Annotated in this window: 56 protein-coding genes and 1 tRNA gene (1 of these 57 running past the window's edge); 23 read left to right on the top strand and 34 right to left on the bottom strand. The window is 67.7% G+C overall.

Annotation, left to right across the window (positions count from 1 at the left end; translation table 11 throughout):
• Positions 1 to 260 carry the start of an ArsR family transcriptional regulator gene (locus tag D3654_RS18760; RefSeq protein ID WP_120522970.1) on the bottom strand. 394 nt of this gene lie to the left of the window's left edge, so 260 of the gene's 654 nt are visible here — the first part of the coding sequence; its start codon is at positions 258 to 260; its stop codon lies off the left edge, out of view.
• 197 nt (positions 261 to 457) lie between these two features.
• On the opposite strand from D3654_RS18760, the gene D3654_RS18755 reads away from it, so the two are divergent.
• Complete coding sequence (locus D3654_RS18755; protein WP_120522969.1) at positions 458 to 763, top strand: hypothetical protein; 306 nt, start codon at positions 458 to 460, stop codon at positions 761 to 763.
• Here D3654_RS18755 and D3654_RS18750 read toward each other — a convergent pair.
• Entirely contained in the window at positions 741 to 1,985 is a 1,245-nt protein-coding gene (locus tag D3654_RS18750; protein WP_120523014.1) for an MFS transporter, read from the bottom strand. The two genes, D3654_RS18755 and D3654_RS18750, sit on opposite strands and share 23 nt — an antisense overlap.
• Before the next feature lie 173 nt (positions 1,986 to 2,158).
• On the opposite strand from D3654_RS18750, the gene D3654_RS18745 reads away from it, so the two are divergent.
• From D3654_RS18745 to zapE, 4 genes are read left to right on the top strand one after another with little or no spacing between them, the layout of a single operon-like run.
• On the top strand, positions 2,159 to 2,683 hold the full coding sequence (locus D3654_RS18745) for an Lrp/AsnC family transcriptional regulator (RefSeq protein ID WP_120522968.1): 525 nt from the start codon (positions 2,159 to 2,161) through the stop codon (positions 2,681 to 2,683).
• Between the two features lie 9 nt (positions 2,684 to 2,692).
• Positions 2,693 to 3,118, top strand: a complete 426-nt coding sequence (locus D3654_RS18740; RefSeq protein ID WP_120522967.1) for a DUF1761 domain-containing protein — start codon at positions 2,693 to 2,695, stop codon at positions 3,116 to 3,118.
• Between the two features lie 16 nt (positions 3,119 to 3,134).
• Complete coding sequence (gene corA, locus D3654_RS18735; protein WP_120522966.1) at positions 3,135 to 4,130, top strand: magnesium/cobalt transporter CorA; 996 nt, start codon at positions 3,135 to 3,137, stop codon at positions 4,128 to 4,130.
• Positions 4,127 to 5,299: a cell division protein ZapE gene (gene zapE / locus D3654_RS18730; protein WP_245413329.1), complete on the top strand. Its 1,173-nt coding sequence runs from the start codon at positions 4,127 to 4,129 to the stop codon at positions 5,297 to 5,299. The genes corA and zapE overlap by 4 nt, the downstream gene beginning before the upstream one ends.
• A gap of 39 nt (positions 5,300 to 5,338) precedes the next feature.
• Here the strand turns inward: zapE and D3654_RS18725 are convergent, their stop codons facing one another.
• The 4 genes from D3654_RS18725 to D3654_RS18710 all read right to left on the bottom strand — a co-directional run bounded on the left by D3654_RS18725 (position 5,339) and on the right by D3654_RS18710 (position 7,262).
• A complete protein-coding gene (locus D3654_RS18725) occupies positions 5,339 to 5,866 on the bottom strand; it encodes a ferritin (protein ID WP_120522965.1) in 528 nt (175 codons plus the stop codon).
• A 93-nt stretch (positions 5,867 to 5,959) separates the two neighbouring features.
• Positions 5,960 to 6,328 carry a fluoride efflux transporter CrcB gene (crcB, locus tag D3654_RS18720; protein ID WP_120522964.1) on the bottom strand — a complete coding sequence of 123 codons (369 nt, stop codon included), beginning with the start codon at positions 6,326 to 6,328 and terminating at the stop codon, positions 5,960 to 5,962.
• Positions 6,325 to 6,762, bottom strand: coding sequence for a fluoride efflux transporter FluC (locus D3654_RS18715; RefSeq protein ID WP_245413328.1), 438 nt, complete (start codon positions 6,760 to 6,762; stop codon positions 6,325 to 6,327). Before D3654_RS18715 ends, crcB begins: the two co-directional genes overlap by 4 nt.
• Positions 6,759 to 7,262, bottom strand: a complete 504-nt coding sequence (locus D3654_RS18710) for a universal stress protein (RefSeq protein WP_120522963.1) — start codon at positions 7,260 to 7,262, stop codon at positions 6,759 to 6,761. Before D3654_RS18710 ends, D3654_RS18715 begins: the two co-directional genes overlap by 4 nt.
• Before the next feature lie 143 nt (positions 7,263 to 7,405).
• On the opposite strand from D3654_RS18710, the gene D3654_RS18705 reads away from it, so the two are divergent.
• Positions 7,406 to 8,101 carry a type 1 glutamine amidotransferase domain-containing protein gene (locus D3654_RS18705; protein WP_120522962.1) on the top strand — a complete coding sequence of 232 codons (696 nt, stop codon included), beginning with the start codon at positions 7,406 to 7,408 and terminating at the stop codon, positions 8,099 to 8,101.
• A gap of 23 nt (positions 8,102 to 8,124) precedes the next feature.
• On the opposite strand, the gene D3654_RS18700 is transcribed toward D3654_RS18705, so the two are convergent.
• The 5 genes from D3654_RS18700 to galU all read right to left on the bottom strand — a co-directional run bounded on the left by D3654_RS18700 (position 8,125) and on the right by galU (position 11,625).
• Positions 8,125 to 8,197: transfer RNA gene (locus D3654_RS18700), tRNA-Ala, on the bottom strand.
• A gap of 44 nt (positions 8,198 to 8,241) precedes the next feature.
• The gene (locus D3654_RS18695; protein ID WP_120522961.1) at positions 8,242 to 9,057 is read right to left on the bottom strand and encodes an SDR family oxidoreductase; all 816 of its coding nucleotides are present in this window, start codon (positions 9,055 to 9,057) and stop codon (positions 8,242 to 8,244) included.
• A 14-nt stretch (positions 9,058 to 9,071) separates the two neighbouring features.
• Positions 9,072 to 9,800, bottom strand: coding sequence for a hypothetical protein (locus D3654_RS18690; protein WP_342635095.1), 729 nt, complete (start codon positions 9,798 to 9,800; stop codon positions 9,072 to 9,074).
• A 292-nt stretch (positions 9,801 to 10,092) separates the two neighbouring features.
• Positions 10,093 to 10,713 carry a GNAT family N-acetyltransferase gene (locus D3654_RS18685; protein ID WP_120522959.1) on the bottom strand — a complete coding sequence of 207 codons (621 nt, stop codon included), beginning with the start codon at positions 10,711 to 10,713 and terminating at the stop codon, positions 10,093 to 10,095.
• A 6-nt stretch (positions 10,714 to 10,719) separates the two neighbouring features.
• Complete coding sequence (galU, locus tag D3654_RS18680; protein WP_120522958.1) at positions 10,720 to 11,625, bottom strand: UTP--glucose-1-phosphate uridylyltransferase GalU; 906 nt, start codon at positions 11,623 to 11,625, stop codon at positions 10,720 to 10,722.
• A 121-nt stretch (positions 11,626 to 11,746) separates the two neighbouring features.
• On the opposite strand from galU, the gene D3654_RS18675 reads away from it, so the two are divergent.
• From D3654_RS18675 to D3654_RS18665, 3 genes are all read left to right on the top strand, one after another.
• A complete protein-coding gene (locus D3654_RS18675; protein WP_120522957.1) occupies positions 11,747 to 12,349 on the top strand; it encodes a 5-formyltetrahydrofolate cyclo-ligase in 603 nt (200 codons plus the stop codon).
• A gap of 176 nt (positions 12,350 to 12,525) precedes the next feature.
• Positions 12,526 to 12,792 (top strand): FmdB family zinc ribbon protein, encoded by a 267-nt coding sequence (locus tag D3654_RS18670; protein WP_120522956.1) that lies wholly within the window; start codon positions 12,526 to 12,528, stop codon positions 12,790 to 12,792.
• 110 nt (positions 12,793 to 12,902) lie between these two features.
• Positions 12,903 to 13,688: an RcpC/CpaB family pilus assembly protein gene (locus D3654_RS18665; RefSeq protein WP_120522955.1), complete on the top strand. Its 786-nt coding sequence runs from the start codon at positions 12,903 to 12,905 to the stop codon at positions 13,686 to 13,688.
• A 35-nt stretch (positions 13,689 to 13,723) separates the two neighbouring features.
• Here D3654_RS18665 and D3654_RS21045 read toward each other — a convergent pair whose 3' ends face one another.
• From D3654_RS21045 to D3654_RS18630, 8 genes are all read right to left on the bottom strand, one after another.
• Positions 13,724 to 13,948, bottom strand: coding sequence for a hypothetical protein (locus tag D3654_RS21045; protein ID WP_425359433.1), 225 nt, complete (start codon positions 13,946 to 13,948; stop codon positions 13,724 to 13,726).
• A 6-nt stretch (positions 13,949 to 13,954) separates the two neighbouring features.
• A complete protein-coding gene (locus tag D3654_RS18660) occupies positions 13,955 to 17,905 on the bottom strand; it encodes a DUF4011 domain-containing protein (protein ID WP_425359432.1) in 3,951 nt (1,316 codons plus the stop codon).
• Positions 17,906 to 18,034: 129 nt separating this feature from the next.
• Positions 18,035 to 19,624, bottom strand: a complete 1,590-nt coding sequence (guaA, locus tag D3654_RS18655) for a glutamine-hydrolyzing GMP synthase (RefSeq protein ID WP_120522954.1) — start codon at positions 19,622 to 19,624, stop codon at positions 18,035 to 18,037.
• Between the two features lie 142 nt (positions 19,625 to 19,766).
• Positions 19,767 to 20,297 carry a DUF3817 domain-containing protein gene (locus D3654_RS18650; protein ID WP_120522953.1) on the bottom strand — a complete coding sequence of 177 codons (531 nt, stop codon included), beginning with the start codon at positions 20,295 to 20,297 and terminating at the stop codon, positions 19,767 to 19,769.
• On the bottom strand, positions 20,294 to 21,130 hold the full coding sequence (locus tag D3654_RS18645; RefSeq protein ID WP_120522952.1) for an SURF1 family protein: 837 nt from the start codon (positions 21,128 to 21,130) through the stop codon (positions 20,294 to 20,296). Before D3654_RS18645 ends, D3654_RS18650 begins: the two co-directional genes overlap by 4 nt.
• 59 nt (positions 21,131 to 21,189) lie before the next feature.
• Entirely contained in the window at positions 21,190 to 21,678 is a 489-nt protein-coding gene (locus D3654_RS18640; protein ID WP_120522951.1) for a PTS sugar transporter subunit IIA, read from the bottom strand.
• Positions 21,679 to 21,732: 54 nt separating this feature from the next.
• Positions 21,733 to 23,493 carry a glycerol-3-phosphate dehydrogenase/oxidase gene (locus tag D3654_RS18635; RefSeq protein WP_120522950.1) on the bottom strand — a complete coding sequence of 587 codons (1,761 nt, stop codon included), beginning with the start codon at positions 23,491 to 23,493 and terminating at the stop codon, positions 21,733 to 21,735.
• A gap of 83 nt (positions 23,494 to 23,576) precedes the next feature.
• Entirely contained in the window at positions 23,577 to 24,710 is a 1,134-nt protein-coding gene (locus D3654_RS18630; RefSeq protein ID WP_074588380.1) for a GuaB3 family IMP dehydrogenase-related protein, read from the bottom strand.
• A gap of 189 nt (positions 24,711 to 24,899) precedes the next feature.
• On the opposite strand from D3654_RS18630, the gene D3654_RS18625 reads away from it, so the two are divergent.
• A complete protein-coding gene (locus D3654_RS18625) occupies positions 24,900 to 26,807 on the top strand; it encodes a S8 family serine peptidase (RefSeq protein WP_205571859.1) in 1,908 nt (635 codons plus the stop codon).
• A gap of 92 nt (positions 26,808 to 26,899) precedes the next feature.
• Here D3654_RS18625 and D3654_RS18620 read toward each other — a convergent pair whose 3' ends face one another.
• The 3 genes from D3654_RS18620 to D3654_RS18610 all read right to left on the bottom strand — a co-directional run bounded on the left by D3654_RS18620 (position 26,900) and on the right by D3654_RS18610 (position 32,657).
• Positions 26,900 to 28,777 (bottom strand): ABC transporter ATP-binding protein, encoded by a 1,878-nt coding sequence (locus tag D3654_RS18620; RefSeq protein ID WP_120522949.1) that lies wholly within the window; start codon positions 28,775 to 28,777, stop codon positions 26,900 to 26,902.
• A gap of 79 nt (positions 28,778 to 28,856) precedes the next feature.
• The gene (gene guaB / locus D3654_RS18615; RefSeq protein ID WP_120522948.1) at positions 28,857 to 30,368 is read right to left on the bottom strand and encodes an IMP dehydrogenase; all 1,512 of its coding nucleotides are present in this window, start codon (positions 30,366 to 30,368) and stop codon (positions 28,857 to 28,859) included.
• Between the two features lie 204 nt (positions 30,369 to 30,572).
• A complete protein-coding gene (locus D3654_RS18610) occupies positions 30,573 to 32,657 on the bottom strand; it encodes an acyltransferase family protein (RefSeq protein ID WP_245413331.1) in 2,085 nt (694 codons plus the stop codon).
• Positions 32,658 to 32,830: 173 nt separating this feature from the next.
• On the opposite strand from D3654_RS18610, the gene D3654_RS18605 reads away from it, so the two are divergent.
• The 3 genes from D3654_RS18605 (at position 32,831) to D3654_RS18595 (ending at position 35,316) form a co-directional block, all read left to right on the top strand.
• Entirely contained in the window at positions 32,831 to 33,820 is a 990-nt protein-coding gene (locus tag D3654_RS18605) for a DUF389 domain-containing protein (protein WP_120522946.1), read from the top strand.
• Between the two features lie 111 nt (positions 33,821 to 33,931).
• Positions 33,932 to 34,312, top strand: a complete 381-nt coding sequence (locus tag D3654_RS18600) for a PadR family transcriptional regulator (protein ID WP_120522945.1) — start codon at positions 33,932 to 33,934, stop codon at positions 34,310 to 34,312.
• The gene (locus D3654_RS18595; protein ID WP_120522944.1) at positions 34,309 to 35,316 is read left to right on the top strand and encodes a hypothetical protein; all 1,008 of its coding nucleotides are present in this window, start codon (positions 34,309 to 34,311) and stop codon (positions 35,314 to 35,316) included. The genes D3654_RS18600 and D3654_RS18595 overlap by 4 nt, the downstream gene beginning before the upstream one ends.
• 57 nt (positions 35,317 to 35,373) lie before the next feature.
• Here the strand turns inward: D3654_RS18595 and groL are convergent, their stop codons facing one another.
• From groL to D3654_RS18580, 3 genes are all read right to left on the bottom strand, one after another.
• A complete protein-coding gene (groL, locus tag D3654_RS18590) occupies positions 35,374 to 36,987 on the bottom strand; it encodes a chaperonin GroEL (RefSeq protein WP_120522943.1) in 1,614 nt (537 codons plus the stop codon).
• Between the two features lie 81 nt (positions 36,988 to 37,068).
• Positions 37,069 to 37,365: a co-chaperone GroES gene (groES, locus tag D3654_RS18585; protein WP_070347908.1), complete on the bottom strand. Its 297-nt coding sequence runs from the start codon at positions 37,363 to 37,365 to the stop codon at positions 37,069 to 37,071.
• 183 nt (positions 37,366 to 37,548) lie between these two features.
• Positions 37,549 to 37,950 carry a hypothetical protein gene (locus D3654_RS18580; RefSeq protein WP_245413327.1) on the bottom strand — a complete coding sequence of 134 codons (402 nt, stop codon included), beginning with the start codon at positions 37,948 to 37,950 and terminating at the stop codon, positions 37,549 to 37,551.
• A 69-nt stretch (positions 37,951 to 38,019) separates the two neighbouring features.
• Between D3654_RS18580 and D3654_RS18575 the strand changes: the two genes are divergently transcribed.
• Positions 38,020 to 39,291, top strand: a complete 1,272-nt coding sequence (locus tag D3654_RS18575) for a THUMP-like domain-containing protein (protein WP_120522942.1) — start codon at positions 38,020 to 38,022, stop codon at positions 39,289 to 39,291.
• A gap of 9 nt (positions 39,292 to 39,300) precedes the next feature.
• Here the strand turns inward: D3654_RS18575 and D3654_RS18570 are convergent, their stop codons facing one another.
• The 3 genes from D3654_RS18570 to D3654_RS18560 form a co-directional block, all read right to left on the bottom strand.
• Complete coding sequence (locus tag D3654_RS18570) at positions 39,301 to 40,119, bottom strand: shikimate 5-dehydrogenase (protein WP_205571858.1); 819 nt, start codon at positions 40,117 to 40,119, stop codon at positions 39,301 to 39,303.
• A gap of 102 nt (positions 40,120 to 40,221) precedes the next feature.
• Positions 40,222 to 40,344 (bottom strand): type B 50S ribosomal protein L36, encoded by a 123-nt coding sequence (gene ykgO / locus D3654_RS18565; protein WP_074588393.1) that lies wholly within the window; start codon positions 40,342 to 40,344, stop codon positions 40,222 to 40,224.
• 38 nt (positions 40,345 to 40,382) lie between these two features.
• Positions 40,383 to 41,525, bottom strand: coding sequence for a GTP-binding protein (locus D3654_RS18560; protein WP_120522941.1), 1,143 nt, complete (start codon positions 41,523 to 41,525; stop codon positions 40,383 to 40,385).
• Positions 41,526 to 41,691: 166 nt separating this feature from the next.
• Here D3654_RS18560 and D3654_RS18555 point away from each other — a divergent pair, with 166 nt between their 5' ends.
• The 7 genes from D3654_RS18555 (at position 41,692) to D3654_RS18525 (ending at position 46,655) form a co-directional block, all read left to right on the top strand.
• Positions 41,692 to 42,834 carry a glutamate--cysteine ligase gene (locus tag D3654_RS18555; protein WP_120522940.1) on the top strand — a complete coding sequence of 381 codons (1,143 nt, stop codon included), beginning with the start codon at positions 41,692 to 41,694 and terminating at the stop codon, positions 42,832 to 42,834.
• Positions 42,835 to 43,132: 298 nt separating this feature from the next.
• Positions 43,133 to 43,729, top strand: coding sequence for a VanW family protein (locus tag D3654_RS18550; RefSeq protein WP_245413326.1), 597 nt, complete (start codon positions 43,133 to 43,135; stop codon positions 43,727 to 43,729).
• Between the two features lie 193 nt (positions 43,730 to 43,922).
• Positions 43,923 to 44,267 (top strand): PadR family transcriptional regulator, encoded by a 345-nt coding sequence (locus D3654_RS18545; protein ID WP_120522939.1) that lies wholly within the window; start codon positions 43,923 to 43,925, stop codon positions 44,265 to 44,267.
• 2 nt (positions 44,268 to 44,269) lie between these two features.
• Positions 44,270 to 44,644 carry a DUF1048 domain-containing protein gene (locus D3654_RS18540; protein WP_120522938.1) on the top strand — a complete coding sequence of 125 codons (375 nt, stop codon included), beginning with the start codon at positions 44,270 to 44,272 and terminating at the stop codon, positions 44,642 to 44,644.
• Complete coding sequence (locus tag D3654_RS18535; RefSeq protein ID WP_120522937.1) at positions 44,637 to 45,422, top strand: ABC transporter ATP-binding protein; 786 nt, start codon at positions 44,637 to 44,639, stop codon at positions 45,420 to 45,422. The genes D3654_RS18540 and D3654_RS18535 overlap by 8 nt, the downstream gene beginning before the upstream one ends.
• Positions 45,419 to 46,183 (top strand): ABC transporter permease, encoded by a 765-nt coding sequence (locus D3654_RS18530; protein WP_120522936.1) that lies wholly within the window; start codon positions 45,419 to 45,421, stop codon positions 46,181 to 46,183. The genes D3654_RS18535 and D3654_RS18530 overlap by 4 nt, the downstream gene beginning before the upstream one ends.
• A gap of 37 nt (positions 46,184 to 46,220) precedes the next feature.
• Entirely contained in the window at positions 46,221 to 46,655 is a 435-nt protein-coding gene (locus D3654_RS18525; protein WP_120522935.1) for a protein-tyrosine phosphatase family protein, read from the top strand.
• A gap of 10 nt (positions 46,656 to 46,665) precedes the next feature.
• Here the strand turns inward: D3654_RS18525 and tsaD are convergent, their stop codons facing one another.
• From tsaD to D3654_RS18495, 6 genes are read right to left on the bottom strand one after another with little or no spacing between them, the layout of a single operon-like run.
• Positions 46,666 to 47,763, bottom strand: a complete 1,098-nt coding sequence (gene tsaD, locus D3654_RS18520; protein ID WP_120522934.1) for a tRNA (adenosine(37)-N6)-threonylcarbamoyltransferase complex transferase subunit TsaD — start codon at positions 47,761 to 47,763, stop codon at positions 46,666 to 46,668.
• Positions 47,760 to 48,272 carry a ribosomal protein S18-alanine N-acetyltransferase gene (rimI, locus tag D3654_RS18515; RefSeq protein WP_120523008.1) on the bottom strand — a complete coding sequence of 171 codons (513 nt, stop codon included), beginning with the start codon at positions 48,270 to 48,272 and terminating at the stop codon, positions 47,760 to 47,762. The genes tsaD and rimI overlap by 4 nt, the downstream gene beginning before the upstream one ends.
• A gap of 32 nt (positions 48,273 to 48,304) precedes the next feature.
• Positions 48,305 to 48,976, bottom strand: coding sequence for a tRNA (adenosine(37)-N6)-threonylcarbamoyltransferase complex dimerization subunit type 1 TsaB (gene tsaB, locus D3654_RS18510; RefSeq protein WP_120522933.1), 672 nt, complete (start codon positions 48,974 to 48,976; stop codon positions 48,305 to 48,307).
• The gene (tsaE, locus tag D3654_RS18505) at positions 48,976 to 49,650 is read right to left on the bottom strand and encodes a tRNA (adenosine(37)-N6)-threonylcarbamoyltransferase complex ATPase subunit type 1 TsaE (RefSeq protein ID WP_120523007.1); all 675 of its coding nucleotides are present in this window, start codon (positions 49,648 to 49,650) and stop codon (positions 48,976 to 48,978) included. The genes tsaB and tsaE overlap by 1 nt, the downstream gene beginning before the upstream one ends.
• A 2-nt stretch (positions 49,651 to 49,652) precedes the next feature.
• Positions 49,653 to 50,855 (bottom strand): alanine racemase, encoded by a 1,203-nt coding sequence (gene alr / locus D3654_RS18500; RefSeq protein ID WP_120522932.1) that lies wholly within the window; start codon positions 50,853 to 50,855, stop codon positions 49,653 to 49,655.
• 9 nt (positions 50,856 to 50,864) lie between these two features.
• Positions 50,865 to 52,013, bottom strand: coding sequence for a PfkB family carbohydrate kinase (locus D3654_RS18495; protein ID WP_120522931.1), 1,149 nt, complete (start codon positions 52,011 to 52,013; stop codon positions 50,865 to 50,867).
• Positions 52,014 to 52,129: 116 nt separating this feature from the next.
• Here D3654_RS18495 and mshA point away from each other — a divergent pair, with 116 nt between their 5' ends.
• Together mshA and D3654_RS18485 are read left to right on the top strand one after the other, a co-directional pair.
• On the top strand, positions 52,130 to 53,374 hold the full coding sequence (gene mshA, locus D3654_RS18490; RefSeq protein ID WP_120522930.1) for a D-inositol-3-phosphate glycosyltransferase: 1,245 nt from the start codon (positions 52,130 to 52,132) through the stop codon (positions 53,372 to 53,374).
• 94 nt (positions 53,375 to 53,468) lie between these two features.
• Positions 53,469 to 55,166 carry a formate--tetrahydrofolate ligase gene (locus tag D3654_RS18485; protein ID WP_120522929.1) on the top strand — a complete coding sequence of 566 codons (1,698 nt, stop codon included), beginning with the start codon at positions 53,469 to 53,471 and terminating at the stop codon, positions 55,164 to 55,166.
• The last annotated feature ends 45 nt before the right edge of the window (positions 55,167 to 55,211 follow it).

Genomic DNA, 55,211 nt, shown 5'->3' with positions numbered 1-55,211 from the left:
CGCGGACGCTCCCACCACCGCTCGCGTGCGGTCCCTTTGCCTTCGACCTCCCGCACGAAGTCGAACTTTGCCAACTGGCGCAGGTGGTAGCTCGTGGCACCGCTCGATTCGCCCAGCAGGTCCGCGAGGCCGCAGGCGGTCTGCGCACCGTACCGGGAGAGCATCTCGAGGATCTGGACTCGCAGAGGGTGCGCCAGCGCCTTGAGGGACGCCGTATCGACTTTGCGGAGCGGGTATTCCGGCTCGCGGACTGTGACCATGCCTCAAGGATAGGCTTGCAAAGAACTCTTTGCAATGGTTTCTTTGCAACTACTTCTTTGCAAATGACTCTTTGCATTCCTGCGGAGTGGGCGCGAGCGAACGCCCGGTCGCCTTGTAGGCTCGGGCCCATGACTGACAGCCGGACGGACCTCGCGGGCCTGGCATCGTATTTCCTTGGCCAGGGCAGGAAGTCGACGTGCTACGGCTCAGGTACCCGTACTTCGCCAGCGGCCGGCCCCAGTCCTGGGACAACGAGACCAGTTACGTGGGTGAAGGCAAGCTGGCACATACGCGCAGCTACGAGTGGCCGCATCCGCTATCCGAAATCATCAACGCCTTGATCGGGGCAGGGTTGCAGATCCTGCGCCTCGATGAGGACCGCCTGCTGCCCTGGCGGTTCAGCCCGCGGATGTTGGAGGTTCCCGGTGGTTTCGCCTGGCCCGAGGGTGAGCGGGACTGCGTGCCGTGTACCTACACGATCATCGCGCGGAAACCGGCCTGATGCCCCGCAGCGCAACCACGGCCAGGGCCAGTGCCGCCGCACCGCAGATCAGGGCGAAACCGGTCACCGCGGGTCCCAGGCCAACAAGCGATGACGCCAGTCCCAGGCCGATGACGGGCACGGCGCTCCCCAGGTAGGTGATGACATACACGGTGCTGATGACCTGGGCGTGGCGGGCGGGATCTGCCTTAGTGGCGAGGTCGTTGAACACAAGGCGGAACGCACTCCCCTGCCCGACGCCGGCGGCAAGGCCGGCGACGACCAGCAGCACCGGGTTGTGCCAGGCAGCGGCGGCAGCCATGAGCATGACGGCGGCGCCCAGCACGGACAAGCCGGCCGGCAGGAGCATCCTGCCGCGCAGCGGGAAGAGCTGGCTCAGGGCCGAAGCGCCCAGCGTAAGGCCAGCCAGCAGCCCCATGACGGGGCGGGCGTCGGTGCCCAGGACGGAGGCAAAGTAGCCCGGGCCAAGGGAAAGACAGAAACCGAAGACGGCGAAGCTAAGGAAGCCCACCGCGGCCGCGAGCGCGAACGCACCCTTCGCCTCCCGCGACACCGAGGGGCGCCTCGGTGCGAGCACTGCGTAGGGCCGCGGGCCGACGGCGGGCCGGATCGCGGGGCGGGCGTCAAGCAACCAGAGCGGAACCAGCAGAAGCAGCAGGAGCGCACCGTGCACCAGGAACGGCGTGCTGAGCGGGCCGGGCAGGAGGGAGAGCAGCCCGCCGATGAAGGGTCCGGCGGCAACCCCGCCCGAGGAGGCAAGGAGCGTGAACCGGGACGCCCATTCGGGCCGCGACGGCAGGAGTTCACGCAGCGCCGCGGAACTTGCACCGGTGGCAAGGCCCACGGCGATGCCCTGCAGCGCCCGTCCGGCGCACAGCATCCACAGGCTTCCCGCCCCGGCGAAGACCAGGCTTCCGGCCAGTCCCAGGACGACGGCAAGCACCAGGGCGGCCCGCCGGCCGATGTGGTCCGACCAGTGTCCGGCCAGCATCAGCACCGCCACCAGGGCCAGGACGTAGCTGGCGAATGCCACCGTGACCCCCAGCGGGCCGAGCCCCAGCCGCGCCTGCAGCAGGGGGTACAGCGGGGTGGCCAGGTTCGCGCCCAGCAGCAGGGTGAACATGACGACGCCGGCCAGCACCAGCCGGGTGGAAGTGGAGGCGTTCCAGCCGCGGCGGACAGCCGTGGCCGGGCGCATGCGCAGTTCGCTGAAGACAGTCATCGTGGTGCCCTTGCCTTGGCGGGCGCGCAACGGCTGCCTTGTGGGCCCTGCCGCCACCGCCCGGATGTGGATGGCAACAGAATGCCTCAGGACTGCGACGCAGCTCAGTCATTGATGGAATAATTGAGCAAAACAGTCAATAGTTTCCCTGCTCGCTGCGCCGGAGTGATGATTTGAACAATCTGGACCCCACCGACCTGAAGATCCTGCTTGAGCTGCTCCGCGATCCGCGGATCCAGATCGGCGAACTCAGCGATGCCCTCGGCATCGCCCGCAACACCGCGCAAAGCCGGCTGCGGCGCCTGCTGCGCTCCGGCGTCCTGAACGACGGCGGCCGCGAGGTGGACCTCGAAAAGCTGGGTTACGACGTCGTCGGCTTCGTGACGCTCGAGGTGACCCACCGGGAACTGGACGGAGTGGTCGGGGCGCTGCGCCTCATCCCGCAGATCCTGGAGGTCCACGAGATCTCGGGCCGGGGCGACCTGCTGTGCCGGGTGGTGGCCACGGACACGCACAGCCTGCAGTCGGCGTTGCGCGCCATCCTGAAAGTCAAAGGGGTGATCCGCAGCGAGACCGTCCTGGCCCTGCACACCCACCTCGCATACCGCAGCACACCCCTCATCGAAAGGCTCGCGGGGACCCCTGCAGCGACGCCGTCCCGGCAGCGCGCCCGGCAGGCTGCCAGCCACGGGGACTAGGATGCGGCCATGGACTGGCTGTCACACATCCTGAACATCAACTGGCTCGCCGTGCTCCTGGCGTTCGCTTCGAGCATGCTGATCGGCTTCCTCTGGTACATGCCCGCTGTGTTCGGGCGGAAGTGGATGGAGGCGATCGCGCGGACCGAAAAGGAGCTCAAAGCGCTCGACGGCGGCGCCGCGATCTGGGTGCCGATGATGCTGGCCGCGGCGATGAGCAGCATCCTGCTGGCGGTGCTCGCCGGCGCCCTCGGCCTTGACACGCCGCTGACGGCCGGGCTCTTCGGCTTCGTGGCGGCCGTCGTTTTCCGTGCCGGCGGGCATGTCATCCACAATGGGTTTGCCGGCAGGGCGGCCACGGTGACGCTGATCGATTCAGGCCATGACATCGTTGCCCTGACGGTTGCCGGAGCCATCATCGGAGCCCTCCCCTAGGGCGGAAGGAACGCCCATGACCATCATCGACAACGCCATCTACGTGAAGGGCGTCCGCAGCGCCACCCCGCCCAGCCTGGAGCAGTCCTTCGAAACCCTCTCGCAGCACGGCGGCATGGCGTGGATCGGCCTGTACCGCCCGTCCGAGGGAGAAATGGCGGCGGTGGCGGACGAGTTCCAGCTCCACCAGCTCGCCGTCGAGGACGCCATCCAGGCCCACCAGCGGCCCAAGCTGGAACGGTACGACGACATCCTTTTCACCGTGCTCCGGCCGGCCCGCTACCTGGACCAGACGGAAACGGTCGAGTTCGGCGAGCTGCACGTCTTCACGGGCAAGAACTTCGTGGTCACCATCCGGCAGGCCGAAACCGCCGGGGTGGCCCAGGTGCGCCGCCGTCTGGAAGGCCAGCCCGAGCTCATGGCCTGCGGACCCGAAGCCGTGCTCTACGGCCTGCTGGACCAGGTGGTGGACGACTACGCCCCGGTGGTCGCGGGGCTTGAGAACGACATCGACGAAATCGAGGACCAGTTGTTCAGCGGCGACACTGCGGTCTCGCGGAGGATCTACGAACTCGCCCGGGAGGTCATCCAGTTCCAGCGCGCCATCAATCCGCTGCCGGACATGATCTCCCTGTTGCGCGGTGGCTTCGCCAAGTACGGCGTGGACATCGAACTCCAACGCAACCTGCGCGACGTCGAGGACCACGTGGAGCACCTCATCTCCAAGGTACAGGGCTTCCGGGAATTGCTCCAGAACGCGCTCACCCTGGACGGCACCCTCACCGCCAACCGGCAGAACGAGGCCAGCGCCGCGCAGAACGAACAGGTCAAGAAGATTTCCTCGTGGGCGGCCATCCTCTTCGCCCCATCGTTCGTGGCCGGCGTGTACGGCATGAACTTCGATTTCATGCCTGAGCTGCATTGGCTGGCCGGCTACCCGATGGCGATCCTCATGATGTTCGGGGCGGCGCTGCTCATGTATGGGATCTTCAAACGGAAGGGCTGGCTGTGACGCCTGCCCCGGACGAGGTCCTGCTGATGGCGGGAATCGAAGCCGAGGCGGCCGCCGCGGGCTTCGCCCTGGAAACCAGCCAGGCAGCCGCCGCGCGCCGCCTCTGCGAACTGGGGGCCGCCGTCGGGCAGTCCAAGGCAGTGCCGCTCCGCCGCTTCCCGCCGCGGCTGCTGCGCCGCCGGACGCCCCGGAGCGTCTACCTCCACGGCCCGGTGGGCCGGGGCAAGAGCTGGGTGATGGACAGCTTCTACCGCCAGCTTCCCGGCCGCAAGCGGCGGGTGCACTTCCACGACTTCTTCCGCAAACTGCACACGGGCGTGCGCACCGCCTCCGTGTCCGGGGCCGACAGGACGGCCGTCCAGCAGGCCGTGGACGCGCTGCTCGCCGACATCGACGTGCTGTGCTTCGACGAGTTCCACGTCCACGACGTGGGCGACGGCATGTTCATCGCCCGCCTGCTGCGCACCGCGGCGGAACGGCGGGTCCCTTTGGTGGTCACGTCGAACTATCCTCCGGAACAGCTGTTGCCGAACCCCTTGTGGCACGACCATTTTGTGCCCACCATTGCGGTGATCAAGGAGATGATGGACATCGTGGAGATCAACGGGAACACCGATTTCCGGCGCCAGCCTGCCGCGCCCGGGAACGACGGCGAAACGCGGGATGGATTCCGCCGGGGCCGCGTGATCAGCCCGGGAACGCCGCGGCAGCTCGGCGCTTTCGGCCTCTTCCCGCCGCCGCCCTCGGAGCACCGCACGCTGACCCCCACCGCCCAGCCGCTGGCCGTCAAGGCCGCCGGCGATGTGCTGTGGGTGGCTTTCGCGGAGCTGTGCGGCGGGCTGATGTCGACGGCGGACTACCTGGCGCTGGCGGCGGAGTACCGTGTGTGGGTCATCGACGGCGTCCCCTCCCCCGGGCATGGATCCGCGGACGGTTCCGCGGCCGCGTGGCAGCGCTTCAGCAACGCCGTGGACGTCCTCTACGACGAGGACGTCACGTTGTTCCTGGTAGGCCGCGGTCCCCTCGACTGGGATGCCGGGCACGGCACCGCACTGCCCGTGGACATGGCGAGGATCGCCAGCAGGCTTTCCCTCCTGGAGCGCGTCGTGGCAGGCGACGGCACTCCCGACGGCGGAACCGCGGGTTCCGAAGAAACCCGCGGCTCCTGAGTCCTACCGGTCCTCCGGTTTACCCGGCAGGCGCTCCGGCTAGATCGCCCCGCCGGCGGCGGACGGCGCGCCGGAGTCCCGGCCGCCGTCGCCCACATGTTCGCGGGCCACGTAGTTTTCGATGTCGAAGAGGTTGTCCGCGCGTTCGGCGATGTTCAGCAGCGTGGTCATGGAGGCGACTTCCTCCACCTGTTCCTTCAGGAACCACAGCATGAACTGCTCACCGAGGGGATCGTTCTGTCCGCGGGCGGCGCGGAAGAGCTCCTCGATGTTGCTTGTCACCTGCTTCTCCTGGGCAAGGGCCAGCGCGATGGGCTCCCGGACGTCGGCGAAGTCGTTGCGGACCTCGGGGATGCCGGGGACGGACACGGGCAGGTTCCGGTCCAGCATGTACTGGACCATCATCATGGCGTGGTTGCGTTCCTCCAGGGATTGCCGGTAGAAATGCGCCGCGAGCTGCGGCAGGTCTTCGCCAGCGAAATAGACTGCCACGGCGATGTATTGCTGGGATGCGGCAAACTCGTTGCCGATCTGTTCGGACAGGAGCTCATGGAATGTCTTGGCCATGGACCGATCCTAGCCGCCGGTCCCGGCGCCCACTAGCCGTGGGAAGGTGCCGTGGGAGGCGCCGGCCGGGCGGGGCGCCGGCCGGGCGGGGTCCTAACCGAGCGACCCCAGCGCGACGCCGGCAGCGGCGGCTCCCACCGCTGCCACCATGGTGCCCAGGGCGTTGAGCAGTGCCAGCCCGGTCCGGCCTGATTGGATGAGCCTCACGGTCTCGACGCTGGCCGTGCTGAAGGTGGTGTAGCCGCCCAGGAATCCCGTGCCCAGGACGGCCTGGAGCGAGGACAGGGAATGGTTGCGCATCACCGCGCCGGCCAGAAGGCCCAGCAGCAGCGAACCCGACACGTTGATCAGGATGGTCCCCCAGGGCAGTGCGGTCCGGAAACGTGCCCGCACCAGCCCGTCCACCAGGAACCGAGCCACGGCCCCTGCTCCGCCGGCGAGTCCGAGCAGCAGCACCGTCATCGCGCACCCCCGGCAAACCCGGTCCGCCCCTTGTGCAGGCGCTGCCCCAAGGCGATGCCCGCGAACGTCGCAAGCACGCCGCCGAGCAGGGACGCCGCGAGGTAGCCGAACGCATCGGCGGCGCGGCCGGCGTCGAACAGTTGCACGGTTTCCACGCTGAAGGTGCTGTACGTGGTGAAGGCCCCCAGGAAGCCGGTGCCGGCGGTGAGGCGGATCAGGCGGCGGCGGCCCTCGTCCGGGCCCTTGCGCGCGAGGGATTCAAGCAGCCAGCCAAGCACGAAGGCCCCCGAGAGGTTGATCAGCAGCGTGGACAAGGGCCATTGGCCCGGCGACGGGATCGCCTCTCCAAGCCCGTAACGGGCCAGGGCGCCCAGGACGCCGCCTCCCGCCACGAGCGCGAGGTATTGCGGATGCAGGTGCAGGGGACGCTTCACCGGGCATCGTCCTCCGGCTGCCGGCCGAGCGGGACGATGAGCACCGGCGGGCCGGCGTGCCGGGCGAGCCGTTCTCCCAGCGACCCTCCGGCCAGTGCCTCCAGGTACCGCCCCAGGCCGTGTTCCTTGCTTCCCACCACGATGGTGGAGGCTCCGGTGTCGGCGGCGTAGCGAAGGAGTTCGTGTGCCGGGTCTCCGGCGAGGACCGTGAAGGACCAGTCGACGCCGGAACCCTCCAGTTGCGCGGCGATCCAGGCCCTGAGCTCGGAGGCAATGTCCGCGGCGTCGTCGTCGACGGCGTCCGGATCGATGGGCTGCCGCTCGCCGTCGAGGGCCGGGTCGACATAGGCCAGCAACAGTTCGGCGCCGGTCCGGAGCGCCAGGTCCGCTGCTTGCTGGAGCACAGCCGCCCGGTGGTGCGGGACAATACCGGTCAGGATCGGGCCGGCCAAGGTCGGGCCGGACCCGGCACCGTGCGCCAGATGCAGTTTGTCCGCCATGCCTGCTCCCTCTGGATGCCGTTGGCCTGGATTTTCGTTGGCCTCATGACGATCCTAGGGAACAACGCGCCCCGGAACGGAATGGGCCGCCATCAAGTACAGTTCATCCACCGAACGCCCAGCCCACGGAAAGCAGTCAGACCATGGCCAAGCGCATCCTGAACGTCGTCACGAACGTCGGCCACTACGACGATCCCTCGCATCCCACGGGGCTTTGGCTGTCCGAACTCACCCATGCCTGGCAGGTCTTCGAGGACCGGGGCTTCGAGCAGTCCATCGTCAGCCCGCAGGGCGGTCCCGCGCCCCTGGAGCCGCGGTCGTTGAAATTTCCCAGCTACGACAGGACCTCGAAGGCGTGGCGTGACGATCCTGGCCGGATGGTGCTGCTTGAAAACACGCTCCGTCCCGACCAGGTCGACCCGGCGGACTACGACGCGATCTACTTCACCGGCGGGCACGGGGTGATGTACGACTTTCCCGACAGCGAAGGCCTCCACCGCATCACCCGCGGGATCTTCGAACAGGGCGGCATCGTCTCCTCGGTCTGCCACGGTTACTGCGGGCTGCTGAACACGAGGCTCTCGGACGGCTCGTATCTTGTCGCCGGGCGCAAGGTCACGGGCTTCGCATGGCAGGAGGAGGTCCTCGCCCGAGTGGACAAGCTCGTTCCGTACAACGTGGAGGAAGAGATGAAGAAGCGTGGTGCGCGCTACGAAAAAGCCAGGCTTCCCTTCGTTTCCTACGTCGTTGCCGATGGAAACCTGGTCACCGGACAGAACCCGGGATCCGCGAAGGAGACGGCCGAAAAAGTGGCCGGGCTGCTGCAATCGAGCCGGTAACCCGGCAACCGTTAGGGGGAATGTGGAGCTAAGGAGATTCGAACTCCTGACCTCTTCGATGCGAACGAAGCGCTCTACCAACTGAGCTATAGCCCCTGGCTGGCGGTTCCGGTTCCCGGGCCGCGCCAGTGCATCCTACGCTACAAACTATCCGGCGTTTTTGCCAACCAGGACTCGAACGTCTCCGTACCGTGTCGCAACTCCGGGGCAAGGTTGAGGCCTTTCCTCAGGTAATCACCCATCGCTCCCGGCAGCGGAAACTCGACAATAAGGCCCTTGCGGCCGGTGATCCGCCGCCAGCTTTCGGCCAGTTCCCGCATGGTGCGGATCTCCGGACCCGCGATGGTTACGGTGCGGTGCTGTTGTCCCGCCGGCGCCGGTGACGGCGCCAGGGCCTCGGCCAGCAGCGCCCGCGCGACCTCCGAGGGCGAAATGCTCTGGAACCTCGCACCCCTGATGGCCGGCACCAGGCCCACCTTGGCCCCCGCTGCGAACACGTCCGCCAGCAGGCTGTGGAACTGGCTGGCCCGCACGGTCACGGTCTCCAGCCCCGAGGCCGCGTAGACCCTTTCCTTGGCGGCTTTGGAAGCATAGAAAGCCGCGGTGCTCGCGTCGCAGTTGATGATCGAGAGGGTGACGGCCCGCCGGACACCCGCCGCCGCGGCGGCGGCGAGAAGCCGGGCACCGGCGTCGGCGTACTGCTTCAGCGCGTTGCCCGAACGCCCCTCAAGGCAGTCGATCACGACGTCGGAGCCGCCCAGCGCCTCAGCCAGCCCCTGGCCCGTGGTGGCGTCCGCACGGAGGTACCGCACGCCGTCGTCCGCTGCTGCGGAGTCTGCCGCGCCTAAGGGCGGATTGCGGCTGAAGACGGTGACCTCATGGCCCTGCTCAACGGCAAGGCGGGCGGCCAACCGGCCGATCTGGCCGGTGCCGCCCGCGATGCACAGTGTTGTCATGTAAGCCGGGTGTGTCAGGCGCGGCGACGCTGGAGGACGTCGTCCAGGTTGCCCAGGGCGTTGGCCTTCCCGGCAGTCTGGCCCTTGCCGAACGGCGTCTGCGCGGCAGGCAGGGCCGGGGCGGATCCGGCGTTCTTCAGGATCGGTTTGCCCACCGGCTTCGGCTGGGCGGGAAGGTCGAGTGGCTCAGGTGCCGGGCGGCTGGCTTTCGCCGCGTCGACGTACACCGGCTTGGGAACCTCCACGGGCTGCCAGCTGACATCCACGGCCGCGCCAGGTGCCTTGGTGTCGCCGGCGGCCTCAGCCACCTTCAGGGCGGCCTGGCGCAGTTCGACGGCGGTCAGCCGGGCGGCCTCACGGTTGTGGGCCTCGGCGTCGAAAACGGCGGTCTCGCGTGGCTCCACCGGGACGCTTGCCGGGGCTTCAGTCCGCGCTGGGGACATCGCCGAACGGAATGCCGCCTCCATCTTTGCCCGGCGGTCCCGGACGGCCAGGCGGCGCAACCACAGGACAATGCCGGCGACCGAGAGCAGGGAGACCACCGGGAGCCACGACGGGGCCAGCGCGAAAAGGCGGAGGACTCCGGATACAACAGCCGTCAGCAGGAAGAGCAGGCCGGCCAGGGCCAAGGCGCAGCGCCCGTATCTGAGCTTGAACGCCGGTTCCCGTACGGCAGCGCCCAGGTGCCCGGCGCTGCCGGTTCCGGTGCTTGGTGCGGGTGCGGTGCTCTGCATCGTCTCCATCGCTTTCTCCTGCTGGGGGACCGCTTTCGCGCCCGTCACGGCTTGCAGCCGGGGCGTTTCTGCGGCCTCTTCGTCCATGGGAACCACGGCAGCGGGAACAAGCTGCGCGCGGCGGTTCCGCAGTACGTATGGAGCAACCCAAACAATCCACAGGGCAACAGTGACAACAAGGATCACTGAGCTGCTGAGAGGGAAGTCCACAGTCAAAACCGTAGAAGGAAACACCGGGGCGCCGCCACATTAGCGGCGGTGTGTCGCACCACTTGCATCAAATGAATGGACTAGCGCTCCGTCAGCCGTGCCGGCTGCGCAACCAGGTGCTGAGCAGACCCTCCGGAACTTCCTCGGAGGTCAGGGCAAAGCTGCGGTGGTCAGCCCAACTGCCGTTGATGTGGAGATACCGTTGCCGGTACCCCTCATCGCGGAAACCAAGCTTTTCCACTACCCGCAGGCTGGGCCGGTTTTCCGGCCGGATGTTGATTTCCATCCTGTGCAGGCCCAGTTGCCGGAAGCAGTGGTCGGTTGCCATCGCGACGGCGGTGGGGGCGATTCCGCGGCCCGCACGGTCCTGGTCCACCCAGTAGCCGAGGGTTGCCATCATGGCCGAGCCCCAGGTGATCGAGGAGACGGTCAGCTGTCCCACGATCCGGGGTTCCCGGAACCCGGGGATGCGTTCGGCGATGACGAAGGGCAGCGCTGTGGCCTGGTGGGCCTGGGCGTTCAAGGACGCCACCATCTGGCGGTAATTCGGAAGGGCTCCCCCGGGCGCCGGGTTCGACGCTTCCCAAGGTGCCAGCCACTCGCTGTTCCGGGACCGGACCTCGGTCCATTCCTGCTTGTCCCGGTACCGGATGGGGCGAAGCAGAAGGTCGCCGCTTTCCAAGGTCACCGGCCAGATGGCCGAACCCCACACGGGAGGTTACTTGTCGAACCGGGAGGCAAATCCCGGAAGCCAGTCGCGCAGTCCGGGGCCAAGGTCTTCACTGTCGCAGGCCAGTTCGACGCAGGCCTTGAGGTAGCTCAGCTTGTCGCCGGTGTCGTAGCGGCGGCCGCGGAATACGACGCCGTAGACACCGCTGCCTTCGCCGTCGCCTTCAGCGAGGACCTGGAGGGCGTCCGTCAGCTGGATTTCGCCGCCGCGGCCGGGCTCGGTCTTTTCGAGCACTTCGAAGACGGCGGGGTGCAGCACGTAGCGGCCGATCACGGCCAGGTTGGAGGGTGCGTCGGCCACGGCAGGCTTCTCAACGAGGCCTTTGACCCGGACAAAGCCGTCATCGCCGAAGGGTTCGACGTCGGCGCAGCCGTAGGAGCTGATCTGCTCGGGTTCCACCTCGATCAGCGCCACGACCGATCCGCCGGTGCGGGCCTGCAGGTCGATCATGTCGCTCAGCAGGGTGTCCTGGGCGTTGATGAGGTCATCGCCGAGGAGGACGGCGAAGGGTTCGTCGCCCACGTGCTGCTTGGCACGCAGCACTGCGTGGCCGAGGCCCTTGGGGTCGCCCTGGCGGACGTAGTGGATGTCGCCGAGGTTGGTGGCCACTTGGATGGATTCCAGCTTGGCGGTGTCGCCCTTGGCCTCAAGCGTGGCTTCCAGTGCCGGCACTCTGTCGAAATGATCCTCAAGGGCGCGCTTGTTGCGCCCGGTGATCATCAGGACGTCGTGGAGGCCGACGTTCACGGCTTCTTCGACGACGTACTGGATTGCCGGCTTGTCGACAACCGGCAGCATTTCCTTGGGCATCGCCTTGGTGGCGGGCAGGAACCTGGTGCCGAGCCCGGCAACGGGGATGACGGCCTTGCGGACGGTGCAGTTATTGGAAGTCACCGCTCTAATCTAACGGAATGCGTCGCACAATGGACAACAGATGCGGTTCGCCGGTGCGCAATAATCGGTGGCAGGCTGCATAGTTTGCCACCGAAATCCACCAGCAGGGATTGGTTCAGCAATGACTTTGAAAGACGAAATCCGTGCCGGACACCGCGCGCGGCGCAGGGCCCTGGGCACCGCGCAGATCGAGGCTGCGGGACTTGGCATCGCCCGGCATGGGCTGGCATGGGCTGCCGCCTTGCCCGGAGGGGACTCCAAGACGTTCGCGGTCTACCTCGGCGTGGGCAAGGAGCCGCCCACCAAGCCTCTGCTGGAAGCGCTCCACGAGGCCGGGCACCGGGTGATTCTCCCCGTGTGCGAGGACGACCGCCAGCTGAGCTGGGTCGAGTGGACCCCGAACACGGCCTTCCACCGTTCCCGTTTCGCTCCGATCGACGAACCCGACGGCGAACGGATGGACAGTTCCGCGGTGGCGGGAGCTGACGGGATTTTCCTGCCGGCAACCGCGGTGGACGGCAGCGGCAGCCGCATCGGCCAGGGCGGCGGCTACTACGACCGCCTCCTGGAGCGGCTGGACGCCGCCGGGCAGCGCCCTCCCGCCGTCGCCGTCGTCTACTCCGCGGAGGTCCTGCCGGCCGGGACCATTCCGGCCGAGCCTTTCGACAAGCCGGTGGCCGGCGCACTGACGCCCGACGGCGAGATACCGTTCGCCGGGTCCTGAAGCTGCCGGGGTCTCCGGCGGGTTCCGCGGCCGCCAGTGTTGTCCGCGCCACAAGCACTGGCGGGCGGCGCCGCCCTCGATGATAGAATTGGCACTCAGGCCCTGGGACTGCTAAGGAACCACGAAGGTTGCGGACGCGGACAGGACCTGTTGTTTGTCCCTGAGGAGGATCACCAGTGCCCACTTACGCCTACGCCTGCAAGGACTGCGGCCACGCCTTTGACATCGTCCAGGCTTTCTCGGACAACTCGCTGAGCGAGTGCCCGGAGTGCCAGGGTGCCCTGCGCAAGAAGTTCAACAGCGTCGGCGTCGTCTTCAAGGGTTCGGGCTTCTACCGCACCGACTCTCGTGATTCCAAGGGCAGCACCGTTTCCGCGGCACCTTCCGCCCCGGCAGCACCCGCCGCAGCCCCGGCTCCGGCTGCTGCTGCCGCCGCCAGCTAGGCCGTTCCTTTCCCGGGGTTTCTTCCCCGGGTTTTGTCCACATAGCGGTTTTGTCCACATAGCGTGACTTGGCCGTTCCACCGGCCGGGCGTGCTGGTTAGCGTGGCTTCATGCCAGCCACCCCAGCCTCGAGATTCCGTCGCCGACGCCCCGGCAATGCGCCCACCCGTTCCACTACCGCCCGGCGTCCGCCCCCCTCCCGCACGTTTGCTGCCCGGCGGACGCTTCCTGCACGGGCGGGAGCATGGCTGCTGCGCAACCGCCGCCTGACCGTCGCCCTGCTGCTGTGCCTCGCCGCCGGGATAGCCGTCCATCAGCTGACGCCGGCCTCCGAGCACAAGATCCAGGTCCTGGTCGCGGCCAGGGACCTTCCGGCCGGACTGGCCGTCGGGAAAACAGACCTGGTTGCGCGGGCCGTTCCGCCCGACGTCGTCCCCGCCGGCGCACTGAGCGACTGGCAGGACGTCCAGGGCCGCCAGCTTGCCGCTCCGCTCAGCAGCGGCCAGATCCCTACGGACGCGCAACTGCTCGGCCCCGGACTCCTCACCGGAGCCGGAGCGGGAGCAGCCGCCGTGCCTGTCCGGCTCGCCGATCCTTCCTCGATCCAGTTGGTCTCTGCCGGGCAGCTGGTCAACATCGTGCTCACCGTTTCGGACGGGCTGGGAAGCACTGGCGGGAAACCCGAGACGCTGGCCGCGGGCGTGCCGGTGCTTTGGACCTCGGCCCAGGGCGGCAAGACCGGTGACTGGCTGGGCACACCGGACACGGATGGCCTCATGGTGGTCGCAGCCAATCCTGCACAGGCCGGGAAACTCGCCGGCGCCTCGACCCGCGGAAAGCTGTTCTTCGTCCTGGTCCCGTCGGCGCCCCGTCCGGCGGGACAAGCGGGATCGTGAACAGCGGGCCCGGTGGTTCGGCCTCGGTGCGATGTTCAGCCCCAATGCGGAGGCCGCTGCTCCTTCAGCCACGCGTCGTGGTCGTACCCGCCGTCATCGCCCCAGCTGCGCGGCTCATCTTCCGACGCAACCTTGGGCAAGACGCCTTCGGGCGAGGGTTTCCGCCGCTTAGCGGGCTTCTGCCGTTCACCGGATTTCCCGGTGTGCGGACATTCGTGGCTGCCTTGGGCCTGCTTGTCGTCCCGGGCTTCGGCGTCCATGCTGCACTACTCCGCTTCTTGTTGCTTTTCCGGGCCTGCCTGCGCTTCCGCATCGGCACCTGGGGATCCTCCGTGGTCCGGTTCCAATTGTCCGCCATTGGGGTCACCCGCGTCCCCGTCACCGGTGTCCGGGCTGTCATCGTTGTCCGGATCGTGCTGGAGGTCCAGGAAGCCTTGCTCTGCCTCCGTGTAGGGCCTCGCGGTCGTCTCCAGGCCAAGGTAGGAGCCGATCCGGTCGGCGCACGAGGACGGATCCGTGAAGACTTCGATGGTCCACAGGGACATGTAGCGCCAGCCCATGCGTTCGAGCAGCTGCGGGCGGAGCCGGCTGCGCTCCCTGACGCTCATGCGCCGGTAACGTTCCGTACCGTCGGATTCGATGGCCACGGGAGTGGGCAGGTCGCTGTCATCCCGTCCGATGGTAAGCACCGGATCCGCTGCGGCAGCGATGTCGAGGGCACCGTCGTAGTGATGCCAGACGCGGGCGCCGCGGGCACGCAGGCGCTCCCCCAGGTCAGCAACGAGGGGATCCTCGCCAAGGGCCCGCTCACTGGCGGCAGCCCTGATCTCCGGTGTCCCGAGCGTGGTGTTGCCCGAGACCTCGCGGTCCAGCAGTTCGTAGAAATCCACTGCGCCGTGGGAGAGCCTGTCGAGGTCGAGGTCCTCCGGACGGAAGCAGCTCAGCACATGCAGGGACCTCCGTGCCCGGGTCATGGCAAGGGCAAACTTGCCCCGGCCGCCTTCCACGGACAGCGGACCGAAGCTGTGCAGGGCGCGTCCGTGCGGGGTGCGGCCGTACCCGAGCGAGAAGATCACGTGGTCCCGGACCAGGCCTTGTGCGCGTTCGAGGTCCACTACGCGGAACGATTCCGGACCGGCACTGAAGAAACCGGCCAGGAGCGGGTGGTTCGGCAGCTGGAGCCGGATGGCTTCGCCGATCCTGGCGGCGTGCCGCAGGCTTGCCGTCACTACGGCCAGCGACGTCCTGGGCCGTTGGCTGGCATGTTCGAAGACGAGGTCGACCACACGGTTGACTTCGGCCGCCACGGATTCGACCCCTTCGTGGTCGGAACTGGGCAGCCCGGTGCCGTCGGGGATGTATTCCACCAGCACGGACCGGTCGAGCCCGGTGACCGACTGGCCGTCGGGCAGCCGGCGCAGGCCGCCGTCGTAGTGGTTCTTGCTCAACTGCAGAACGAGGTCCTCGTCCACCGCACGGTAGATCCAGTTCAGCTGCCACGTGGGCAGGACCCCGGCCAGCGCACCGAAGGCACTGTCCACGGTCTCCTGGCCCGTGGTGCCGGAAATCCTCGGTTCCACGGCCACGCTGAAGCTGCGTGCGACGGCCGTCTTCGGGTCGCCGAACGCGATGACCTGCTTGGCGCGGCCGATCGCGGGGAGTGCCGCCTGCAGCGAGGTCGACGCAGCGTCCAGGATCACGACGGCGTCGAAGGACTGTGCCACGGGCAGCAGGCCCGTCAGCAGGTGGGGGCTCAGCGACCAGACGGGCACCAGCAGCGGCACCAGATCGGGTGCCTGTGCGCTCAGCGCCTGCAGGGTGATCCGGCCGTCCTTGATGAGGTTCCTGAGGAGTTCGGCCTGGCGCGGCTGTGCAGCGATGCCCGCACGCCACCGCTCGGCAAGCTGCCAGCGCAGCCGGGCGGCGCCGCTGGCCACGTGGGCCTGGTCCGCCAGGCGGTACTCCGCCTCGAGTTTCCGCAGCGACTCACCGTCGGACATGGCCAGGTAGTCGTCGCCGCTGATCATCGCCTCGAGCGCGGACTGCCACCAGGCCAGATCGAGTTCCGCCGCGACGGACTCCGGGCCTACTTCACGGGCGGCAAGGTCGGCGAGCAGTTCGCCGAGGCCGTGCTCGCGCATGTTCTCGATGAGCAGCGTGCGTTCGGGGAGTGTTTCCAGCGTCTCGGTGTCCGCCACGAGGGACTCCAGGCGGGCCATGAGCTCGGCGTACGGGGTCTCGTGGAGCTTGCCGCCGTCGCGGGTGTGCTTGAGGCACGCGGCCAGGCGGACCAGTTCGCGGTCAAGATCCCGGTACGCGCTTCCGAGCTCCGCGAGCCCGGACGGAACCGACGGATGGCGCTGGCTCGTCGCATAGTTGGCCCAGAGGCTGCGCTGTTCCTGGACGAGGACGAGGGAGCTGTGCAGGTCGGCGATGTGCACGCCGGGCCGGACGTACTCCTTGGCCACGCGGCGCAGGCGGGATCGCTGCATGGACGGCATTTCCAGGCCGCGTTCCTTCCGCCATGCCGAAGAGGCCGTGGCGGAGATGAGGTCGTGGACAGGCCGGTCGAAGATGTCCGGGGTGAACTTGTCCAGGCTTTCCCGGACGGCCATCAACAGCTCCAGCTGGCCGCCCCATTCGGCGAAGGTGGCTCCCAGCCTGATCTCGGAGTGGTCCGCGAGTGCCACCATGCGTTCCCGGAGGACCGGCAGCTGCTCGTGGGCGGCCCGCACCAGCTGCTGGGCTTCTTCGGTCTCCTTGCGGGTGACCAGCCGGGCACCATACCAGGGGCTGTTGACGGCGGCGCTGCTGAAGCTGCCCAGCTCGGCGGCACGGCGCAGGCGCCCGGCCAGTTCTTCACGGTCCTTGATGCTGTCCAGGACGCTGCGCTTCAGGCGGACCGTGGTGGCCGGGGCGGGGTGGATGGAGGTCAGCTCCGCCAGGGACTGCATCGCCTGGTACGGAGAGCACCCCCACCGTTCGCGGACGTTGTGAAGCGAGGCGACGTGGTCCATGAGTGCGTGCCGGTGCTCGACGAGGGTTTCGTGCAGGTTGTCGAGCTGAGGTTCGAGGGACTTTTCATTGCGGATGATGGCGCTGACCAGCTGGGTCTTGAGCTGCTGCGCGGGAACCCCGTATCCGGGCCGGAAAAGCAGGGACTCGAGGCCCAGGGCCTCCATGCCGCTGGCGAGCGCGTTGAGGCTGGTGCGCCGCTCCCCCACCACCAGGACGGACTTGCCTTCGCCAACCAGGGCGCCGATGGTGTTGATCGCGGTCTGGGTCTGGCCGCTGCCGGGAGGCGTGCTCACCACCAGGGAGTCCCCGGCGCGGGCGGCGTCGACGACGTACTGCTGGTCGGTATCTGCGTCGAGAAGGAGCAGCTCGTCGGCGGGTTCGCGTTCATCCAGGCCCGGGAAGCGCCCGGCCTGCGCGGGAACAGGCACGACGTCCCCGCCGTTGGCTCGTTCCGAGAGCGAGGCAACGATCGCGTTGCCTTCGTTGATCCACGGATCGTCCAGGTTGCCGGAGAGGTCCGCGAGGGTGGTCACGAGGAGGTTCGGGGAGACTTCCGCGCCGTGGATCGGCTTGACGAGCGTGCCGATCCGGTCCAGGACGGGCAGCGGGTCCAGCCGGGCCGTGCTGTACGCCATGCGGCCGACCGCTGCGGAGTCGAACACGATGCCGTGGACGGTCTTCAGGTGCCGGACCAGGGCGGGGTTGATGGTGGCCTGCTCCGTGAGCTGGAGTTCATAGTCGTCTTCGCCGGGGCGTGCGGTCAGGGAAATGCCGGCAAGCATGACGGGGGCGGAAACACGCTGCGGTTTCCCGCCGACGGCGGAGGTCCAGACGACGGTTCCGCAGGAAAGGTAGCCGGCGTCGACGCCGCGGTCATTGGAGAGCTCGAAGATCTTCGAACGCAGGTTGCGTGCCGCCCGTGCGGCGACGATGTACTGCTGGCGGTCGCGGATCAGCGTGGAGAGCCGGGTACGGCGTCCGGCCAGCAGCTGGGCAAGCCCGGAGGGATGGCCGCTGCTGAGGTCGATCGATCCTTCGGGGGTTTTCACGAAGCGCAGCATGGTGTCTGCGCCGGTTACCGATTTCAGCCCGGAGAGCCACTTCCTGAGCTCCGCGGAGCTCTCCTCCTGGCTATGACCTACAGACACCGCTGCCTTCTTTTCTATACTGGCTTGAGACGACTTGGACCAAATCGGCATACTTTCGAGGGTAGCCGGAAACGGCCGGGCCTGAGGGTCCGCAACACTGGCCGCCGGCCATTTTCCCCGTGGTTCCGCCGGAAAAAGCAAGTGGCCGGCCTCTGCGAAGAGGCCGGCCACTTCAGGACCTTATTCCCACTCGATGGTTCCCGGCGGCTTGCTGGTGACGTCGAGCACCACGCGGTTGACGCCGTCGACCTCGTTGGTGATCCGGTTCGAAATCCGGGCCAGCAACTCGTAGGGCAGGCGCGACCAGTCTGCGGTCATGGCGTCTTCGGAGGACACCGGGCGCAGCACGATCGGGTGGCCGTAGGTACGGCCGTCACCCTGGACGCCCACGCTGCGGACATCGGCCAGCAGCACGACCGGCATCTGCCACACCTCGTTGTCGAGGCCGGCGGCGGTCAGTTCCGCACGGGCGATGGCGTCAGCCTTGCGCAGCAGGTCCAGGCGTTCCTTGGTGACCTCACCGACGATGCGGATGCCGAGGCCCGGGCCCGGGAAGGGCTGGCGGCCGACGATTTCCTGGGGCAGGCCGAGCTGGGCGCCCACGGCGCGGACCTCGTCCTTGAACAGGGCGCGGAGCGGTTCGACGAGTTCGAACTGCAGGTCCTCGGGAAGACCGCCCACGTTGTGGTGGCTCTTGATGTTCGCCGCGCCTTCGCCGCCGCCGGATTCGACGACGTCCGGGTACAGGGTGCCCTGGACGAGGAACTTGATGCTTTCGCCCTCGGAAGCGGCCTGGGCGATGATGGCCCGCTCGGCTTCCTCAAAGGCGCGGATGAATTCGCGGCCGATGATCTTGCGCTTGGTTTCGGGGTCGCTCACGCCGGCCAGGGCGTTCAGGAAGCGTTCCTGCTCGTTGGCCACGTAGAGGTTTACGCCGGTGGCTGCCACGAAGTCGCGCTCGACCTGCTCGGCCTCGCCCTCGCGCAGCAGACCGTGGTCCACGAACACGCAGGTGAGCTGGTCGCCGACGGCGCGCTGCACCAGCGCGGCGGCAACAGCGGAGTCGACGCCGCCGGACAGGCCGCAGATGACCTTGGAGTCGCCGATCTGCTGGCGGATCCGCTCGACCTGCTCTTCGACAATGTTGCCGGTGGTCCAGTTAGGCTCGAGCTTGGCGCCCTTGAAGAGGAAGTTCTCCATGACCTGCTGGCCGTTGGTGGAGTGCTTCACCTCGGGGTGCCACTGCACGCCGTAAAGGCCCTTTTCCTCGTTGGCGAACGCCGCCACGGGAGCGCCGGCGGTGGTGGCGAGGACCTCGAAGCCGGCGGGCGCCTCGTGCACGGAGTCGCCGTGGCTCATCCAGGTGTTCTGGGACTCGGGGGTGCCCTCGAGGATGGAGCGTGCAGCGCCCACGGTGGTGGCTTCGGTGGCACCGTATTCGCGCAGGCCGGTCTGGGCTACCTTGCCGCCCAGCGCGTTGGCCATGGCCTGGAAGCCGTAGCAGATGCCGAAAACCGGAACGCCGGCTTCGAACAGGTCGGCTCCAACGCTCGGAGCACCCTCGGCGTAAACGCTGGAGGGGCCGCCGGAAAGGATGATCGCTGCCGGGTTCTTGGCCAGGAGCTGCTCGGTGGTGAAGGTGTGCGGAACGATTTCCGAATACACGTTTGCTTCACGGACGCGGCGGGCAATCAGCTGCGCGTACTGGGCACCGTAGTCAACAACCAGCACCGGCTTCTGGGAAGTCTGGGGCGCGGTGGGAGTAGTCACCAGAACAGCCTACTTTGCCCGGCTACCCCGGTGCATCTCCGGCCCCGCCGACGGCCGCCCAAAACGGGTCGGACGTCAGCAATCTCACACCGCGCGGGGCTCGGTTGCCCCGCAAGGGCTTCCGGCAGCGCCCTGCCGAAGCTCAGTAGCGCTTCGAGGCCTGGGGGTTGGCGGCCAGTTCGGCCTCGACCTCAGCGTGGAACTTCTTCTCCACGATGAAGGACATCAGGGGCACCACGCCGCCCAAGGCGAGCAGGATGAACTTGGTGAACGGCCAGCGCATGAGGGACCACAGCCGGAAGTCCGAGATCAGGTACACCACGTACATCCAGCCGTGGACGATCAGCACCATCACCGACAGGTTCACGCCGCCGATGACACCCTTGGGCTCGGAGTCGGCCAGGCCGAACCCGAAGGGCCGGCCGGTCAGAGCGTCGGTGCCGCCGGCGTAGAGCGAAACCCCGAAGCCGTAGCGCGCGATCAGTTCGACGCACAGCAACAGGAGCATGATGCCAGTGAGGTATGCCATCAGCTTGTAGAACTTCAGAGCCGAGCGGATCTGCGCTTCGGTCCCGCCGAAGCGGCGCTTCTTGCCGGCGGGGCGAGCGGCGGAGGTGCCGGACTGCGACGTGTCCGATTCGTTGGACGGGACTGCCGGTTTCGGGTCAATCATGGCTGTACCTTTTGTTCTGGATCGCTTGCTGTCGGTGTTTCATCGTCCCCGGGCTCATCGTCCGGGACGTCCTCTTCAAGGTCGCGGCGGTAGTCATCGGCCACCAGCCGCCACCAGATGTAGAGCGCGAAACCGGCGAAGACCACCCACTCCACGGAGTAGAAGAGGTTCAGCCAGTTGACCTGCTGTGCCGGCGGCTGGGCCGGGATGTTGAGGGCCTTCATGTCCGGGGGCAGGTCTACGGCCTTGCCGCCGCTGCTTTCGGCGCTGGCCGCAACGAACCCCGGATAGCTGGACACCTCCCAGCGGTTGATCAGTTCGGCGACCGAGACCGCGGAGGCCCGCCCCGCGCCGGCGTCGACGTTCGGCAGAGGGGCTTCCGAAGGAAGCAGGCGTCCGGTCAGCTCAATGGTGCCCGACGGCGGCGGGCCGGCCTGGCCGGGTTCCGCAACCCACGCGCGGGCCACCGGGATCCAGGTCTTCGCCGAGGCGCCGGCACCGCTGAGCGCGGGTGCGCCGTCGACGGCGAACGCCGAAACGATCCAGTACCCCTTCTTGCCGTCCTTCAGGCGGTCCTCGACGAGGACCTGCTTGGCGGGGTCGTAGCTGCCGGTGGCGCTGACCATCTGATCGGCGACGGCGCCGGGGAAGAAGGTGCCGGGCTGCAGGACCGCGGTGAGGGCCTTGGTTTCCTCGGTCTGCGGGGAGACCGGGACTTCGCTCTGGGTGGACCGTCCGAACTGCCACTGGCTCAGCAGCACGAACACCCCGGAAAGCAGGAGCGCAAAGACGAGCCCTGCGATCCAGCGGGGTTTCAGAGCGGTTTTCAACACCCCTTAACCGTACTTCGTCAGGCTGTAGAACAGCTAAACGGCCGGGCCTGCCCCACTCTTTAGTGGTCGAAGAACACCAGGCTGGAGTTGATCAGTTCGGCGATGACTTCGGGGTCGTGGGCGCGCCGCAGGGATTCCCGGAAGGATTCCTTGGACAGCGAGCGGGCCATGGTGGCCAGGACTTCGAGGTGGTCGGAGAAGGAGCTGGGCGGGGTGGCGATCAGCAGGACCAGGGTGGCCGGCCCGTCCGCGGCGCCGAAGTCGAGGGCGTGCCCGAACTTGGTGACGCCCACGGCGATGGAGATCCGGGACACGAATTCGCTGCGGGCGTGCGGCAGCCCGATGCCTCCGGGCAGGCCGGTGGCCATCTGGTGTTCGCGGGCGTTGACCTGGCCCAGGAAGCCCTCGAGGTCCGTGATGCGGCCATGGGCGTGGAGGCGCTCGGCAAGCTGCGCGGCGGCGTCACCCTTGTCCGCGGCTTCCAGTTCAAGGATGACCAGGTCCGGTGTGGTCAGGTCCGCGTCATACGGGTCAAGTGTTTCCGCCAAAGTGTTTCCCTTCAGTGTTCGTCTCCCCCGGGCGTGGCCGTCCCCGCGCCGGGCTCAGCGCAAGGGAACGATGTCATCCACCCCCATGCGGGCAGCGTCGGCCGACTCGTCGTCGGGCTGCTCCTGGCTGAGCCGTTCCGCTTCGACGCGGGCAAGGTAGTGCTTGATTTCGCCTTCCCGCTGCGCATCGCTCCAGCCGAGGATTTCTCCCATCAGCTTAGCGACTACGGGCACCGCGGACACGCCCCTGTCCCAGGCCTCGATCGAAATGCGGGTCCGGCGGGTCAGGACGTCGTGGACGTGCCGGGCGCCTTCGTGGGTGGTGGCGTAGACGACCTCGGCGGCCAGGTAATCGTCGGCGCCGGGGAGGGGCTCCGCGAGCTCCGGCAGTTCCCGGATCAGGGCCAGGACGTCGGTTGCCATTGAGCCGTAGCGGTTCAGCAAGTGCTCCACGCGCGCCACGTGCACCCCGGATTCCTCCGCCATCCGGGACCTGCGGTTCCAGGCGGCCTTGAATCCTTCGGCTCCGAGCAGCGGAATGGTTTCGGTGCAGCTGGCGGGGACGCGCTCGTCCATGGCGCGGGTGGCTTCGTCCACGGCGTCCTTGGCCATGACGCGGTAGGTGGTGAATTTTCCGCCGGCCACCACCACCAGGCCCGGCACCGGGTGCGCCACAACGTGCTCGCGGGAAAGCTTGGCCGTGGAATCGCTCTCGCCCGCCAGCAGGGGACGCAGGCCTGCGTAGACGCCTTCGACGTCTTCCCTGGTCAGGGGCCGCTTCAGCACCCTGTTGACGTGTTCGAGCACGTAGTCGATGTCCTTCGACGACGCCGCGGGATGCGCCTTGTCCAGCTTCCAGTCGGTATCCGTGGTGCCGATGATCCAGTGCCGGCCCCAGGGGATGACGAAGAGCACGGATTTCTCGGTCCGCAGGATCAGGCCCACGGTGGACTGGAAGCGGTCCCGCGGAACCACGAGGTGGATGCCCTTGGAGGCACGGACCTTGAGCTGGCCGCGGTCGGTGACCATGGCCTGCGTTTCGTCCGTCCAGACGCCGGTGGCGTTCACTACCTGCTTGGCGCGGATTTCGAAGGTGCTGCCGTCTTCCTGGTTCTCCACCTTCGCCCCGACCACCCGCTCGCCTTCGCGGAGGAAGGAGACCACGCGCATCCGGTTCACGGCGTGCGCACCGTAGCGGGCCGCCGTCCGGACGAGGTTGACCACCAGCCGGGCGTCATCCACCTGCGCGTCGTAGTAGCGGATGGACCCGACGAAGGCATCGTTCTTCAGGCTCGGCGCGGCGCGGAGGGTGCCGCGGCGGAAGAAGTGCTTGTGCATGGGGACGCCGCGACTGTGACCGGAGGTCAGGCCCAGGGTGTCGTACAGGAAGATGCCGGCACCCACGTAGGGCCGTTCCCAGAAGCGCCGTGTCAGCGGGTACAGGAACGGAACGGGGCGGACCAGGTGCGGGGCGATCTGCTGGATGAGCAGGCCGCGTTCCTGCAAGGCTTCCTGCACCAGCGCGAAGTCGAGCATCTCGAGGTAGCGCAGGCCGCCGTGGATCAGCTTCGAGGAACGGGACGAGGTGCCGGAGGCCCAGTCCCGGGCCTCCACGATGCCCACCGAGAGGCCGCGGGTCACAGCGTCCAAGGCGGCGCCCGCGCCAACCACGCCGCCGCCGACGATCAGGATGTCCAGTTCCCGGCCGGCCTCGGCGGTGCCTTTGAGGACCTCAATGGATTCGGCCCTCGCCTGCGGGCTCAGTGCACCGTCCGGTGAGTTGGATGGCCCCGAAGCCCCTGCTGCCCTGCCCATTGGACGCCTCCGATCGCGCGTTCAGCCGTCAATCCCCCCAGACTACTTGCTGAGTACGGGCTTGGGCAGGGCGGCAGCGCCGGCTAGCCGAGGTAGGGAGAAACGACGACGTCGACCCGCTGGAATTCCTTCAGGTCCGAATAGCCGGTGGTCGCCATCGAGCGGCGCAGCGCACCGATGAGGTTGGAGGTGCCGTTGGTGTGGTGGCCCGGGCCGAAGAGCACTTCCTCGAGCGGGCCCACGGTGCCGACGTTGACGCGGTCGCCGCGCGGCAGTTCGAGGTGGTGGGCCTCCTGGCCCCAGTGCCAGCCCTTGCCGGGTGCTTCTTCGGCGCGGGCCAGGGCACTGCCGAGCATGACGGCGTCGGCGCCCATCGCGATGGCCTTGACGATGTCGCCGGAGGAGCCCATGCCGCCGTCGGCGATGACGTGCACGTAGCGTCCGCCGGACTCGTCGAGGTAGTCGCGGCGGGCCGCGGCGACGTCGCTGATGGCCGAGGCGAGCGGGGAGTGGATGCCCAGCGCGCGCCGGGTGGTGGTGGTTGCGCCGCCGCCGAAGCCGACCAGCACCCCGGCTGCACCGGTGCGCATGAGGTGCAGGGCCGGAGTGTAGCCGGCCGCACCGCCCACGATGACCGGAACGTCGAGTTCGTAGATGAACTTCTTGAGGTTCAGCGGCTCGTGGTTCTTGGAGACGTGCTCCGCGGACACGGTGGTACCGCGGATGACGAAGATGTCGACGCCGGCAGCCACCACGGTCTTGTAGTGCTCCTGGGTGCGCTGCGGCGTCAGGGAGCCGGCCACCGTGACGCCGGAGGCGCGGATCTCGGCAAGACGGCTGGTGATCAGCTCGGGCTGGATGGGCGCCTTGTAGAGCTCCTGCATCCGCCGGGTGACCGCCGGGCTGGCGGTTTCGTCGGCGAGCGCGGCGATTTCATCCAGGACAGACTGCGGGTCCTCGTAACGGGTCCACAGGCCTTCGAGGTCCAGCACGCCCAAGCCGCCGAGGCGGCCCAGCGCGATGGCGGTTTCCGGCGACATGGCCGAATCCATCGGGGCCGCGATCACCGGCATTTCGAACTTGTAGGCGTCAATCTGCCACGAGACGGAGACGTCCTTGGGGTCGCGGGTCCTGCGGTTGGGGACGATCGCAATGTCGTCCAGGGAGTAGGCACGACGCCCACGCTTGCCACGGCCAATCTCAATCTCATAAGTCACGGGCTCTACTTTACTGGACCCCTTTCACGGAACCGATTCGACCATTGAAGTAAAGGCTTCACAAAATGTGAAAGAACTATTTACAAATATTGACACGACCAATAGATTTCTCTCGGTTGCGGAAACCCTCTGCGCCGGCCTCCTTATTTTCATCGCCCGGGACCACACGCGCCCGGAGACAGGAACACCATGGAGAACACCCTTTCGAGCCGCCGGAAGTACAGCGGCCTAGCATTATCGGCCGCCGTACTGGCGGGCCTCATGTCCTTCGGCACGGCGCCCGCCGGTGCCACCACGCCAGGCACCGCCGACCCCGCGACGGGAACGGCCGCCGTCGGGAACGTCCAGCATGGCGAGCAGTATTCGCAGTTCATCGTGCAGTACAAGGCCGGGGCGCAGGGCGCCACGGCAGCGGCCCGGGCCAACGCCTGGGGCAAGGCCGCCAAGGATCTTGGCATCACGCCCCATGAAGTCCGTGGCCTGGCCACCGGGGCCACGCTGGTGGCCAGTTCCAGGCCGCTGGACGCCCGGCAGTCCCAGGAGTTCATGGCAGGGATCGCGGCTTCCGGCGCCGTGGAATACGTGGAACCGGACGCACGGATGCGCGCAAGCCTGACCCCGAACGATCCCCGCTACGGCGAACAGTGGGACTTCACCGGCACCAACGGCATGCGGATCCCGGGCGCCTGGAACACCTCCACCGGTTCCGGATCGGTGGTGGCCGTGATCGATACCGGCATCACCGCCCACCCCGACCTCGACTCCAACGTCCTCCCCGGCTACGACTTCATCGCCGACTCCGCCGCCGCCCGCGACGGCAACGGCCGCGACGCCAACCCGCAGGACCAGGGCGACTGGTACGCCAGCGGGGAATGCGGCGACAGCAGCAGCTCCAACTCCTCCTGGCACGGCACCCACGTGGCCGGCACGGTCGCCGCGGTGACCGGCAACGCGACCGGGGTGGCCGGCGTCGCCCCTGATGCGAAGGTCGTCCCCGTCCGCGTGCTCGGCAAGTGCGGCGGGATGCTTTCGGACATCGCCGACGCGATCGTCTGGGCCTCCGGCGGCACCGTCACGGGCGTCCCGGCCAACGCCAACCCGGCCAAGGTGATCAACATGAGCCTCGGCGGCTCGGGCAACTGCTCCTCCACCTACCAGAACGCCATCAACAGCGCCGTGGGCCGGGGCACCACCGTGGTGGTGGCAGCAGGCAACGAAGCCGCCAACGCCTCCACGTCCCAGCCGGCAAACTGCGGCAACGTGGTGACCGTCGCGGCCAGCAACAACAGCGGCGGACTGTCCTACTACTCGAACTACGGCAGCGCGGTGGACCTCACCGCCCCCGGCGGCGACGTGCGCCAGACCGGAGGCGGCATCCTCTCCACCCTGAACACCGGCACCACCACGCCGGCCGCTGCCGGCTACGCCTGGTACCAGGGCACCTCCATGGCCACCCCGCACGTCGCCGGCCTCGTGGCCCTGATGAAGGCCGCGAACCCCTCACTCACCCCGGCCCAGGTCGAATCGACCCTCAAGCAGGGCACCCGTCCCATGCCGGCCGGCTGCACTCCCGGCTGCGGCGCCGGGCTCTCCGACGCCACGGCCACCCTGGCGCTGCTCGGCGGCACCACCCCGCCGCCGTCGGGCAATGTCCTACTCAACCCTGGCTTCGAATCCGGCGGCGCCTCCTGGACGTCCAACAAGACCGACACGTTCGAGAGCGGCACTTCCGCCCGCACGGGCACCGGCTACGCGGCCCTGAACGGCTGGGGCCAGGCCACCAGCTACACGCTCGACCAGAAGGTGACCGTGCCCACCGGCAGCGGCGCCGGTTCCCTGTCCTTCTACCTGCGTGTCCTCAGCAACGAAGGCACCACCACCGCCTACGACACCCTGAAGGTCCAGGTCATCGACGGCGCCACCACCACAACGCTGGCCACCTACTCCAACAAGGACAAGGGAAGCAGCTACGTGCAGCGCACGCTGGACATGTCCGCCTACAAGGGCAAGGCCGTGACCGTGCGCTTCCTCGGCACCGAGGACTACTCGTACTCCACCATCTTCCAGCTGGACGACACCTCGGTGGCGGTCTCCTGACCGCTCACTGAGCTGACGCCCGCTGGCCAAAAGCGCGACGGCGGTGTCCCCACCTCACGGGGGCACCGCCGTCGTGCGTTCCTGACAGTTCCTCAGGAGTCGTCCTGGATGCTCCCGTCCAGGCTGAGCTGGGATTCGAACATCCGGAAGTAGCGTCCGCGCAGGGCCACGAGTTCCTTGTGGGTCCCCTGCTCCACGATCCGGCCATCTTCGAGCATGTAGACGATGTCGGCCTTTTCGATCGTGGCCAGGCGGTGGCTGATGGCGATGATCGTGCTGCTCCGGTCAGCGAAAAGCCTTGTGAAGATGCGGTGTTCGGCGAGGGCGTCGATCGCGGAGGTGGGTTCGTCCATGACCATGAACGCGGCCCGGCGGTAGAAGTTCCGGGCCATGGCGAGCCGCTGCCACTGGCCGCCGGACAGGCCGCTGCCCTTGCGTCCCCGGGGATCCTCCATCCAGTTGCTCACGTGGTTGTCCAGGCCGTGGGGCAGCTTGTTGATGAAGTCCAGGGCTTCGGCGTCGTGCGCGGCCCGGCGGACCCGGGCATCGTCCCGGGCTTCGTCGACGTCGCCGTAATAGATGTTGTCTGCGGCCGTGGCGAATTCGTACTTGAGGAACTCCTGGCTGAGGACGGCGAGGTGGCGGTGCCAGCTCTTGACGTCGACGGTGGCGAGGTCGACGCCGTCGAGCAGGACCTGCCCCGAGTCGGGGCTGTACAGCCCGGCCAGGATCCGGATCAGGGTCGACTTTCCGGCGCCGTTCTCCCCCGCGATGGCAATGTGCTGTCCCTGTTCTATGGTGAGGGAAACGCCCTTGATGACCTCGATGTCGCTCCCGGTGTAGCTGAAGCGGATGTCCCGCAGCTCCACCGTCCGCGGCACGTCAGCCAACGCCGGAGCGTGGCCGGTGGGCACCGGAAGCGCCATGAAGAGCTCGTAGTCCTTGAGGTTGGCGAGGTCCTCGTCAATGGAACTCAGCGCCGAGACCAGGTTGTTGGCCGTGGACAGCGCCCGGCTGACGATCTGCTGCACGTAGAGGAACTGCCCCACCGGCTGGGCCCGGGCGATGATCTGCCCCACCACCCAGATCAGGGACACGACTTCCGCACCGTACTGCAGGGCGTCCGCGGCCAGTTGCTTGGGGATGTAGCGTTTCTGGAATTCCAGGCGCCTGCGCTCATCGGCATCACGCAGCCGGGAACGCAGTTCCATGAGGAACCCGACGATCCCGTACAGGCGCATCTCGGCGATGTGCTGCGGGCGGATCAGGTTGGTTTCGATCATCCGCCGCTGCCTGCGGGAATCCACCTGGGTGTTCCAGTGGGCGATCTGTTCGCGGGACAGTTTGAACTGCAGGTACACGCTGGGCACGATCGCCACCAGAACGATCACCGCGATCCACCAGCTGACCAGCAGCAAAGCCCCGACGGCCAGCACCACGGAGACGAACTGGGTGAAAATGGCGGCGATCCGGTCCAGCACCCGCGCGTAGGAGTCGGAGAAGCGTTTGGCCCGGTCGTAGAGATCCACTGTCTCCTTGTCGTCGTAGCGCCAGAACTCGAGGGCCAGGAAGCGCTCGTACATCTGGTCGCCCACGATGGCGCCCACTTTGAAGCTCATCAGCTGCTGGATGTAACGGTCCAGGCTGCTGAAGGTGCCCCAGAACAAGCCCAGCGCCGCGGTGACGATGACGTACAGGACCGCCCGCGGGCCGGCGTCGGGATCCCCCGCATAACCGGCGGCCAGCGCCGTGGTGGTGAGCGAGGCGAAGTAGGTGGTGACCAGCGGCAGCAACGCCGAAATGAGCGAACCGGCCACCTTCATGATCACTGCGGCGGGCGAGGCCTGGAAGCTCACCTTGAGCACCTGCCCGACGGCGCGGGCGTAAGGCCGGAGTGCGAGCCTGCGGGGCGGGTCCTTGCTGAGCCGGACCGAGGCCGGGTGCCGCGGTTCCGCGGGCGTTTCAGACATGCCCCAAGCTTAACGCGCGCTTAAACGGCTGTTCCCCGCGGATTCCTCCACGGGGAACACCTGGTAACAGGGCCGGCTACTACCGGGAACCGTAGTTCGGCGCTTCGACGGTCATCTGGATGTCGTGCGGGTGCGATTCCTTCAGGCCGGCGGCCGTGATGCGGACGAACTTGCCGCGGGCCTTGAGCTCGGGGATGGTCGGCGCACCGGTGTAGAACATGGTCTGGCGCAGGCCGCCGACCAGCTGGTAGGCCACGGAGGACAGCGGGCCGCGGTAGGCGACCCGGCCTTCGATGCCTTCGGGGATGAGCTTGTCGTCACCGGAGACGTCGGCCTGGAAGTAGCGGTCCTTGGAGTAGGACGTGTTCTTGCCGCGGGACTGCATGGCGCCGAGGGAGCCCATGCCGCGGTAGCTCTTGTACTGCTTGCCGTTGACGAAGATGAGGTCGCCCGGGGACTCGTCGCAGCCGGCCAGCAGGGAGCCGAGCATCACGGTGTCGGCGCCGGCCACGAGGGCCTTGCCGATGTCGCCCGAGTACTGCAGGCCGCCATCGGCGATCAGCGGGACGCCTGCCGGGATGGCGGCTTTCGCGGATTCGTAGATGGCGGTGATCTGCGGGACGCCGACGCCGGCAACCACGCGGGTGGTGCAGATGGAGCCGGGGCCCACGCCCACCTTGATGCCGTCCGCACCGGCGTCGATCAGTGCCTGGGCGCCTTCGCGGGTAGCGGCCTGGCCGCCGATGATGTCCACGTGCGCGGCGGCCTTGTCGCCCTTCAGGCGGGCGATCATGTCCAGCACGCCCTGCGAGTGGCCGTTGGCGGTGTCCACGAAGAGTGCGTCCACGCCGGCGTCGATCAGGGTCATGGCGCGCTCCCAGCCGTCACCGAAGAAGCCGATGGCGGCGCCGACACGCAGGCGGCCTTCCTCGTCCTTGGTGGCCAGCGGGTACTGCTCCGCCTTGGTGAAGTCCTTGGTGGTGATGAGGCCCTGCAGGCGGCCCTGCTCGTCGACGAGAGGGAGTTTTTCGATCTTGTTCTTCGCGAGTAGGTCGGACGCTTCTTCGCGGCTGATGCCCACGCGGCCCGTGACCAGCGGCATCTTGGTCATGACTTCGCTGACCAGGCGCGACGGGTACTCGCTCTCCGGAACGAAGCGGGTGTCTCGGTTGGTGATGATGCCCAACAGGCGGTTTTCGGCGTCGACGACCGGCAGGCCGGAAACCCGGTAGCGGGCACACAACTGGTCCAGTTCCTGCAGGGTGGCTTCGGGGCCGATGACCAGCGGGTTGGTGATCATGCCGGACTCTGAGCGCTTCACGCGGTCCACGTGGTCGGCCTGGTCTGCGATGGAGAGGTTGCGGTGGATCACGCCGAGGCCGCCCTGGCGGGCCATGGCGATGGCCATGCGGGACTCCGTGACGGTGTCCATCGCGGCCGAAAGCAGCGGGGTCTGGACCACGATCCGCTTGGAGATCCGGGAGGACGTGTCGGCGTCGGACGGGATGACGTCCGTGTGGCCCGGAAGGAGCAGGACGTCGTCGTAGGTCAGGCCTACGAAGCCAAAGGGATCGTGTTCGGGCTGGGTCATGAGTGCGCCTCTTACCGTGTTTCGTGGGGTCTAAAGGGTAGGGGTTGCAGCAGATGACCAACCCGTCATTACGGGACTGGCCTGTGCAGGAGGTGGGGCAGGTATTGAGTAAATATTAGAACCTCGCGGACGATCCCCATATTCCACGGCGGCAATGTGAGCAAGCACACCAGGCCGCCTGCCGCCGTCGGGCTGTCCGCTCGGTTATTTCCACTTGGTGGCGGCCAGCAGCCGCCGCTCGAACATGGGGATCATGGTCTCCACGTAGGTGCGGGTGAGGTGGTTTTCGTCCTTGTAGACGTACACGTTGCCGACCACGGCGGGGCAAACGCCCTCGGCGCAGATAAAGTCGCTCATGTCCATCAGGTAGAGGCCCTTCACCTTGCCGCGGTAGTCGTCCAGCGGGGAGGACGCGGCCAGGGACTGCTCCAACGGGGTGTTGCAGTCCGGCGAATCCGGGCCCTTCTTCTGCACGCATTCGGGCATGTTGATGGCGAAGCGCGGGTTATCCCGGATGCCCACGATGTCGATGCCGGCGTCGGCGAAAGGCTTGATGCCTTCGAGGTAGCCGGGGACCTCCGTCTCGAACGGCGCCTCGACATGGGTCAGGGACGCCACCGTGAACACGGCATCCGGTTTGTGCTCCAACACGTAGGTTGCGCTGGCCTTGTTGAAGTCGTTGCAGTCCTGCGGGCGGTCCGGGAATTCGGCGCCGAAGCGGCAGTTGCCCTTGAACAGAGTGACGATTTCCCAGCCGTGCTTCTTGGCGATCGGCCCGAGTGCGGCCATGTACTGCTGGGCGTGCGAATCGCCCAGCGCCACGATGTGCTTGACGGGTTTAGACGCCGGGCTGATCTGCAGGCAGCCCTGGAGCAAGGGATCGGTGGGCACGTTGGCGCCGGTGCACAGCCCGTCCACATGGGCCCATTCGTCATCCATCGCCGAGGGGCCGGGGATGATCCGGGCCTCCGGCGTGGGCTTGCCGGCGTTCTCCGGCGTCAGGGCGGCAGCGCCGGGCGTCAGTTCCTTGGGCTGGGCGGCAATGGCCGCGTTGTCCGCGGCGATCATGCCCTGCCAGGCGCTCAGCGGCAGGGCGAGCATGGTGCCGCATGCGGCGATCACGACGGCGGTGCGCCAGGTGCGCAGTTTCGGCCACTTCCACTCGCGCAGCGGAGCTTCGACGTAGCGGCTCGTTCCGACGGCCAGGAGCAGGGAGGCCGTCAGGATGCCCAGGCCCAGCCACAGATCGGGGGCGGCAAGGCCGGTGGCCAGGAGGGTGAAGACCAGGAGGGGCCAGTGCCAGAGGTAGAGCGCGTAGGAATGGCCGCCCAGCCACACCAGCGGCTTGGAACCGAGGAATCGGTCCGCTCCGGCGCGGCTCCCGCTCTGCCCGGCGACGATGATGGCGGCCGCGGCCAGCGTGGGCCACAGGGCGACGAAGCCCGGGAAGGAGCGGTCCACCGTGAGGAGCAGGCCGCAGGACAGCATCGCTGCAAGGCCCGTCCACCCCAGGACCACCCGCAACCAGCGGCGCGGTTTCACATAGGGCAGGCCCAGCGCCAGGAGCGAACCCAGCGCGAATTCCCAGAGCCGGGCGCGGGTGTCGAAATAGGCGTAGGCCTGGTTGCTCGCGGTCTGTTCCACCGAGTAGGCCAGGGACACTGCGAATACCGCAGCGAACACGATGGCCAGCAGGCCGCGGTGGCCCAGCCGTCCGAGGGATGCGAACGGTCCGCGGAAGGGGACCTTCCGGAGGAGCGGAACGGCGAAGCCCACGGCGGCGAAGACGAGCGGCCAGAGGACGAAGACCTGGCCCTGGATGGACAGCGACCAGAAATGCTGCAGCGGGCTCGCGCCGGAATGGTTCTGCGCGTAGTAGTCGACGGCGGCATCGGCCAACTGCCAGTTCTGGCGGTAGAAAAGCGTGGCCCAGGCTTCATCGAGCAGGCCGCCCCACCGCGTCTGCGGAACGAGTACCCACATTCCAGCGAGCACGCCGAGGATCACGACCACCACCGCCGGCAGCAGGCGCTTGAAGACGTGGAGCCAGTGGCCAAGGAGCCGCAATTCGCGCCCCTCTTCCAGCTTCCTCGTGAAGGAGAGGGTGAGGAAGAACGCGGAGACCAGGAGGAACACATCGACGCCGCCGGAAACCCTGCCGAGCCAGATGTGGTAGCTGGCGACCATGAGGACCGCCAACGCACGCAATCCTTGGACCTCGGGGCGGAAGTTGCCTTTCGCCCCCGTGCCACCCTGTTTCGAGGCAGCCTGCGGCGCCGTGTTTCCCATAGTCATGACCTGTGCAGATTCCTCAACGTTCGTAACCCTGACCCTCCATGTTACCAATCCGTTACCTGTGGGGGCGAATCACAAGCAAACTGAGGATCCTGAATCGCCTCGGCCGGAGCGTTCCGTAATTAGGCTGGGGGCAGGGATCGCGCACCTACCGACAGGGGGCCAGGATGATTGTCCAGCTTCGCATCTGCGTCCCGGCAGCGTTGTCCGGCACCGTCGTGGACCTGTGCATGGGGCATGCCGGCAGCGCCGAAATCGCGGTTTTCAGGGGCTCCTCGGTGGTTCCGGCCGGCGACGTCATCACGGTGCAGCTGGCCCGGGAATCCGTGGAAGGCCTCATGGAGGAACTCCACGGGCTGAGGGTTCCGGAACTTGGCTCGGTCTCGGCCAGCACGCCCGAGCTCGTGCTGTCCGAGCGGGCGGACAAGGCATCCAAGGAGGTTCCCGGAGAAGGGTCGGACGCCGTCATCTGGGATGAGGTTTCGCGCCAGACGGGCGAAGACTCAAGACTGACCTGGAGCTACCTGGCGTTCCTGGTGATCGCGACCCAGTTGGCCGGCATCGGCATCGTCACCAATTCGGCCATCGCGATAGTCGGCGCCATGGTGGTGGGGCCGGAGTTCGGTCCCTTGGCGGCACTGGCCCTCGGTTTGGTGGAGCGCAAATGGGCCATGGTGCGCGCAGCGGCGGTTGCGCTGGCGGTGGGATTCCCCGTTGCCATGCTCGTGACGGCTGCCGCGGCCTGGATCTCGATCCCGCTCGGGCTCTACCCGCGTGACGTCCTTGACCACGGCCAGGCCGTCGAATTCATCTATCATCCGGGACCGTATTCGTTGATCGTTGCCGCCCTTGCCGGCGCCGCCGGCATGCTCTCGATGACCAGCCACCGCTCGTCCGCCCTGATCGGCGTCTTCATTTCGGTGACCACCGTCCCGGCCGCCGGATACATCGGCGTCGCACTTGTCCTGGGCGAGGCAGGAAAGGCTGCAGGCTCCGCAGTGCAGCTTTTCCTGAATCTGCTTGGCATTGTGGTGGCCGCAGCCGCGGTGCTCCTGTTCCTCAAGTTCGCGCAACGGCGCGGCGAAGCAAAGCGCGCCCTCAGCAAGACTCCGGCCGCCCGGGCAAGGCCCGGAGCCCCGCGCCCACCCCGGCGCTGAGCCAATCTGGTCCCCGCCAGAAACCTCCGGCGCGTCGTACTTCACGATGCACACTATTGCGCATTGCGTAGTAGTGTCTGATCCATAGCAAGCAAAGCGACTGGAGAAACCATGGATTCGACGCAACTTCTCAAGGGGGTCCTGGACGTGGCAGTGCTCGCGGTGTTGAACCGGGAAGACGGATACGGGTACGACGTCGTCCGGCGGCTCCGTGCGGCAGGCCTCGAAGACGTCGGGGACGCCTCCGTTTACGGCACCTTGCGGCGCCTCTACGCCAACGGCGCCCTGACCAGCTATGTGGTGCCCTCCGAAGGCGGTCCGCACCGCAAGTACTACGGGATCAACGAGCACGGCAAGTCCATCTTGGATATCCAAAGCAAGGGCTGGCAGGACTTCGCCCGCAGCATGGACCGGCTGTTGTCCAACGAACCGCTCCCCGCCCTCAACCTTCCGGCCACCGCCGGCCACGACACTCTGGAGGACAAGAAATGACCAGCTCACAGACCGTTCCGGTTGTGGTCGCTGCCTATGCGGAGTCTGTGCGCCGCGAACTGGACGACCTCGCAGCAGCCGACGTCGATGACCTCACCGAAGGCCTCGAAGCCGACCTCATGGAGCAGTTCGAGGACTCCGGCGCGGTTCCGGATCTCTCCCCTGCCGCGTACGCCGCCGAACTCCGCAGTTCCGCGGGCCTGCCCGAACGCACGACGTCCGCAGCGGCAAGCAAAGGACCGGGCCTTCGGGACAGCTTCCTGAAAGCGGGCGCCGATTTCCTGGGGCGCGTCCGGGCGAATCCGGTGTCCAATGCGGTGCTCGAGTTCCTCATTAGGCTGCGCCCGGTGTGGTGGCTGCTGCGGGCGTGGGCAATCTTCCAGATCATCGTCACCCCTCTTTACACGGGCAACTATGTCTTAATCCCTCGCGGCCTGACCGCCTGGGCGTTCCTCGCGGTGCTCGTCGTGCTCAGTGTCCGGATGGGCAGCAGGCCCACGCCCCGCAGGATATGGATGCGGCGCGCGTTCACGACGGCAAACGCCATCAGCATCCTGTTCATTGCCATCATGACGCCGGCGATCCTCTCGCACGCGCTGAACAGCTCTTACAATTCCTCCTCTGCCAGCTACAACTACATCCCGCCGCTCAGTGTGAACGGCGCCGGCGTCGACCACGTCTTCGTCTACGACAAGGACGGAAAGCTCCTGCGGGATGTCCGGTTCTACGACCAGGACGGCAGCCCGCTCGACATGCCGTTGCCCGACGGCTTGGCTGCGCCCCAGCAACTCCCCGCCGCGGCTCAGCCGGGCGAGCCGTTCGGGCCCGGCCTTATGGATCCCTACGGCCAGGAAGCCACGGGCACAGAGCCGACCCCAAGCTCCCCCGCCTCGAACCCGTCGGACACGGAAAGCGGAAGCGCGGCGCCGTCGTCGTCGGCTTCTCCCAAGGCCCCGACACCGGCAGGCAAGGCGAGCCCGGCTCCAACCGTGAGCAGCAAGTAGACAGCAGAAGACCCGGCTCCCCGCATGGGGAACCGGGCCTTCTGTCACGCGGAAACGCTAGTGGCTGTGGCCTGCGTGGGCGTCCTCTTCGGCAGCCGGCTTCTCGGCCACCAGGGTCTCGGTGGTGAGAACCAGGGCGGCGATGGAAGCGGCGTTGCGGAGTGCGGAGCGGGTGACCTTGACGGGGTCGATCACGCCGGCGGCGATCAGGTCCTCGTACTCACCGGACTTCGCGTTGAAGCCGTGGTTCTCGGCCTGCTCGGACACCTTGGCGACGACGACGTAGCCGTCGTAGCCGGCATTCTGGGCGATCCAGCGCAGCGGCTGGGTCAGCGCACGGCGGACGATGCCGACGGCAGCAGCAGCGTCACCTTCCAGCTTGTTGACCTGGCGGTCGTCATCCAGAGCCTTGAGGGCGTGGATGAGGGCCGAGCCACCGCCGGAAACGATGCCTTCTTCAAGGGCAGCACGGGTGGAGGACACGGCGTCCTCGATACGGTGCTTCTTTTCCTTGAGTTCGACCTCGGTGGCAGCGCCGACCTTGATGACGCCGATGCCGCCGGCCAGCTTGGCCAGGCGTTCCTGCAGCTTCTCGCGGTCCCAGTCCGAGTCGGTGCGGGCCAGCTCGGCACGCAGCTGGGCAACACGGCCGGCCACGTCTTCGGCAGAGCCTGCGCCGTCAACGATGGTGGTGTTGTCCTTGGTGACCGTGATGCGGCGTGCGGTGCCGAGAACCTCGAGGCCCACCTGGTCCAGGCTCAGGCCAAGCTCCGGGGAGACGACCTGGGCGCCGGTGAGGGTGGCGATGTCCTGCAGCATGGCCTTGCGGCGGTCACCGAAGCCGGGAGCCTTGACGGCCACGACGTTCAGGGTGCCGCGGATGCGGTTCACGATCAGCGTGGACAGGGCCTCGCCGTCGATGTCTTCGGCGATGATGAAGAGCGGCTTGGCGGCCTGAAGGGCCTTCTCCAGCAGCGGCAGGAATTCCTGCAGCGAGGAAATCTTGCCCTGGTTGATCAGGATGAGGGCGTCTTCGAGGACCGCTTCCTGGCGCTCTGCGTCGGTGACGAAGTAAGGGGACAGGTAGCCCTTGTCGAACTGCATGCCCTCGGTGAGGACCAGCTCGGTCTGGGTGGTGGAGGATTCCTCGATGGTGATGACGCCATCCTTGCCGACCTTGCCGAAGGCCTCGGCCAGGAGCTCACCGACCTCTTCGCTCTGGGCGGAGATGGCGGCGACGTTGGCCACCTGGGTGCCTTCGACTTCGCGGGCGTTGGCCAGCAGGCGGGCGGCGACGGCTTCAACCGCAACCTCGATGCCGCGCTTGATCTCGCCCGGGGCGGCGCCGGCGGCAACGTTGCGCAGGCCTTCCTTGACGAGTGCCTGTGCGAGCACGGTGGCGGTGGTGGTGCCGTCACCGGCGACGTCGTTGGTCTTGGTGGCGACTTCCTTGGCCAGCTGTGCGCCAAGGTTTTCGTAGGGGTCGTCCAGTTCGACTTCGCGGGCGATGGTGACGCCGTCGTTGGTGATGGTGGGGGCGCCCCACTTCTTGTCCAGCACGACATTGCGGCCGCGCGGACCAAGGGTCACCTTGACGGTGTTGGCGAGCTTGTCGATGCCGGCTTCGAGCGAGCGGCGGGCAGCGTCATTGAACGCAAGCTGCTTTGCCATGGTTGTGTCCTTTCAAGACGGAAAACCCGCACCGCGGGCGGCCGGAAATCCGGTCCGGCCTGCGGTGCGGGGTCCAGGGAATTACTTGACGACGATCGCGAGGACGTCGCGGGCGGACAGCACGAGGTACTCGGAGCCACCGGTCTTGACTTCGGTTCCGCCGTACTTGGAGTAGATGACGACGTCGCCGACTGCGACGTCGACCGGCACGCGGTTGCCGTTGTCATCGAAGCGGCCGGGGCCTACTGCGACAACTTCGCCTTCCTGCGGCTTTTCCTGGGCGGAGTCCGGGATGACCAGGCCGGAAGCGGTGGTCTGCTCGGCTTCGAGCGGGCGGACAACGATGCGATCCTCGAGAGGCTTAATGGAGACCGACACTCGGATCTCTCCTTTACGTGAGGTAGTACATGGACTATCAAACCAGGGGTGCCTTGGCGGGCTTGCCGTCGTCGCGGTGCCGGCAAGTGCCTGCGGCACGATTAGCACCCTCCATGGGAGAGTGCTAACTCAGACTCTATGCAAGCGTTAGCACTCGGTCAAGGTGAGTGCCAGAATTGCCCGCTAGCCGGCGAGGTCCTCGAAGTCCACGTCTTCGCCGTTGTCCTCGTCGTCGCCCTGAGCGGCACCGCGGTTCAGGTACAGCACCACGCCGCCGGCCACGGCGGCGAGGGCGGAAACCACCAGCACCACGAGCGAACCGATCCGGACCCCCGTGTAGCTTTCGCGGATGTCCTGGGCCTCCTGCGTGGCGTCCTGGACGCTCTTGCCGGTCATGGAATAGGCGGCGGCGTTGAAGGAATCAAGGAAGAAGACAATGACCAGCAGGACGATGCAGACGACCGCGACGGCGATGCCGGCGATCAAGGCGGGACGGGCGTAGACGGCGAGCCGGGCAGGGATCCTGCTGCCCGGCTTGGGGATCGGTGTGGGGTCTTCGGACTGGCGGCTCATGCTGTCTTCCATGCAATCAACCCTATCCGTCCGGCTGCGCCGGCGCCCGCGCCAGGCAGCGTGGCAAGTAGGCTGGAAGGCATGCCCCACAGCTCCCAGGCGCCGGACGCCGCGGCCCCCCATGGCCGGATTGCCGACCAGATAGCCCCCTTGCTGACCACGGAAGGCTGGGAGCTGCTGGCCTCGCTGGGCCCGTACCGCGAGAGCGAGTCCCTTGCCCTGAACACGGCCCTCCGCAAGGCCGGGCACTCCCCCGAACTGGTCTCCGCCGTCCTCACCCAGTCGCGGCTGCGGACCCGGGCGGAGGCGAAGTTCGGTGAGTTCGCCCGGCAGATGCTCTTCACCCAGGCAGGCCTGGAGCAGGCGACGCGCCTCACTGTGGCTGCCCGCCATGCCGAACGCTTCGCCGCCGCCGGGACCTCCCAGGTGGCAGACCTCGGCTGCGGGCTCGGCGCCGATTCCATGGCGCTGGCGTCCCTGGACATCGCGGTCACGGCCGTCGAAATGGACGAAGCCACGGCCGCCTGCGCCACGATCAACCTCATGCCGTTCCCGCACGCCTCGGTGGTCCACGCGGACGCCACCTCGGTGCCGCTGGACGGGATCGACGGCGTGTGGCTGGATCCTGCCCGGCGCACCACCTCGACGTCGGGCACCACCCGGATCTGGGACCCCGAGGAATTCTCCCCGCCGCTGTCCTTCGTGGAATCGCTGGCCGCGTCCGGGAAGTCAGTGGGCGTCAAGATGGGCCCGGGCATGCCCCACGAGCTGGTTCCCGCGGGCTGCGAGGCGCAGTGGGTTTCGGTGGCCGGCGACGTCACCGAGGTGACCCTGTGGTTCAACAAGGTGGCCCGGCCCGGCATCCGCCGCGCCGCCCTGCTGCTCGGCCCGCGCGGAGCCGCGGAGATCACCAGCGGCGAGGATTTCGACGGCGGCCCGGTCCCCGCCGTCGGGCCCGTGGAAGGCTACCTCTACGAGCCGGACGGCGCGGTGATCCGCGCGGGGCTGGTGGCCGACGTCGCGCTCCGCCTGGGCGGGCACCTGTTGGACGAACACATTGCCTACATCTGCGCCCCGGAGCTGGTGGACACGCCCTTCGCCCGCCCCTACAAGGTGGTCGAGACCATGCCGCTGAACATCAAGGCACTCAAGGCCTGGGTCAAGGCGCAGGGCATCACCACCCTGGACATCAAGAAGCGCGGCGTCTCCATCACCCCCGAGGAGCTCCGGAAGCAACTGCTGCCCGGCGGTTCCGCGAAGTCAAAAGCGAAAGGCAAGGCGGGCAAAGCCGCCACGCTGGTCCTGACGCGGATCGGGGACGAACGGACCGCCGTCGTCGTCGAACCGGTCTGAGCCGGAAAGCTACTGCTCGCGCACGAACGCTTCGGCGGCGGCCACCTGACCGGCGGTCGGCGTGATGCCGGTGTACAGGACGAACTGCTCGAGGGCCTGGATGGTGGCGACTTCCGCGCCGCTGATCACCGTCTTGCCGGCGGCGCGGCCGGCCTTGATGAGCGGCGTTTCGGCGGGGAGTGCGACGACGTCGAACACCACCTGCGCGGCGGCGACGGCCGCCTCCGGGAAGGACAGTGCGTCCGCCTCGGGTCCGCCCGCCATGCCGATCGGGGTGACGTTGACGATGACGTCTGCGGTGCTGTCGCCCGGTTCGGCCTGCCAGGCGAAACCGTAGAGATCCGCGAGCGCACGGCCGGCCTCTTCCTTGCGGGCCACGACGGCGACCTTGGTGAATCCGGCGTCGCGGAACGCCGCGGCGGTGGCCTTCGCCATGCCGCCGGCGCCGCGCAGGAGCACCGAGCAGTCCGGGCTGATGGCGTTGCGTCCGATCAGCTGGGCGATGGCGGTGTAGTCGGTGTTGTAGGCGGTCAGCACGCCGGAATCGTTCACGATCGTGTTGACGGAATCGATGGCCGAGGCCGAGGCGTCCATTTTGTCCACGAGGGCGATGACGTCTTCCTTGTACGGCATGGACACGGCGCAGCCGCGGATGCCCAGGCCCCGCACGCCGGCGATGGCGTTGCCGAGGTCCGTGGGGGCGAAGGCCTTGTAGATCCAGTTCAGGCCGAGTTCCTCGTACAGGAAGTTGTGGAAGCGCGTCCCGTTGTTGCTCGGCCGGGCCGAGAGCGAGATGCAGAGGGTCATGTCCTTGTTGAGGATCGGCATGGGGCTTCCTTCGGATCGCGGGGCTGTAGACCTAGCGTAAGCCGCGCCCCACGGCAGGCGCTCCGCGAACGGAGCCCCGGCCGTCCCCCATGCCGCCGGGCGCTAGCCTTGGCGGGCCTTGAAGCGCGGGTTCAGTTTGTTGATGACAAAGGTTTTCCCGCGGCGGCGCACCACCTGGGCGCCCGGGATCTTCTTCAATGCGCGCAGCGAATTCCTGACCTTCATGTTTCTCCTTCGATTGCTGTTGTTACAGGTGGCGTTTGTTACAGGGTGGCTTCGAGCTCGAACGGGTCCTCCAGCTCCCGGAAGTCCCGCAGCATTTCCTCTTCGCTGAGGGCGCAGCCGTCCAGCAGCTCGCGGATTTCCGCGGCATCCACGTCTTCCCCGCGTCCGGTGAAGGCAAGCACCGTCCCGCGGTCGCCGAAGCGCGGATGCCAGCCGAGGGCGGCGTCGACGTCGGACACTCCCCCGCCGTTCCCGTCGGCCTGTCCGGCCTGGTCCGCCTGCCATTGGCCGGTGCTTTCCAGCCAGACCCGGGGCCCGACGCCCTGGACGGCGATCCGGGTCCGGGCGGCGGAGGCGATCCACAGCCGGCCGCGCAGCCAGTGCGATCCGGCCGCCAACTGCGGCAGGGCCTGCCGGAACCGCCCCGGGTGCAGCGGTCGCTCCACCTTGTGGAGGACAGTGAGGAAGCAGCCGGATTCGGTAGCCAGCGGCACGCGCACCGAGCCTCGCCGGGCCCGGGCGGCGGCCTCGCGGCCGTCATAGCAGCCGGCACGGAACGTCCCGGAAGGCTCGACGACGGCGGCGTGCGGGGCCAGTTGTGCCAGCAGTTCGGTGCCCTGCCGCCAGGGCTCGCTCCCTTCGCGCTCAAGGCCGGCGAGCGCGGCTCCGAGGCCCGGATAGGCCAGGACAGTATCCGCGTGGGCTAGCTCGCCGACAAGGAATTCCCCGCTGGTCCGGCCATCCTCCGGCATGGCCGTGAATCCGGATTCGAACAATGTGTGCTTGTCCCAGATGTGGTCTTCCAGATCGGCGGGATCGATGGCCAGGACCGCGTAGTCGATGACGGCGTCCCGGCTCAGACCCCGTCCCAGCTCCGCCACGGCCATCTCCACGGACACCCCCGGCGGCAGGGCCAACACGGCATGCCCGTAGCCGAGGCCGGCGAGCCGCTCGACGGTGGGAACCACGTCCAGCCGGACCGTGCAGCTGAGGCAGCCGTGTTCCAGGACTGTCTCGGCCTGTTCGAGCACGCGCCCGCCGGAGAGGACTCGGCGGAGGACGACGGAATCGTCCAGAAGGTCATGGAAGACGGTGACGGAATCGGGATGTCCCTGGTCAAGCCGACCCGCTGCGGCTTCACGGCAGCGGCTGTCCAGGGAACTGACAACGGAAAGATGCATTGCTCAAGCCTATATGAAAATCATTCTCATTAGCAATGATCGGAGGTACGGCCGTATTACTCGCGACGGCGGAAGAATCCCCGTGCTGCACTAGACTTGGGGCATCCGCTGAGGGGTCCCGCAGTGGGCATCGCCCAGGGACTTGGACACACTAGAGGGGACCTCCGTGCAGATTGATTTCGCTTCATCCAGGCAGTCGACCCTGGGAGTGGAATGGGAACTTGCGCTCGTCAACGCCCGCACCGGGGAACTGGTCTCGGTGGCCAATGAGGTACTTCGTGGCGTCGCGGCCCAGCACCCCGAATTGAACGAAGACGACGAGCACCCCCACATCAAGCGCGAACTGCTGCTGAACACGGTGGAACTCGTCACCGGAATCTGCACCACGGTCCGGGAAGCCAAGGACGACCTGGCCCGCTCGCTGAAAGCCGTCCGGGAAATCACCGACCCCATGGGTGTAGAACTGTTCTGTGCCGGCAGCCACCCCTTCAGCCCGCCGCAGCTCCAGCCCGTCACGGACAAGGAACGCTACGCCAAGCTGATCGACCGCACCCAGTGGTGGGGCCGGCAGATGGTGATTTACGGTGTGCACGTCCACGTCGGCCTGGACCGCCGGGACAAGGTCCTCCCCGTCCTCGACGGGCTGGTCAATTACTTCCCGCACTTCCAGGCCCTGTCCGCCTCGAGCCCGTTCTGGGGCGGCGAAGACACCGGCTACGCCTCCCAGCGCGCCCTCATGTTCCAGCAGCTGCCCACCGCGGGCCTGCCCTTCCAGTTCCCGGCCTGGTCCGAATACGAGTCCTACGTCCAGGACATGTTCACCACCGGGGTGATCGACACCCTGTCCGAGATCCGCTGGGACATCCGGCCCGTCCCGAACCTCGGCACTATCGAGATGCGCATCTGCGACGGCCTGGCCAGCCTCGAGGAAGTCGGGGCCATCGCCGCGCTGACCCAGTGCCTGGTGCACGAGTTCTCCACCATCCTGGACAACGGCGGCACCATCCCCACCATGCCGCCGTGGCACGTGCAGGAAAACAAGTGGCGGGCCGCGCGCTACGGCATGGATGCCATCATCATCCTCGACGCCGAAGGCAACGAGCAGCTGGTCACGGAGCACCTCAAGGAAACCCTGCACCGCCTGGCCCCGGTCGCGGCGACGCTCGGCTGCGAGGAGGAACTGGCCGACGTCGCGAAGATCATCGCCCGCGGTGCCGGCTACCAGCGCCAGCGCCGGGTTGCGGCAGAGCACGACGGCGACCTGCAGGCCGTGGTCCTGGACCTCGTGCAGCAGATGCGGGCCGGCTGACGCCTTTCTCTGCGGGCAAGACAAAAACACATACTGGGGGAAAAATTGGGCCGCAGGCTCTTCTGTGAACTATTACCGCTGACGTACTGGCTTTCCGTCCGGAAGATGATCCTGGCCCGTAAGGTCCGCGATTTCCTGTCCGGGACCGCCTTTCCCAGGAAACGCAGCGAACAGGGCCCTGCCGGAAGTCATCTACCGGCACAACTCACTGATCCGGCGGAAGCTCGGCAACGTTGACCTGCACCTGCAGGAGAACAAAGCCATCAGCCTGGGAATTGCAGCGCCCTTGGTGGACCAGGTGGTCATCCGCCCCGGCGAGACCTTCTCCTTCTGGCAGCTTGTGGGGCGCTGTACGCCGGCCAAGGGATACCGTGTTGGCCTGACCATCAACAACGGCCGCGCGGAATCCGGCGTGGGCGGCGGACTCTGCCAGTTCACCAACCTCCTGCATTGGATGGTGCTGCACAGTGAGCTGACCATCGTGGAACACCACCACCACGGCGAACTGGACCTGTTCCCGGACTTCAACCGGCAGATTCCCTTCGGAACGGGCACGTCGATTGTCTACAACTACTTGGACTACCGCGTCCGCAACGATACGGACCAGAGCTTCCAGTTCCTGGTCCACACCACGGAGGAACACCTCTGCGGTGAATTGCGTGCAGAACGGCCCTCGTCATCCAAATTCCACATCCGGGAAGAGGATGCCTATTTCCAGGAAGCCGGCAGCCAGGTCTACCGGCACAACAGGATCATCCGGCTTACCCGCGACAAACGCACCGGAAACATCATCGACAGCAAGGAAATCCTGGAGAACTACGCCCTGGTCAACTATGACCGCGCCCTGATCACCTCCGACATCCGCCCGGACGAGAGGGCCGCCGTCGAAAGCTGACGACACTCCAGGCGACATCCGCTGCACACAAGCCCTGGCGCTACGGGAATTCCCGTGGCGCCAGGGCTTTTCCGTGTCGAAAACATCCACAATAGGGCTATTGCACTTTCACTACTCAGCGATACTATGTACCAGTAGTCAGTAACACTTAGTACTGGTACATAGTCTTACCAAGTAGTTAGGAGGTGGCCGCATGGGCAAGCAGATTACCGAGATGCTCAAGGGCACGCTGGAGGGCATTGTCCTCGCCCTGCTGACCGGGAAACCGGCCTACGGCTACGAGATCACCACCCTGTTGCGGGACCAGGGCTTCACCGACATCGCCGAGGGCACCGTATATGCGCTCCTGGTGCGGATCGAGCAAAAGGGTCTCGTCGACGTCGAGAAGCGCCCGTCCGAGAAAGGTCCGCCGAGGAAGGTGTACTCGCTCAACACTCAAGGCACGCAGGAACTCGAAGAGTTCTGGAGGACGTGGAGCTTCCTCGCAGAACGTATCGAACAGCTCCACAGCACCGACCGAATCGAAGGAGAAAAGTAGCCATGGCTGCCAAATGGATCGAAGCGCTCACCGGCCCGCTCGAACAGAAGAAGCAGTACAAGCAGGCCAAGGCGCGCCTGGATGCGCTGCCGGAGCCCTACCTCGGCGCCGCGAGCGCCTTCAACCGCTACCTCATGTACTACGGCGGCGTCACCGACGGCGACACCATCGTCCAGATGTTCGCCGACTTCGCAGATCTCTGGGAGCGCGCCGCCGTCGACCACACGCCTGTCGTGGACATCGTCGGCGAGGATCCCGTCGAATTCGCCGAGGCCTTCGCCCAGGCGTACGGCGGCAAGCGCTGGATCGACAAGGAACGCGCCCGCCTCATCGAGGCGGTCGAGAACGCGAAAAGGAAGGAGGCCGGCCATGACTGAGGCCGCCATCCGGGTCCGTGGCCTGGAGAAGTCCTACAAGGAACTGAACGTGCTGCGCGGCGTCGACTTCGAGGTGGAGCGGGGCAGCATCTTCGCCCTCCTCGGTTCGAACGGGGCAGGAAAGACCACCCTGGTCCGCATCCTCTCGACACTGCTGAAAGCCGACGCCGGAACCGCGAGCGTCCACGGTTTCGACGTCGGCGCGGAGGCCGCCGAAGTGCGCGGCTCGATCAGCCTCACGGGGCAGTTCGCCGCCGTCGACGAAGTGCTCACGGGCCGGGAGAACCTCATGCTGGTCGCGAAGCTCCGGCACCTGGCGGACCCGGGGGCGGTGGCCGACGGGCTGCTCGAACGCTTCTCGCTCACCGAGGCCGGCGGCCGCAAGGCGGCCGGGTACTCGGGCGGCATGCGGCGGCGGCTCGACATCGCGATGAGCCTGATCGGGAACCCGCCGGTCATCTTCCTCGACGAGCCGACCACCGGGCTCGACCCGCAGGCACGCATCGAGGTGTGGCAGACCGTCAAGGAGCTCGCCAGGAACGGCACCACGGTGCTCCTCACCACGCAGTACCTCGACGAGGCCGAGCACCTCGCCGACCGGATCGCGATCCTGCACAAGGGCACGATCATCCAGAACGGCACGCTCGAGGAGCTGAAGCGGCTGCTGCCGCCGGCCGAAATCGAGTACGTCGAGAAACAGCCCTCCCTCGAAGACGTCTTCCTGGCGCTCGTCGGGGAACGCGCTGAAGAAGCTGAAGAAAAGGAGGCCTCCCGATGACCACCCACGTCCTTGGCGACACCGGCGTCCTCACCGGCCGCTCACTGCGCCACATCCTCCGCAGCCCGGACACCATCATCACCACCGCGGTCACGCCGGTCGCGCTGATGCTGTTGTTCGTCTACGTGCTCGGCGGTGCGATCAGCACCGGTTCCGGCGGCTCGTACATCAACTACATGCTCCCCGGGATCCTGCTGATCACGATCGCTTCCGGCATCGCCTACACGGCCTACCGCCTGTTCCTCGACATGCAGGGCGGCATCTTCGAGCGTTTCCAGTCCATGCCGATCGCCCGGTCGAGCGTGCTCTGGGCGCATGTGCTGACCTCGCTGGTCGCCAACCTCACTTCGGTGGCGGTGGTGGTCGGCGTTGCACTCCTCATGGGGTTCCGCACCGGGGCTTCGCTGGGCGCCTGGCTGGCGGTCACCGGCATCCTGGTCCTGTTCACATTGGCCCTGACCTGGCTGGCCGTGATCGCCGGGCTTTCCGCGAAAACAGTCGACGGCGCGAGCGCGTTCAGCTACCCGCTGATCTTCCTGCCGTTCATCAGTTCCGCGTTCGTGCCGACCGGCACGATGCCCGGACCCGTGGCCTGGTTCGCCGAGAACCAGCCGGTGACCTCGATCGTGAACTCCATCCGGGCCCTGTTCGCGCAGCAGCCGGTGGGCAACGAACTCTGGATCGCCCTGGCCTGGTGCCTGGGACTCCTGGTCCTGGCCTACGCCTTCGCGATGGCCGCGTACCGGCGCAAAATCAGCTAGTACCGCGGTTCAGCCAGTAGCGACGTACGGTTGATGCATGGATGGCTGGGGCACGGAACCAGGGGTGGTGCGGCTCCCTGACGGCCGCATCATCCGCGGCACCGGGATCCGGCGGCCCCGCAGCCAGGCGCCGGCTCCCGACTTCGCCGTCTACCTGCTGGGCCGCGATCCGCACGTGACCCAATGGCCCAACCGTTGGGTCCGCTGGCGGGACTTCCGCCTGCCGGACTCGGCGGAGGACGCCGTCGACGCGCTACGGGAGGCACACACGCGGGCCGCCGTCGAACGGGTCGAGATCGCCTGCGGCGCCGGGATCGGACGGACCGGAACAGCAATCGCGGTCCTGGCCATCATGGGCGGAATCCCGGCCGACGAGGCCATCGACTGGGTCCGCACGAACTACCACCCGCGCGCCGTCGAGACCCGGGGCCAGCGTGCCTGGATCGCCTCGGTGGCGGCCTCGCTTGCCTGAGCAGTCAGTATCAGACCGAAACGGTGGTGACGGGCAGCGAGGAATCGGGGGCGAACGCGACGCCGCTCGGCCCGATCCCGGCCATCACCAGCTGGGCGCCGAGGGCGGCCACCATGGCGCCGTTGTCCGTGCACAGCTGCAGGGGCGGAACGTGGAGCGTGATGCCGGCGGAACGGCAGCGCTGCCCGGTCAGTTCCCGGAGCCGCGAGTTCGCAGCCACTCCCCCGCCCAGCAGCAGTTCCGTGATCCCGTTCTCCCGGCAGGCCAGCACGGCCTTGGACGTGATGATGTCCACCACCGCTTCCTGGAAGGCGGCGGCGATGTCCGCTACCGGGATTTCCTCGCCGCGCGCTTCGAACTGTTCCACGCAGCGGGCGACGGCGGTCTTGAGTCCGCTGAACGACCAGTCGTAGCGGTGCGGGCCGGGTTCCTCGGCGGTGCCCATGTACTTGGGCTGGCTCAGCCCGCGCGGGAAGCGGATCGCCTTGGGGTTTCCGGTCCTGGCCATCTTGTCGATGGCGGGCCCGCCCGGGTAGCCGAGCCCGAGCAGCCGGGCGACCTTGTCGTAGGCTTCCCCGGCGGCGTCGTCGATCGTCGAACCCAGAAGCTCGACGTCGTCGGTGATGCTCCGGATCCGCAGGATCTCCGTGTGTCCGCCGGAGACCAGCAGGGCGCCGAGATTGTCCGGCAGGCGGTTTCCGGACATGCGGTTTCCGGACATGTCCAGCAGCCCGACGCCCACGTGCGCCACCAAGTGGTTGATCGCGTACAGCGGTTTCCCGCTGGCCAGGGCGAGCGCCTTGGCGGCGCAGACCCCCACCATGAGGGCGCCGGCGAGTCCCGGGCCGGAGGTCACGGCGATCGCGTCGATGTCGTCCAGGGTGACGCCGGCGGTGCGAAGGGATTCCTGCAGGGTGGGCACGAAGGCATCCAGGTGGGCTCGGGAGGCGATTTCCGGGATGACCCCGCCGAAGCGCACGTGCTCGTCCATGGAGGAGGACACCGTGTTGCTCAGCAGGGTGGTGCCGCGGACGATGCCGACGCCGGTCTCATCGCAGGAGGATTCGATGCCGAGGACGAGGGGTTCGCTGGCGGGTGCGGGGTTCACGCGGTGGGTCCTTCTGTGGTGGGTCCTTCTGCGGCGAGGCCGTCGGTGGCGAGGCCGTCAACCAGCGGCAGCCTCATGATGAGGGCGTCGGTGCCGTCGCGGTAATAGCGGGCCCGGATGTGGATCTGCTCGAAGCCGAAGCGCAGGTAGAGCTGCTGGGCCCGCGGGTTGTCTGCCCGGACTTCCAGCAGCACGTCGTCGGCCCCGCGGCGCCGGGCCTCGGCGATCAGTTCGGCAAGCACGGCGGAACCGATGCCGCGGCCCTCGAACTCGGGGACCACGGCGATGGTCTGGATGTCGGCGATGGGCTGGACACACATCAGCCCGGCATAGGCCACGATCCCGCCGTCGGCTTCGGCCACCACGTAGCGGCGGGTCTCCGGCTGGGAGAGCTCGTCGACGAACATCTGCAGGGGCCAAGCGTCCACCGGGAACAGGCGCCGTTCCAGCTGTGCGACGGCGGCCAGGTCGCCGTCGTTCATGTCCCGCAGCACCACGCCGTCGGGCATGGCCACGGTGTTCAGGAACTCCTCGGGGACTGTCACAGCGCACGCTTCCTGGGGCCGGGCACCTGGGCGTCGGATTCGCGCAGGTAGAGCGGGGTGGAGTCCGGCAGTTCGCGGCCGGCGGCCAGCAGCGCGAGGGCGAACTGGCCCAGGGAGGCCGCGTTGGGCTGGGTGTCTTTGAAATCCTCGTCGGCCTTGACAACCTCGGCATAGATTCCGGCGCCGGCCCCATACACCGGAAGCTCCGGCAGGTCGGCGGCGAAACCGACGTGCGGGCCGTCCGCCAGTTCGGGGAGCTGACCGCCGCGCAGGGTGTACCGGGCCCAGTAGACCTCCTTGCGGCGGGCGTCGGTGGCCACGAGGAATTCGGCGGGAGCCCCGGTGGACTCGGCCACTTCCAGGGCGATCGCATCAAGGCTCATGAGTCCGCGCAGAGGCTTGTTCCAGGCAAAGGCGAGGGTGCGTGCGGTGGCGATGCCGGAGCGCAGCCCGGTGAACGGGCCGGGGCCGACGCCGGTGACGATCAGGTCTATGTCCGCACTGCTGACGCCCGCACCAGCGAGCAGTTCTTCGATGCCCGGGGCCAGGACCTCCGCGTGGCTGCGGGTGTCCTCGGTGGCGAAGGAGTCCACCACGCCTTCCATGGCGTCGTCGGAGATGAGGGCGGCACTTGCCACGGCAGAGGTGTCGATGGCCAGGATCAGCATCAGTTGTTCTCCTCCGGAAGAGCTGGGGCCTCGTGAAGGGCGGGCGCCCCATCAAGGGCGGGCGCGAGGACATCGGGCACGGTGGCCCAGCGGGGGCCGAAGCCGCGGAACACGATGGTGCGGGGTTCGTCGTCCTCGTCGGTGTCGAAGTCCAGGACGGCGTCATCTGCTGAATCCGTGGGGGCCGCACCTGGCTGCCCGGCAGCGGCGGTTCCGCCAGCGAGCGAGCCGCCGACGGGCCGGTGGAGTTCGACGTCGAGGCGGCTTTCGGCGAGGTGTTCCACCCGGCCGCGGCCCCACTCCACAACCGTCACGGAGGTGTCCATGGTGTTCTCGAGGTCGATGTCGTCGATTTCAGCCGCAGATTCCAGGCGGTACGCATCCACGTGCACCAGGTCCGGCCCGCCCGGCCGCGGACCGTCGGCCAGGTTCGGGTGGATCCGCACCAGCACGAACGTGGGCGAGATGACCCCGGCCCGCACGCCCAGGCCTTCGGCGAGGCCCTGGGTGAATGTGGTTTTCCCCGCACCGAGTTCACCGGTGAGCACCAGCAGGTCCCCGGCCTCCAACACACGGCCCAGGGCCGCGCCGAGCGCGTGGGTGCCGTCCGCCGTCGGGATCCCGAGCGAGCGTTCCCAGAGCGCCCCGCTGTCCGGGTCAAGCGGGTTATCCAGGCTCACAGCGCGGCCCCTTCGGCCGGGACGAGCTCGTTGACATAGCTGCGCGGAACGCGCGGGCTGATACGGGTGACGATCTCGTAGTTGATGGTGCCGGCCGCCGCGGCCCAGTCGTCCGCCGTCGGGCCGCCATCGGCGCCGTCGCCGAACATGACCACTTCGGTGCCTGGCAGCGCGGCGGCCTGCTCCGGGTCGACGTCGCCGAAGTCCACCACCATCTGGTCCATCGCGATCCGCCCAACCACCGGGTAGCTGTTGCCGCCGATGCGCACCGGACCGCCGGTGGCCACCCGGGGAACACCGTCGGCGTAGCCGAGGGGAACCAGGCCCAGAGTGCTCTTGCCTGTAGTGCGGTAATGCAGTCCGTAGGAGACGCCCTGGCCGTCCGGGACGCGCTTGCAGTTGGAGAGCAGGGTGCGCACGGTCATGGCGGGGCGCAGGCCAAGCTCGGACGAGGGCTGGCCCTCGAACGGCGAGAGCCCGTACAGGCCCAGGCCCACCCGGACGAGGTCGAAGTGCGAGTCCGGCCGGGACAGCGCGGCCGGCGTGTTGGCGATGTGCCGGACCTCGGGGTCCACGCCGGAGTCCTCGGCCATGGCGATCGCCTCGCGGAAGACTTTGAGCTGCTCGTCGGTTTCGGGGCGGTGCGGCTCATCCGCCACGGCCAGGTGCGAGAAGATCCCCACCACGCGCAGCAGGCCGTTGTCCTGGTGCTCCATCGCCGTGCCGAGCAGCTTGTCCCAGTCCTCGATGGTGCAGCCGTTGCGGCCCAGGCCGGTGTCGACCTTCAGGTGGATGCGGGCCGGGCGTTCCTGCTCGCGGGCTGCGGCCACCACGGCGTCCAGTTCCCAGCCGGACACCCCGATGTCGATGCCGGCGGCCACGGCCGCGGCGAAGTTGCTTTCCCGGGTGTGCAGCCAGGCCAGCAGCGGCGCGTCGATGCCGGCGGCACGCAGCGCCAGGGCTTCAGAGATGTGGGCGACGCCGAGCCAGCGGGCACCGGCGTCGAGGGCCGCGCGGGCCACCTGGATGGCGCCGTGGCCGTAGGCGTCGGCCTTGACGACGGCCATGACGTTGGCCGGGGACGCGATGGCCACGAACTGCCGGACGTTGTGCCTGATGGCCTCAAGATCGATGACGGCGGATCGTTCCGAGACGGAGGGGGTGGGAAAGTCGGGGCGTCCGAATGCTTCGTAGCTCACCCATCGATTCTAATGCTGGCCCGGGAGCGCGCTTGACGGCGGACGCAGCGAGGACCGGCGCAGCGCCCCCTCGGGAACCCTGCTGACGATGCCTTCGAGGAAGGCGAAGCGCCTCAGCCACTGGCTGGACTGGCGCTCGGGCCGGGCGTTGGCCCGGTGCCACCAGTCGGAGATGTCCCCCCAGCCCGGGGCGGAGAAGGAACCGCCCAGTTCCTGCACCGAGAGCGAGGCGCAGAGGTTGGCGAAGCGCAGCCGGTCCCCCAGCGGCCAGCCGGCCAGGCAGCCCACGATGAACGCGGCCCCGAAGCAGTCCCCGGCCCCGGTGGGATCGTGGGCCGTCACGGGAAGCGCGGGCACCCACTCCTCCTCGCCGGTTTCGGAATCCACCGCCATGGCACCCTGGGCGCCCAAGGTCACCACCGCCACCGGGACCCGCTCCGCCAGCATGTACAGCGCGGACCACGGGTTGTCCGTTCCGGTGAAGGCCATGGCCTCGCGCTGGTTGGGCATGAAGGCATGGAAGTAGCCCAACTGCTCCAGCCGCCTCCCGGACCACGCACCGCTCGGGTCCCAGCCGGCGTCGCCGAAGACCTTCACCCCGGCCCGGTGCGCGGCCAGCACCCACGGTTCGGCTTCCTCGGCCAGGTCGGCGACGGCGGCAAGCGCCGGGGGCGGGGTGCCGATCAGTTCGGAGCCGCTCAACGGCGCGGGCAGGCCGTGGGTGACCATCGAGCGGTCCTGCTCGACGCACAGGGATACCGTGACCGGCGACGGCCAGCCTTCGAAGCGCCGGGACAGCGAAAGGTCCACTTCTTCCTGGCTTTCGAGGATCTTCCAGTTCAGCTCGCCGTAGCCGTCGTCGCCGAACGCGGCCGCGAGGCTCGTGTGCAGGCCGAGCCTGGCCGCGGCGATCGCCTGGTTCGCAATCCCGCCCGGGCAGCTGCCCATCCCCTGGCTCCACACCTCGGTGCCCGGCTCGGGGCGCTGACCCAGCCCCGTGAAAATGATGTCCTGGAAGACGGTGCCGCTCAGCAGCAGGTCGCAGCCGCCGTCGTCCGCTGCGCCCGGGCCTGGACTGGCGGGACGCACGGCGGCGAGCGGATCGAAACGTTCCCGGCCGTAGTGTTCCCGGTCCTTGTGTCCTACCGGTGCCTCCATGCACGGCAGACTACGCCGCCGCGGGAGGCAGGAGTAGTGTTTTCTCCGCAGGTGTTTAGTCGGGCGAGTGTGGTTCGCCGGCTGCGGCAGAACGTGTTTGGTGCAGGAGGTGTGGCGTGTCACTGATCCGCCGTGTGGCCTTCCTTTCCCTGCACACCTCCCCCATGGAACAGCCCGGAAGCGGCGACGCCGGCGGAATGAACGTCTACATCCGGAACCTGGCCGCGGCCCTCGCGGACGAGGGCGTGGAGGTGGAAATCTTCACCCGCTCGACCCTGGAGGGCCAACCCGCCGTCGAGCACCCGGCGCCGGGCGTATGTGTGCACAACGTGATCGCCGGGCCCGCCCGGAAGCTGCCGAAGGAGCACCTGCCCGAACTGCTGCACGACATGGTGGTCCAGGTCGAACGGATCCGGCAGCAGCAGCCGCACGGGCGCTACGACCTCGTCCACTCGCACTACTGGGTGTCCGGCGTGGCAGGGCTGGAGCTGTCCCGCATGTGGGGTGTTCCGCTGGTGCACACGATGCACACGATGGCGAAGGTGAAGAACCTGGTCCTGGACTCCGGCGAGCGCCCGGAGCCCCGGCGCCGCGAGGAAGGCGAGCAGCAGATCGTCGACGGCGCCGCCCGGCTGGTGGCCAACACCACAGCCGAGGCCGAGGAACTGGTGTCCCACTACGGCGCCGACTTCGACCGGATCGACGTTGCCCCGCCGGGTGTGGACCTGTCCGTCTTCACCCCCGCGTTCCGGAGCCGCTCCCGGCGCGATCTGGGAGTGCGGCCCGGGAGCTTCCATCTGCTCTTCGCCGGGCGGATCCAGCGGCTGAAGGGCCCCCAGGTGTTCCTGGCCGCCGTCGCGCTGCTGCGCAAGCGCCGCCCGGACATCGACCTCGAACTCACCGTCCTGGGCGCCCTGAGCGGGGCGAAGGACTTCAACCTGCGGTCCATCATCAGTGAAGCGGGACTGGACGACGTCGTCACGCACCGGCCGCCGGTGGACGCACCGGAGCTGGCGGGCTGGTTCCGTTCGGCCGATGTGGTGGTGATGCCGTCGTACAGCGAATCCTTCGGCCTGGTGGCCTTGGAAGCACAGGCGTGCGGCACCCCGGTGGTGGCGACGCAGGTGGGTGGACTGAGCCGGGCGGTGCAGCACGGGCGGACGGGCCTGCTGGTCAAAGGGCACGACCCTGCGGACTGGGCCGACGCCCTCGAGGCCCTTTACGACGACCCGCAGACCCGGCAGGACATGGGCCGCGCCGCCGCGGTCCACGCCGAGGACTTCGGCTGGCAGCGGACGGCGCTGCGCAGCCTGGACAGCTACCAGGCGGCTGTGGGCGGGCTGGTGCTGCCGGGGGCGTGAGTGTGGCTGCGCGGCTTCGGCGGCGCCGTCAGTACCGGCTGGTAGATTCCAGGCATAGCTGGAAAGCAGGCCGTTCCGGACCGGAAGGACAACGATGTCTGAAAGCAAGGCTCCTGGCAGCATGAGCGATCTCGAGATCGCGCTCAACGCGACGCTCCGGCCGATCGGGGAGATCGCCGCGGACGCCGGAATTCCGCCCGAAGCCCTGGAACTCTACGGCCCCTACAAGGCCAAGATCAATCCCGCGAAACTCATTCCGCAGCCCGGCAAGGCCCCAGGCAAGGTGGTGCTGGTTTCGGCGATGTCCCCCACCCCGGCCGGCGAAGGAAAGTCCACCACCACCGTGGGCCTGGCGGATTCGCTGGCCCGGGCCGGACACAAGGTGATGATCGCCCTGCGCGAACCGTCCCTCGGCCCGGTGCTGGGCATGAAGGGCGGCGCCACCGGGGGCGGCTATTCGCAGGTGCTGCCGATGGACGAAATCAACCTGCATTTCACCGGTGACTTCCACGCCATCACCTCGGCGAACAACGCCCTCATGGCGCTGGTGGACAACCACATCTTCCAGGGCAATGAACTGGGCATCGACCCCCGGCGGATGACCTTCAAGCGGGTCATGGACATGAACGACCGTTCCCTGCGTGAGGTAGTGATCGGGCTCGGCGGGCCAGTGCAGGGCGTGCCCCGGCAAGACGGCTTCGACATCACCGTGGCCTCCGAGATCATGGCCGTGTTCTGCCTGGCCCGGGACCTGGCCGACTTGCGCGAAAGGCTGGGCCGGATCACCTTCGGCTACCGGTTCGACCGCTCGCCCGTCACGGTGGCGGACCTCGGCGTCCAGGGCGCCTTGGCCCTGCTGCTCAAGGACGCCATCAAGCCGAACCTGGTGCAGACCATCGCCGGGACACCAGCCCTGGTGCACGGCGGGCCGTTCGCGAACATCGCCCACGGCTGCAATTCGCTCATCGCCACCGAAACCGCCCGCGAGCTCGCCGACATCGTGGTCACCGAGGCTGGCTTCGGCGCAGATCTCGGCGCGGAGAAGTTCATGGACATCAAGGCGCGGATCGGCGATGTGGCGCCGTCCGCCGTCGTGGTGGTGGCGACCATCCGGGCGCTGAAGATGCACGGCGGCGTCCCCAAGGAGCGGCTCACGGAGCCCAACCCCGAGGCCCTCGCGGCCGGCGTCGAGAACCTGCGCAGGCACCTGCACAACGTGGAAAAGTTCGGGATCACGCCCGTGGTGTCAATCAACCGCTTCGGCACGGACACCGCCGGGGAACTTGGGTGGCTCCTGGACTGGTGTGCCCGCGAAGGCGTCCAGGCCGCCGTCGCCGATGTTTGGGGTCGCGGCGGCGGGGGCGACGGCGGTGATGAGCTCGCGGCGAAGGTCGCCGCCGCGATCGCGGCGCCGTCGTCGTTCCGGCACCTGTACCCGCTGGAACTGTCCGTGGAGGACAAGATCCGCACGATCGCGCAGGAAATCTATGGGGCCGACGGGGTCGAGTTTTCTGTTCCTGCACAGAAGCGACTGGCGGACATCCGGAAGAACGGCTGGGCGGGCCTGCCCGTGTGCATGGCGAAGACCCAGTACTCCTTCACGGACGACGCCAGCGTCCTTGGCGCGCCCAAGGGGTTCACGATCCGCGTCCGGGACCTCATCCCGAAGACCGGGGCCGGATTCATAGTGGCCCTGACCGGCGCGGTGATGACGATGCCGGGCCTGCCGAAGGAGCCTGCGGCGATGCGGATGGACGTGGACGCGGACGGGAATGCGGTCGGGTTGTTCTGAGTTCGGGTTGTTCTGAGGCCGGGGGCTTTGGGGTCGGGGGCCGGG

The sequence above is a fragment of the Arthrobacter celericrescens genome (genome assembly GCF_003614925.1).
Classification (GTDB): Bacteria; Actinomycetota; Actinomycetes; order Actinomycetales; family Micrococcaceae; genus Arthrobacter; species Arthrobacter celericrescens.
The sequence above is the reverse complement of the archived record's forward strand: the minus strand, read 5'-3'. Positions and strand labels throughout refer to the sequence as shown.

Excerpts from the sequence above, each read along its gene's own strand:
- D3654_RS18740 (WP_120522967.1), top strand. The coding sequence starts at position 2,693 with ATGGACTGGCTGTCACACATCCTGAACATCAACTGGCTCGCCGTGCTC.
- D3654_RS18485 (WP_120522929.1), top strand. The coding sequence starts at position 53,469 with ATGTCTGAAAGCAAGGCTCCTGGCAGCATGAGCGATCTCGAGATCGCG.
- D3654_RS18750 (WP_120523014.1), bottom strand. The coding sequence starts at position 1,985 with ATGACTGTCTTCAGCGAACTGCGCATGCGCCCGGCCACGGCTGTCCGC.
- D3654_RS18545 (WP_120522939.1), top strand. The coding sequence starts at position 43,923 with ATGGGCAAGCAGATTACCGAGATGCTCAAGGGCACGCTGGAGGGCATT.
- corA (WP_120522966.1), top strand. The coding sequence starts at position 3,135 with ATGACCATCATCGACAACGCCATCTACGTGAAGGGCGTCCGCAGCGCC.
- groL (WP_120522943.1), bottom strand. The coding sequence starts at position 36,987 with ATGGCAAAGCAGCTTGCGTTCAATGACGCTGCCCGCCGCTCGCTCGAA.
- crcB (WP_120522964.1), bottom strand. The coding sequence starts at position 6,328 with ATGACGGTGCTGCTGCTCGGACTCGCCGGCGGAGCAGGGGCCGTGGCT.
- D3654_RS18560 (WP_120522941.1), bottom strand. The coding sequence starts at position 41,525 with ATGCATCTTTCCGTTGTCAGTTCCCTGGACAGCCGCTGCCGTGAAGCC.
- D3654_RS18695 (WP_120522961.1), bottom strand. The coding sequence starts at position 9,057 with ATGACAACACTGTGCATCGCGGGCGGCACCGGCCAGATCGGCCGGTTG.
- guaB (WP_120522948.1), bottom strand. The coding sequence starts at position 30,368 with ATGACCCAGCCCGAACACGATCCCTTTGGCTTCGTAGGCCTGACCTAC.
- D3654_RS18705 (WP_120522962.1), top strand. The coding sequence starts at position 7,406 with ATGGCCAAGCGCATCCTGAACGTCGTCACGAACGTCGGCCACTACGAC.
- D3654_RS18540 (WP_120522938.1), top strand. The coding sequence starts at position 44,270 with ATGGCTGCCAAATGGATCGAAGCGCTCACCGGCCCGCTCGAACAGAAG.
- rimI (WP_120523008.1), bottom strand. The coding sequence starts at position 48,272 with ATGCCCGACGGCGTGGTGCTGCGGGACATGAACGACGGCGACCTGGCC.
- D3654_RS18595 (WP_120522944.1), top strand. The coding sequence starts at position 34,309 with ATGACCAGCTCACAGACCGTTCCGGTTGTGGTCGCTGCCTATGCGGAG.
- D3654_RS18710 (WP_120522963.1), bottom strand. The coding sequence starts at position 7,262 with ATGGCGGACAAACTGCATCTGGCGCACGGTGCCGGGTCCGGCCCGACC.
- tsaB (WP_120522933.1), bottom strand. The coding sequence starts at position 48,976 with ATGCTGATCCTGGCCATCGACACCTCTGCCGTGGCAAGTGCCGCCCTC.
- D3654_RS18525 (WP_120522935.1), top strand. The coding sequence starts at position 46,221 with ATGGATGGCTGGGGCACGGAACCAGGGGTGGTGCGGCTCCCTGACGGC.
- D3654_RS18605 (WP_120522946.1), top strand. The coding sequence starts at position 32,831 with ATGATTGTCCAGCTTCGCATCTGCGTCCCGGCAGCGTTGTCCGGCACC.
- D3654_RS21045 (WP_425359433.1), bottom strand. The coding sequence starts at position 13,948 with ATGGACGCCGAAGCCCGGGACGACAAGCAGGCCCAAGGCAGCCACGAA.
- D3654_RS18580 (WP_245413327.1), bottom strand. The coding sequence starts at position 37,950 with ATGGAAGACAGCATGAGCCGCCAGTCCGAAGACCCCACACCGATCCCC.
- D3654_RS18570 (WP_205571858.1), bottom strand. The coding sequence starts at position 40,119 with ATGCCGATCCTCAACAAGGACATGACCCTCTGCATCTCGCTCTCGGCC.
- D3654_RS18635 (WP_120522950.1), bottom strand. The coding sequence starts at position 23,493 with ATGGGCAGGGCAGCAGGGGCTTCGGGGCCATCCAACTCACCGGACGGT.
- D3654_RS18575 (WP_120522942.1), top strand. The coding sequence starts at position 38,020 with ATGCCCCACAGCTCCCAGGCGCCGGACGCCGCGGCCCCCCATGGCCGG.
- D3654_RS18625 (WP_205571859.1), top strand. The coding sequence starts at position 24,900 with ATGGAGAACACCCTTTCGAGCCGCCGGAAGTACAGCGGCCTAGCATTA.
- ykgO (WP_074588393.1), bottom strand. The coding sequence starts at position 40,344 with ATGAAGGTCAGGAATTCGCTGCGCGCATTGAAGAAGATCCCGGGCGCC.
- D3654_RS18535 (WP_120522937.1), top strand. The coding sequence starts at position 44,637 with ATGACTGAGGCCGCCATCCGGGTCCGTGGCCTGGAGAAGTCCTACAAG.
- D3654_RS18650 (WP_120522953.1), bottom strand. The coding sequence starts at position 20,297 with ATGATTGACCCGAAACCGGCAGTCCCGTCCAACGAATCGGACACGTCG.
- D3654_RS18610 (WP_245413331.1), bottom strand. The coding sequence starts at position 32,657 with ATGGGAAACACGGCGCCGCAGGCTGCCTCGAAACAGGGTGGCACGGGG.
- D3654_RS18725 (WP_120522965.1), bottom strand. The coding sequence starts at position 5,866 with ATGGCCAAGACATTCCATGAGCTCCTGTCCGAACAGATCGGCAACGAG.
- D3654_RS18530 (WP_120522936.1), top strand. The coding sequence starts at position 45,419 with ATGACCACCCACGTCCTTGGCGACACCGGCGTCCTCACCGGCCGCTCA.
- D3654_RS18620 (WP_120522949.1), bottom strand. The coding sequence starts at position 28,777 with ATGTCTGAAACGCCCGCGGAACCGCGGCACCCGGCCTCGGTCCGGCTC.
- D3654_RS18495 (WP_120522931.1), bottom strand. The coding sequence starts at position 52,013 with ATGGAGGCACCGGTAGGACACAAGGACCGGGAACACTACGGCCGGGAA.
- D3654_RS18690 (WP_342635095.1), bottom strand. The coding sequence starts at position 9,800 with ATGGAGACGATGCAGAGCACCGCACCCGCACCAAGCACCGGAACCGGC.
- D3654_RS18665 (WP_120522955.1), top strand. The coding sequence starts at position 12,903 with ATGCCAGCCACCCCAGCCTCGAGATTCCGTCGCCGACGCCCCGGCAAT.
- D3654_RS18660 (WP_425359432.1), bottom strand. The coding sequence starts at position 17,905 with ATGCCGATTTGGTCCAAGTCGTCTCAAGCCAGTATAGAAAAGAAGGCA.
- D3654_RS18600 (WP_120522945.1), top strand. The coding sequence starts at position 33,932 with ATGGATTCGACGCAACTTCTCAAGGGGGTCCTGGACGTGGCAGTGCTC.
- D3654_RS18675 (WP_120522957.1), top strand. The coding sequence starts at position 11,747 with ATGACTTTGAAAGACGAAATCCGTGCCGGACACCGCGCGCGGCGCAGG.